The following is a 55994-nucleotide window of genomic DNA, read 5'->3' on the forward strand; positions in this document are numbered from 1 at the left end:
CGCACGAGGTCGACATCATGAAGATCGTCACTCCGACGATCATCCGGCCCTGGCGGGAGCGGATGGACGCGGCGGCGACACCCGCCGAGGCACGCGCAGCCCTCGACGACCTTTGCCAGTTCAGGGTCCTCGACCCGGCCTGCGGCTGCGGGAACTTCCTCTACGTCGCCTACCGGGAGCTCCGAGCATTGGAGTCCGAATTCAAGCAGCGGATCCGGCACCTCGCCGCCGAGACCGGCCTCCCCGTGCCCGATGGTCCCGAGCCCTACTTCCCACTGCGCAACATGCAAGGCATCGACATCGAGAGTCGCGCTGTCATGATCGCTCGGGTCACGCTTTGGATGGGCCACCGCCAGATGATTGACCTCTACGGCGCCGCTGAGCCGGCGCTGCCGCTCCAGGATCTCTCCACCATCCGGCAGGCGGACGCGCTCCGCGTGCCTTGGCCGGACACGGATTGCATCATCGGCAACCCACCGTTCCTTGGGGCGAGCCACGTCCGCGGTGGCCTTGGGGACGCGTACGTAGAGTGGCTCAAGCGCGAGTTCGGCGTCGGGGTGAAGGACCTCTGTACATACTGGTTCCGCCGGACTGCTGACCATCTGAAGCCGGGGCAACGCGCCGGTCTCGTCGGCACGAACTCAATCTCCCAGAACCTTGGCCGGTCGGTGTCGCTCGACTATGTCGAAGCGACGGGCGGCGTGATTACCGACGCAATCTCCACCCAAAAGTGGCCTGGCGAGGCGAAGGTTCACGTCAGCATCGTCAACTGGGTCGACGAGCCAGAGGAAGGGAGTCCGGGGACGTTCACCCTTGACGGTGTTCCGGCCGAGGCCATCTCGACGAGCCTGCGAGACGAGCGGCGCGACTGGATCCCAGTAGCCCTGCCTCCAAATGCGAACCGCTGTTTCGAGGGGCCGAGCCCGAAGGCCAAGGGCTTGATCATCTCGGCGGAGGAAGCGATTGCTCTGCGGTCGGACCCAACGGTCGACTATGTGCCCGTCGTCCGCCCGTATCTGACGGCGAGCGACCTGACTGATGATCCAGGGCAGGCAGCGAGCCGGTGGGTGATCGACTTCGGCCTCCGGCCCCTTGAGCAGGCGATGGCCTTTCCCCGAGCGTTGCAGATCGTCCGTGAGCGAGTTCGACCGGAGAGGGAGCGGAATCGGCGGAAGAGCTACCGCGAGAAGTGGTGGCTCTTCGCTGAGCCGAGGACGGCAATGCGCCGTGCCCTAGACGGCCTGGATCGCTTCGCGGCGCTTCCCGGACACGCGAAGCGGATTTCGTTGGGCTGGGTCTCCGCCGAGGTTCTTGCCAGCAATGCGACCGATGTGGTCGCGATTGACGATGATTACTCGATGGGGATTCTACTGTCCCGGACGCATGGAGCGTGGGCGTGGGCACAGTCGTCGACGCTCAAGGGCGATCTTCGCTACACACCGTCATCCGTCTTTATGACATTCGCGTGGCCTGATTCTGTGACCGACGTGCAGCGCGAGCGCGTTGCCGATCTGTGCCGGCGGCTGTTGGCGCGGCGCTCCGAAATCTGCCTCGCCGAGCACATCGGCCTGACCCGGCTGTACAACGCGGTGGACGATGGCGCCTGGACCGATCTCAAAGATCTTCATTGCGAGCTCGACGTCGCGGTGGCGGCCTGCTACGGCTGGCCGGCTTCGATGGCCCAGGACGACCGCGACATTGTGCGCAGGCTCACAGACCTGAACCGCGACATCGTTGAAGGGCGGAGGGAGTACAGCCCCTTCGCGTGATCCGATTGACTGCCTTGTCCTTCCGCTGCGACATGGCACGAGGATGGGCGTCGGGTACCCCGTGCCACGCGCAGTTCGTCGTCGATTGCACCTCCTGGCGCCTGCCACAGCCTGTACCCGTCAGCTCGGCGTCCCGCCACGCGGTTAGCGTCCCTCGATGACACACGGTGATGGACTCTGACGAGTCCCCAATCCAGGTCCCCCTAGGCCGTTCGAAAGGTTCAAAACCGAGCGGCACGCATGCTACGAAGGTCCGTAGATCGGTCCGCCCCTCGGGGCGGGCCGAGCGTCATTTCAAGGCTAGGTGACGAGTATTGACGGGGCGGTGACGAGGGCGATGCACGGTGGAGTGAAGTTCTACCGCGGCTCTGCGTCCGCCGCGCGCTCCAACGTGGAGGCGGACCGCTCACGAGTGGACGACTACTACCTGGCCGAGGGCACCGGGGTTGCCGAGCGCTACGTCGCCACGACTCCGCTGGGGGAGGGGGGACGCGGTGTTTCCGCAGTTCAGGACGGGGGGACGCTTGACGGTGACGCCTACGAGCGATGGGTTGCCGGCTACGACGTGCTGACCGGCGCAGCCAAGGGCCGGCTACGTGACGACACACACGCGTTGCGGTTCGTCGAGGTCGTCGTCAACGGGCCGAAGTCCTGGTCGCTGGCCGCGGCACTGCACCCCGACATCGCGACGGCCTACGACGCGGCGATGGACCGGGCCGCAGGCGAGGTGATCGGGTGGGTGGCCGACCACGCCACCACCCGCGTCGGACCACGCGGCCGCCAAGTGCAGGTCCCGGTGGAGAAGGTCGAGGCCGCTGTCGTTCGTCACTACACCTCGCGCGCCGGCGACCCGCACCGCCACCTCCACGTGCAGATCAACGCCCGCGTCTTCGCGCGTGGCGCGTGGCGCGGACTGCACTCGGTCGGCGTCGTGGACAGCATCGAGGCGCTGAACGGCATCGGTCACGCCGCCGTGATGTGCGACCCCGAGTTCCGGACCGTCCTTGCTGCGCGTGGCTACACGCTCGACGACGACGGTGAGATCCAGCAGCTCGCGCCGTACACCGGCGGTTTCAGTCAGCGCGCGGCACAGATCAACCGCAACGTCGACCGCTACGAGGCCACCTGGCGGGTCCTGCACCCCGACCAGGAGCCCGGGCCGCGGCTGCGCCGTACCTGGGACCGCCGCGCCTGGGTGGACGCCCGACCCGACAAGGTCGTACCGCACAGCGGCGCCGACCTCGTCGCCGCGTGGAACAGTGAACTCCACGACCTCGGCTTCACCCCACCGACCAGCCCCGCGACAGAGCCCGGCCTGCAGATCGGCCGGATCAACCGCAACGTCGCCGCCGACCTCGTGCTCACCCGACTCGGCGCCAAACGGTCGGCCTGGAACGCCGCAGACATCCGCGGCGAGACCGAACGGCTCATCGCCTCCATCGGCGTGGTCGCCGATCGACCCGTCCGGCACGAGCTGGTTGAAGACATCGCCCAGCGCGCCCGGGCACGATGCGTGCCCCTGCTGAAACGGGACGACGTCCCGGAGCACGTCCGCAGTTTGACCTCCGAGCGCGTCCTCGATGTCGAGGCAGAGCTGGTCGACAGCATCGCGTCACGCTCCGCCCGGCCCATCAGTAACGCGGCCCGGCTCAGCGGCCTCGCGCACCTCGACCCCACGCAACGGCGCGTCGTCGCGGCCCTCGCCGGCGACGCCGGTCTGATCGTGATCGAAGGCGCAGCCGGCACCGGCAAGACCGCCACCCTGGCCGCCACACGCGATGCACTCGACGACGGCAATCGCCGACTCGTGGTCGTTGCGCCAACGCTCAAGGCAGCCCAAGCGGCGCAGCAGCAGGTCGGCTCAGACGCCTTCTCCGTGGCCTGGCTCGTCCACCAGCACGGCTACCGGTGGGATGAGGACGGCCATTGGTCGCGGACCGACGCCACACCCGAGGCCCGCGCACGTCTGCTCCCCGGCGACGTCCTCCTCATCGACGAAGCCGGCATGCTCAACCAAGACACCGCCCGCGCCCTGTTCGCCATCGCCGACCGAGCACACGCCACCATCGCGCTCGTCGGCGACCGCCACCAGCTCCCCGCTGTCGGCCGCGGAGGCGTCCTCGACCTCGCCGCACGCTGGGCCCGACCCGAGGCGCACCACGAGCTCGAGTCGGTGCACCGGTTCAGCGATCCCGCATACGCCGACCTCAGCCTGCTCATGCGGAGCGGCGAACGTGCCGGTGAGGTCTTCGACGCGCTACTCGAACGCGGCGAGGTCATCCTCCATGCCAGCGAGGTCGAACGCACGGCGGCCCTGGCCGCGATCGGCGCCGCCCATGCCGACAAGGGTGACCAGCTCATCATCGCCGACACCCGCGATCAGGTCGGTGCGCTCAACGCAGCAATCCGCGACCGTCGCCACGCCACCGACGAGGGATCTGGGGGGCGCCATGGTGAGCGAGCTGGTGAGTCGATCACCCGCCGCGGTGAGCGGATCGCTCTCAACGACCGGGTCGCGACCAGACGCAATCACCGCGACCTCGGAGTGGCCAACCGTGACACCTGGACCGTGGCCGGAGTCGGCGATGACGGCAGTCTGCTCGTCACCGGCCGCGCCGGCCAACGCACTCTGCCCGCCACGTACGTCCACGAGCACGTCGAACTCGCCTTCACCACCACCGCTTACGGCGCCCAGGGCGAGACCGTCGACGCCGCCCACCTCGCGCTCGGGGAAGCGACCGGGGCCGCCTCTGCCTACGTGGGCATGACCCGCGGCCGCCACCGCAACACCGCGCACCTCGTGGCCGCGTCCGTCGATGAGGCGCGCAGCCAATGGACAGAGGTCTTCAGCCGTGACCGCGCCGACCTCGGCCCCAGGCGCGCCGCCGAGAGGGCCGCGCAGGACATCGACCGGTATGGACCGAACGCGCAGCCTCCCGACGCTGCGCTGCAGGCCACGGTGCTGCGAGACGGTCCTCGAAGTCCACCCCACCCAATCCCCGCTCCGCAACCGCCCTCCCACGGGATCGGCCGCTGACCACCTCCACGCCACGTGATCGCCCGGACCAGCCCGGACGACATAGGAGACCAGGAGAGCCCCGGGTCTCGACAGCAGCGGTCACAGTCGACCGATCCGCCGAGCGACGTGTTGCTTCTCCAGCTATGAGTCGCCGAACCAGTCGGCGGCCACGGAGAGAGGTGAAGTGATGGCGACACCCATCGGCATCCCGGACGACTGGGACGACAACAACCTGATCTTGTTCGAGGAGTTCTGCGAGCTCATCCGCACGCCGCAGCGCACCGTCCGCGACTGGCGCCGACGCGGCGTCGGCCCACGGTGGACCCGCTTCCAAGGCGTCGGCCGGCTCTACATAACCGTCGCCGAGGCCCGACGATTCCTCGCCTCGGCCACGGTCTCGCGAGCCGAGGTGCGTTCCGATGGCTGAGCGTCGCGCGGTCCCCGTCTACCTCAGCCTTGAGGAGGCAGCCGAGGCCATGTCGGTCTCGGTCAAGACCATCCGGCGCTGGATCGCAGCCGGCACCCTGCCGGCGTACCGCTGCGGCAAACGCGCCATCCGGATCAAACTCGAAGACCTCGAGGCCGCGCCTAGGCAGATTCCCACCACGCGAGGATGACAGCAAGGCTCTAGAACTGACGACTGCGGATGCGCGAGACGTTCCACGGCCACATCAGTCGGTGCGCTACGCTCGCGACGTGGCGACTTCCCGAAGGGGCGAAGGCTTTGGCTGACCCCCGGTTCAGCAGCCCGCCTGTCAGGGGCGTGGACCTGACGGTCTACTTCGAACCTGTCCAAGGTCTACAGGTAAGCCACTTCTCCGCCCTTCGAGAGGCTTGGCGAGCCGAGTACTCAGAGACAGCAGAGCTCCCTCCTTTGCGCCCGCAAAATCGAGGCGGCGACGAGACGTCCGTGCTTCGCGTCGACCAAGCGTGGCCGTTTCCGTACCTAATGTTCGGGAGTTCCGACAACTCAGGGACCGTCGCGTTCCAAAACGATCGCCTGGTCCGATCGTGGCGGTTCACTGAAGGCAACCAGTATCCGGGGTTCGAGCAGCTGTCTAGCGACCTCTCCTCCAGGCTGGACCAGTTCGCAGGCGTGGTGAAACAAGAGACGGAACAGCAGTTAAGCGTTGTTGGTGCTGAGTGCCACTATCAGAACCGCCTTGATGATTCGCTGGGTGCAAGTTCGCTCTTGGGCTTCCTGACGGGCTGGCGTCCAGGCTTGCCTGAGGTTGCGCTTAAGACTCGGTACTCTGGCTTGCGATTGCACATGTGCGATGACGACGAGCTCAACGGTTGCGGGCTTTGGGTAAGTGTTGACGTAGACGAAGACGGCGTGAACTTGATGATGAACACCGAAACGGATGGTCCCGCTGAGGGAATGCGGTTGGGTGGGCTCGACAAAGCGCATGATCTACTCATCAAGAAGTTCGTCGAGATCACTAGCGAAGAGATGCAACAGCAATGGGGGAGGCAAGGATGAGCATGCACTCGGAGCGTCACCAGCAGATGTGGCAACCGCGCCATCAGGTCAAGCCCCAGACGTGGGTTCATCTGTCTCCCTCAGTTGCTAGCAAGCGCCAGACGTGGAACTCCCCCGCCTACGCGCACGCCATCCAGGAATTGCAGCAACTTGCGGCTGATCTGCTTGCCGTTTCGGAGCCGCAGCCTTCACCGGCGGCGCGGTTCTGCATGCTGGACGTACTTCGTGATGTCCTCGCTACAGACTCTGTCTACCCAGCGCTTTCAGGCGATGGCGAGGGTGGACTGATAGCCGAATGGCGAGCGGACAACAAGATCATCGAAATCCATACAGCGGACAACGGTGAGACCGATTTCCGCGTGCGTCTTCGTCGCGGCGCGACGCTGTACGAGGGCACGTCCACAGTTCAGCTGCGCCGCCACCTGCGAGACATGACAGCCCTTGTGAACTCGGTCAATCCGGGCTGGCGGTTGCTGTTCAGCCAAGGGGCCGCGCCCCGTTCCGCGTGAATGCCGAGTGGCACTGGGACGATCGTGAGGCTGTCCCAGACGAGGACCTGCTGTTGAGAAGGGTTCGACGAGTCCCGGACTGCGTGGTGCGGAACCTCACCACGAAGACCGCCGAACTAAAGTCGGGCGCTCTCATCTTCGATGACGGCGATGGTATGTCCGTCCATCGCGACTCGGTTCGGAGCGAACTACAGGTTCCTAGGGTCGACGTGTGCGACTGGGATCGGTACCACGCTGTTGAGTTTGAGACAGCGGTCGTCCGCAGCGCCCGAAAGTCTGAAGGCGCGGAGACGTTTCAAGTCGGAGGAGTCGTCCATCACGATGACGACGACGATGAGTTGATGGGTAAGGCGCATGCGTTGGTGCGGACTCGCTCGGCCGCGCAGCCCAAAGCTGAGAAACGGGCGATCAGGGACCGCATCATCGACTCATATCGGTGGGTGCCGGAAGACCCCAACTGCCCCGAGGGGTAGGCAATGAAGAGCGCGACGGAGTCATGACTTAGTTCAGCGACTTCCCCGGAGCGCTTCGCGATTGCTACACCGACCCGAGGTGAGCAACAAGGGGTTCGATTTGGAGCGAATTCGAGGCAGACGTCATCGCCGCGACTCCGTCAAATCGACGACAATTCGCTCCAGACTACGATCGACTCTTGCGCCAAGCCTCGTACGTCGCACCGATCTTCTCGGCAAGCGACCTGTCGCGGTCGAGGGTGGCGTGCTGGTAGATCGCCATCGCGGTTTGGGAGGCGTGGCCGGCTCGGGCCTGCAGTTCGGCGGCTGTCGCCCCGTGCTGGCCAGCGAGGGTCAGTGCGGTGTGCCGGAGATGGTGGATAGTCAGGTCCGGGCGGCCGGCAGACTCTCGAGCAGGGCGGTAGCGATCCATCAGGTACCGGACACTCATGTGGTCTGTGCGGTCACCAGGAAAGAGCAGACCGGAGGCTCCCGCAGCACAATGCTCGAGCAGGTGCTTCTGCAGCATGGGCAGGAACGGCGGCGGCACATGCACGACGCGCACACCGCTGGCCGTCTTCGGCGTGCTGATGACCCTGCCGCACTCGCGGCAGGCGCCGCTGGCCCCGGGTATGACGTCCTTGTCGACCTTTCGGGTGACGCTGATGCGGTCGCTGACTCCGTCGACGTCGGAGCGTCGCAGCTCCAGCAGCTCGCCCTGACGGAGGCCGACGAAGCCGGCAAGGACGATGAGCAGCCGTAGCCGCTCGGGCATGTCATCCACGATTGTGGCGAGCTCGTCGAGTGTGGCGGGGACGGCGACTCTCTTCACTCGAGCTGAGCCGGCGCCGCGGATCTTGGGGGGCGCGCGGAAGATCAGCTCTTCCTCCTCGGCGGACTGGAGGATCGCTCGGAGGAGCCGGTACGCGGCGGCGTTGCTGGACTCGGTGACGGGATCGAGCGAGGCGCGCCATTGCTTGATCTCTGAGAGCGTGACCTCGGTCAGCGGCATCACACCGAAGTACGGAAGAATCCGAGACTTCAGCAGCAGCCGATAGTTTCGCTGAGTCGTCGGCCGCAGCCCCCGCTCGTTCAAGAAGCGCTCGGCGAACGAGCCGACCGTGTTGCTGGTCGCGGCAGCCTGCCGCTTCGACTCGGCCGCCTGGCGCGCCGCCGGCGGAGTCCACTGCTCCCGGTCGATGAGGAGCCGCTCGGCGACCAGCCACGCCTCGGCGTCCATTTTGGTCGTCAGGGTCCGTGAGTGGCGGATGCCGTCGGGCATCGCGTAGCGCGCCCGGTGCGTGACCTTCCCGGCCGCGCTCACCCGCCGCTCGACCTCGCCGAAACCGCGTCGCCTGGTCATGCTGGAACCCTTCTCCGGACCCGATTCCTAACCCCCTGCTGGGTTATCAACGGGAGTCCCTGTGGGGGACTGGTGGGGGAAAGAATGGCCCCTGTGGGGGAATTCTGTCCACTCTCGTCCCGCATTTCCGCAGGTCAGAGCCATAGTGCGCCTGCTCAGAGTCGATTTGCAAGCAGGGGGTTAGGGGTTCGAGTCCCCTAGGCTCCACTGAAAGGCCTGGGGGCTCCACCCCGGGCCTTTCTTCATTTTCGGGGCCTTTCGGGGTCCAACCCCCCTGCTCACTCTGGTCGGGCCGTGGGGGGAGGGGGAAGCGCCGTGCGTTTCTGGGCCCGACGGCCTCTCAGCCCTCGGCCGGGCTGCCGGCCCCGCGTGCCTCGGCCGGGCCGCCGACCAGAGCGTCCTCCTCGCGGGACTCCCCGGCAGCCCGAGCGATCCGCTCCCGGCCCCACGCCTTCCACGCCACGACGCTGGTCACCACGACGGTGAGGAGGATGAGGACGATGTCGACGGCCAGCGGCAGGCCGCCCATGCTGGAGATGATGGTGATCCCGTTGGTCAGGATGACCAGGCCGCCGACCAGCGTGCCCATCGGGGCGTGCGGGAGCTTGCCGGCGAGCCGGGCCGCGATGGGCGCCATCGCCACACCGCCCAGGCACAGGCCCAGCACGTAGAGCCACGGGATGTCCTGGTGGGCGATGCCGACCAGGAAGCCGGCGGAGACCGAGATGGCGACCATGAACTCCGCCAGGCTGACCGTGCCGACGACCTTGCGCGGCTCGTGGGAGGTCACTGTGAGCAGGCTCGGGGTGACCACGGGGCCCCAGCCACCGCCGCCGGTGGCGTCGACGAAGCCGCCGAGCAGGCCGATCGGGGAGAGCCAGCGGGCGGTGCTCCCGTTCTTCGGGGTGCGGATGACGCTGCGGTCGAAGCCGAACTTCAGGAAGATCAGGACACCGAAGAAGATCAGCAGCCCCGCCATCCAGGTCTTGGCCGAGGCGAGGCTGATGTTGGTCAGCACCACCGCCCCCAGGAAGCCGCCGACCATGCCGGGCAGGGCGATGCGGACCAGGACGCCCTTGTCGACGTTGCCGACCTGCCAGTGGGAGAGCCCGCTGACCAGGGTGGTGGGCAGCTTGGCGGCGTGCGTCGCCGCGCTCGCGGTGGCCGGCGCGACGCCGAGGAAGAGCAGGACCGTGGCGGAGGTGACCCCGAACCCCATCCCCAGGGTGCCGTCGACCAGCTGGGCGAGGGCACCTGCGACGGCGAAGGCGGCGATGAGGAGCATGAAGGGATGCCTTTCAAGCAAAGTCCATTAACTCACTAGAGTGTGCCTGATTGGTGGTCGCACGTCCACTCCCCGCGGCCCGGCGAGGCGTGGCCTCGGTCTCAGCCCGCGGGGCCCCTTCGAGCCCGGCGAAAGCCCCGCTTCGGCCCGCCGCCTACGCTCGTGACGTGCTCTCCCACCCGCTGTTGCGCCCCGTCGCGTGGGGCGCTCACCTGCTCGCCGTCGTCCTGGTCGCCACCGCGGTCTGGCTCGGTCTCTGGCAGATGGGGTCCTGGCAGGAGCAGCGCAGCGACGCCGCCGTGGGGCGCTCCGAGCTGGCGCCCGTGCCGCTGGCCGACGCCCTGGGACCCGACCAGCCCTTCCCCAAGTCCGAGGTCGGGCGGCCGGTGAAGGTCGAGGGGACCTGGGTCCCCGAGGGCACGGTCGTGGTCTCCGGCCGGCGCCAGGACGGGGAGGACGGCTTCTGGGCGGTCACCCCGCTCGCGGTCGAGGATGCCGACCACCCCGCGGCGCTCCTGGTGGTGCGCGGGTGGTTCGCCGACCTCGACCGGCTCCCCGACCCTCCCCGGGGTCGCGCGGAGCTCACTGGCTGGCTCCAGCCGCCCGAGGGCAGCACCGGCGTCACGGACGAGGACCGCACCGACGACGTCCTGCCCCAGCTGCGGATCGCCGACGCCATCCAGCACGTCGACCAGGACCTCTACGGCGCCTTCCTGGTCCTGGACCACTCCGGCGAGGTGCCGAGCGACGCGGTGCAGGGCCTGGTCCCGGCCGACCTCGCCCAGCTCCCCGAGACCGCCCGGACGACGGGCCTGCGCAACCTGCTCTACGGCATCGAGTGGTGGGTCTTCGCGGCCTTCGCCGCCTTCATCTGGTGGCGCTGGTGCGCCGACGAGGTGGCCCGGGCGCGCGCCGCCGAGACCGACCCCGAGACCGACCCCGAGACCGGCCCCGAGACCGGCCCCGAGCCTGACTCCGAGACCGTTCCCGAGTCCGGGGACACCGGCGGCGAGCCGGGCGTGGGACCCGTCGGCGGACCCGGCGAAGAGGCCTCCGGCACCCTTGCCGGCGGCCGGTAATCTCGGGACCGTGAAAGCAGCACTCACGCGTTACCGGGTCATGGCCTGGGTCGTCGGCGTCCTCCTGATCGTCCTGTGCCTGGTGGGTGTCCCGCTGTCCAACTTCGACGGGACCTCGATGTGGGGGTTCGTCCCCACCACGCCCAACTGGTTCGACGAGGGCAGCCGGGCCGACGAGCTCGGCGAGTTCATCACCGGCTGGCTGGGCACCCTGCACGGCTGGCTCTACATGATCTTCCTGATCTTCGCCTTCTCGCTGGCGCGCAAGGCCAACTGGAGCCTCGGCTTCATGGTCGTGACGCTCCTGATGGGCACCGTCCCGGTGCTCTCCTTCTGGTCCGAGCGCCGGGCGACGGCCAAGGTCCGGGCCGAGTTCGCCGACGAGCTCGCCGCACCGCCGGCGCCCCGCGAGCGGGTCGGTTAGCCGGCGGTGACCACGGCGTTCGTGCTCGGGGGCGGAGGGGTGCTGGGCGCCGTGGAGGTGGGGATGCTCCGCGCCCTGCTCGAGCGCGGGATCGTCCCCGACCTGGTGGTCGGCACCAGCATCGGCGCCCTCAACGGCGCGCTGGTCGCGCAGGATCCGACGCCGCCGGTCGTGGAGCGGCTCACCCGCCTGTGGGTGGCCGCCGCGCGCAACCGCGAGGTCTACGGCGACCGGCCGCTGCGCACCGTCCGGCGTGCCCTCGTCACCCGCACCCACGTCTACTCCTCCCGGCCGCTGGCCCGGTTGCTGCGCGAGGAGCTCGGGGACGTCACCTTCGAGGAGCTCCCCGTCAGGTTCCAGGTGTGCGCCTCCCACATCGAGAGCGCGGCCGAGCACTGGTTCGACTCCGGCCCGGTGGTCGACGCGGTGGTCGCCAGCGCCGCGGTGCCGGGGCTGCTGCCCCCGGCCAGGATCGGCGAGGAGCACTACCTCGACGGCGGCCTGGTCAACTCCGTCCCGGTCGGCCGGGCCGTCGAGCTGGGGGCGACCCGCGTCTTCGTGCTCCAGGTCGGTCGCTTCGACCGGCCGCTCACCGCGCCCTCCACCGCCCTCGAGGTGGCCCGGGTCTCCTTCGAGATCGCCCGGCGGCACCGCTTCGTGCGCGAGATGGCCGCCCTGCCGGACGGGGTGGAGGCCCACGTGCTGCCCGCGGCCGGGACGTCGCCGCGCGACGACTCGCTGCTGGCCCACCGTGACTTCGCGAGCGTCGAGGCGCGGATCGCCGCGACCTACGAGTCGGCGCGCGACTACCTCGCCCAGAAGCTCGCGTGAGGACGCGCCGGTGAGCCCCCGTCGGGCCTGGGTGCTGCAGCGGTTCCTGGTCGCCCCCGTCGTGGTGGGCGCCGCCGTGCTGGCCTGGATCTCGCTGCCGTTGTGGCTGATCGCCGCCGCGATGCTCTCACCGCTGCTCCCGGGCCGGTGGCGGCTGCTGCGGATCGCCTGGCTCGCCCTGCTCTACCTCAGCGCCGAGGCGCTGCTGCTGGTGGTGCTGCTGGCCTTCTGGCTGGCCAGCGGCCTGGGTCGCACCATCCGTTCGCCCTACTGGGCGGGCATCCACTACGAGCTCGTCGAGGGGCTCCTGGTCGTCCTCTTCCGGGAGGCGCGGCGGGTGCTGGCCCTGCGCATCCGCACCGACGGCCCCGACCCCTCCCGGTCGCCCGACGCCCCGGTGCTGGTCTGTTGCCGGCACGCCGGACCCGGCGACTCCTTCACCCTGATGTACGCCCTGATGCACTGGTACGCCCGCGAGCCCCGGGTGGTGCTCAAGGACACCCTGGCCTGGGACCCAGCGATCTCGGTGCTGCTGCACCGGCTGCCCGCGCGCTTCATCTCCACCGGGGGCGGTGCCGAGTCCGAGGCGCAGGTCGCCGCGCTGGCCCGCGACCTGGACGTCGACGACGCGTTCGTCATCTTCCCCGAGGGCGGCAACTTCACCCCCGCGCGCCGGGAGAAGGCCATCGCCCGGCTCCAGGGGCTGGGGCTCCACCGGATGGCCGCTCGCGCGGAGGCGATGATCCACGTGCTGGCCCCGCGCCCCGGCGGCTTCCTGGCCGCCCTGGACGCCGCCCCCGAGGCCGACGTCCTGATGGTCGCCCACACCGGGCTCGACCACCTGCTGACCGTCGGCGACGTGTGGCGCGAGCTGCCGATGGACAAGGAGATCGTGATGCGCTGGTGGCAGGTGTCGCGCGAGGAGATCCCCACCGAGCACGAGGCGCGGATCGAGTGGCTCTTCGCCTGGTGGGAGCGGATCGACGAGTGGGTCGAGGAGAACCGCCCCGGGGACCGGACGCCGACGCCCCGCTGAGCCGGGCTCAGCGGGGCGTTGCGGAAGTCGGGACGGCCGCCTCGACGAGCCGGAGCCCGCCTGCGACCTGCGTCCCGGAGACGTCAGGGACGGGGGGCGTCGCCGGGGACGTCGCTGAGGTCGACCACGTCGGCGGGGGCGTCCGGGGTGGTCGCGGCGTGCGGCTCGGCCGAGGCGTCGGCCAGGGCCTCGCCCGGCTCGGAGCCGACCACGTCCTCACCCTCGCCGGCGGCGTGCGCGCCGCCGACCGCACCCACGCCGGCCGCACCGGACGCGCCGGCCGGGGACGGCGGCGGGGTCGGCACGTAGGAGCTCTGCCACTTCTCCTCCTTGCCCCCGCGCAGCTTGCTGAAGAGGGCGCCGCCGGCCGCCAGGACCAGCGAGACCAGCAGCAGCTTCTTGAGCTTGCCGCCCTTCTTGGGCTGCTCGCCCCGCAGCGCGGCGGACTTCTCACCGGCCACCTGCTTGACGGACTCCGCCTTTTCGGCGGCCAACGCGGCCGCCCGGGCGGCGGCGGCGCCGGCGGCGACCGAGGCCTTGCCGGCCGCGACCTGGGCCTTCTCCGCAGCGACGACCGCCTTGTCGGCCGCGACGATCTTGCCCTGGGTGACGTAGGGCGCAGCCTGGGTCCGCGCGTCCTGGGCCGTGGTGCGGGCGGTCACCAGAGCCGCCTCGACCTGGGGCCGGACCTGCTCGGCGACGTCCTGGGCCTTGATCTGGGCCTTCTCCAGCAGTGTCTTCTGCCTGCGGATGTGCATGTGATCAACCTTTCTGAGGTGTTTTCCCATCTCACCATGCCCGCCGTGGACGGGGCCAGGGCTCTGGTCGCGCCTCGGACCCTTTGGGGGGCGTGGGAAGATCGGGCAGCAACTCCATGTGTACCCACTTGAGCGAGAGGCAGTCATGGCTGACCTGAAGGCCACCCTGAAGACGAACAAGGGTGACATCGTCATCAACCTGTTCCCGAACCACGCCCCGGAGACCGTCGAGAACTTCGTCGGGCTCGCGGAGGGGACCAAGGAGTACCGGGACGACGCCGGCCGCTCCGGCGAGCGTTTCTACGACGGCCTGACCTTCCACCGGGTCATCGACGGCTTCATGATCCAGGGCGGCTGTCCGCTGGGCCGCGGCACGGGTGGTCCGGGCTACACCTTCAAGGATGAGGTGCACCCCGAGCTCGTCTTCGACAAGCCCTACCTGCTGGCGATGGCCAACGCCGGGCCGGGCACCAACGGGTCGCAGTTCTTCATCACCGTGACCCCCACGCCGCACCTCAACATGAAGCACACCATCTTCGGCGAGGTCGCCGACCAGGCCTCGCGCGACGTGGTCGACGCGATCGCCAAGGCTCCCACGGGGGCCATGGACCGCCCCAAGGAGCCGATCGTCATCGAGTCGGTCGAGATCTCGCGCTGACGACTCCGGCCACCTCCCCCCTGTGAGCGAGCCGTCCGTCCCCGCGACCGGGGTGCCCGTCTGCTACCGGCACCCCGGTCGCGAGACCTACGTCCGGTGCCAGCGGTGCGATCGCCCGATCTGCCCGGACTGCATGCGGGACGCGGCCGTGGGCTTCCAGTGCCCCGAGTGCGTCGCCGAGGGCGCGAAGTCGACCCGCAGCGGCCGGGCCGCCTACGGCGGGAGCCGCTCCGCGAACCCGGCCCAGACCTCCCTGGTGCTGATCGGCATCAACCTCGCGGTCTGGGTCAGCGTGCTGGTCACCGGCGGGCGGGACTCGTGGCTGGCCTCCCGGCTGATGCTGCTGCCCCAGGGGCGCTGCGCGCTCGAGGGGTCGCCCACCAGCTACTTCCGCGGCGTCGGGGAGGACGCGTGCGCGTCGGTGCCCGACACCTTCTGGGCCACCGGACTCGCCGACGGGGCGTGGTGGATGGCGGTGACCCACGGCTTCGTCCACATCGACATCTGGCACGTGGCGCTCAACTGCCTCGGGCTGTGGGTCCTCGGGCCGGCGGTCGAGGCGGCCCTGGGCCGGGTCCGCTTCCTGGCGGTCTACCTGCTCTCCACGCTGACCGGGGGCGCCACCGTCTTCTGGCTGGCCGACCCCGGCGGCAGCACCCTGGGTGCCTCCGGCGGCGTCTTCGGCCTGATCGGCGCGCTCGCCGTGCTCTCCTTCAAGGTGGGCGGTGACCTGCGCGGCGTCCTCACCCTGCTGGCGCTCAACCTCGTCTTCACCTTCACCTTCCCCGGGATCTCCTGGGAGGGCCACCTCGGCGGGCTCGCCGGCGGCGCGCTGGCGACCGCCGTCTTCATCTGGGCCCCCCGAGGCCCGCGCCGCGCCGCGTGGCAGTGGGCGGGCGTCGGGCTGATCCTGGTGGCTCTGGCGGTCGCCTTCGCGACCCGCGCGGCCGTGCTCGGCTGAGGTCCCGCTCTCTCCACAGGTGGGGAGAACCTGTGCATAACTACACGCGTGTAACTCTCCACAGGTCTCTCCCCAGATGTGGAAACACCCGGGACCCCCACGGGGTCCCGGGTGCTGCGCTCATGCCGCGGGTGCGGCCTCGGCCAGGAGGCCGGTCACTCCCACTTGGTGGCGTAGGTGAAGCCCACCGCCATGAAGGCGATGCCGACCATCAGGTTGTAGTTGCCCAGGTCGTTGAGCACCCACAGGTCGGAGAGCTTGTCGCCGCTGAAGATGTAGAAGACGCAGATCCAGACCAGGCCGAGCAGGAAGCAGGTCAGCATCCCGACCACCACGCCGTTGCCGCGGCCCAGGGGGGAGGAGGGGGACGACGCCAGCGCGAGACCCAGCATCAGGGCGCCGAAGCCGATCGCGTAGTTCCACTTGCCCAGGTCGGCGAGGAAGGCCGGGCCGCCGGGCTCGGCGGGGGGAACGGCAGTCGGGTCGACCCGCACCACCACGTAGTAGTAGGCGATCCAGGCGATGCCGCCGGCCACCAGCAGGATCGCGAGCATGAAGGCCCAGGGGACGGATCGGCCCTTCCGCTCGTCGGTCGACTGCCGGTTGGCGTTGGTCTTGGACACCGTGGGTGCTCCTCGTGGATTGTTGGTGGGCGAGGCTAGCGTAGTCGCCATGGAGCCCAGGACCGACGAGTCCCCCGAGCGGCGGGGATGGCGGGTCGGCACACCCCTGGTCATCCTGCTCAGCGGCGTGCTCTTCGCGGTCAGCGCGGGCAACAGCGAGGGTGCCGACCTGCGTCCCTCCCGCTACACCGACCTCGCCTCCTTCGTCGAGGCGGAGTCCGACGAGGCCAACGCGCTCACCGCCCGCTTCGCCGAGCTCACCGCCGAGAACGAGGCGCTCACCCAGAGCCTCGGCGACCGGACGGTCAACCGCTACAACGCCGAGATCGACCTCCTCGAGGACCCGGCCGGCCTGACGCCCCGCTCCGGGCCCGCGGTGACCGTCGTCCTCGACGACGCGCCACCCGAGCTGCTGGAGCAGGCCACCACCGAGACGGTCGACGAGCTGGTGGTGCACCAGCAGGACCTCCAGGCGGTGGTCAACGCGATGTGGAAGGGCGGTGCCACCGCGGTCACCCTCCAGGGTCAGCGGATCATCTCCACCACCGGCATCAAGTGCAGCGGCAACACCGTCCAGCTCCAGGGCGTGCCCTACTCCCCGCCCTACGTGATCACCGCGATCGGCGACCAGCTCGACATCCTGCGGGCCCTGGAGGGCGACGCCTACCTCCAGGCCTACCGCTCCGCCGCCCAGGACCCGTCGGTCCTGGTCGGCTGGGACGTCAAGGTCGAGGACTTCAAGACCGCCCCCGCCTACGAGGGTCTCCTCGACCTCAACTACGCCAAGCCGATCGTCGACTGACCCGGAACCGGCGTGGCCGAGGTCGACGTAGGGCTCGGACTCGTTGGCTAGCCGGTCGGACCTTCGGGCGGCGGCGGAAGCGTCGGCGTCGGGACCTCGGTGGGCGGCAACGGCGTCGGGACCTCGGTCGGGATCTCGGTCGGCGGCAGCGGGGTGGGGGTGGGCTCCTCGACCGGCTCCTCGTAGACCGAGACGTAGATGACGACCGTGCTGCCCTCGGGCGCCTCGCGACCCGCCTCGGGGGTCTGGCGCACCACGGTGCCCCGGGGCTCGGTGGTCTCGGTGGTCTCCACGACCTCCGGCACGAACCCGGTGTCGATGACCACCTTCTCGGCCGCGCGGCGGCGCATCCCGACCAGCTGGGGGATCTGCTCGGGCCCGTCGGAGAAGAAGAGGGTGACCACGGTCCCCTCGGGGACCTGCTCACCGGCGGCCGGGCTGATCTCGACCACCTGGCCGGCCGGCTCGTCGGACTCCCGCTCCTCGAACTTGACCTTGAGCTTGCGGTTGCGCAGCACGTCGCGGGCCTCCCGCCGGTCCTGGCCCACCAGGAAGGGGACCTCCACCATCGGGGCACCGGTGGAGACCACGAAGCTGATCGTGGACCCCTCCTCGACGTAGACGTCGTTGGGCTCCTGCCGGATCACCTCGTCGGCCGCGGCGTCGGTGGACGGCTCGTGGTCGACCCTGCCGACCACCAGGCCGGCGTCGCGGATCTCCGCGCGGGCCTCGGACTCGCTGAGGCCGATCAGGTCGGGGACGCGCACCTCCTCGGTCTCGTCGGCGAACAGCCTCGGGATCACGTAGGCGGCCAGCGCGATCACCAGCAGGGCGACCAGCGCGATCACCACCAGGGGCCCCTTGCGGGTGCGGGAGGCCTGGGGCGGGAGGCCGGGCGGGGCCGGGGCCACCGCGGTCGGGGCGGTCGTCGCGGGCACCGGGGCGGTGGGCGGTGCCGGGACCGGGGCCGCCTGCACCGCCTGCCCGGCGAGGTAGCGCTCGATGTCGGTCCGCATCGCCGCCGCGCTCTGGTAGCGGTCCTCGACCCGCTTGGCCAGCGCCTTGAGCACGATCGCGTCGATCTCGGGCGTCAGGTCGGGGTCGTGGACCGACGGGGGCTGGGCCGGCTCGCGGACGTGCTGGTAGGCGACGGCGACCGGGCTCTCGCCGACGAACGGCGGCCGGCCGGTGAGGAGCTCGTAGAGGAGGCAGCCGGTGGAGTAGACGTCGGACCGGGAGTCGACCGTCTCGCCGCGGGCCTGCTCGGGGGAGAGGTACTGCGCGGTGCCGACCACCGCCGCCGTCTGGGTCATCGTGTTCGCAGCGTCCGAGACGGCCCGGGCGATGCCGAAGTCCATCACCTTCACGTCGCCGCTGGGGGTGAGCATGACGTTGCCCGGCTTGATGTCGCGGTGGATGATGCCAGCCCGGTGGCTGTAGTCCAGGGCACCCAGCACGTCGCTGGTGATCTCCAGCGCACGCTCGGGCAGGATCTTGCGGCCCTCGCGCAGGATGTCGCGCAGGGTGCGCCCAGCGACGTACTCCATCACGATGTAGGGCTGGGAGACCCTGCCCTCGGGCGAGCCGTCCTCGGTCCACTCCTCGCCGGTGTCGTAGACGCTGACGATGGAGGGATGGTTGAGCGAGGCCGACGACTGCGCCTCCCGGCGGAACCTGGCCTGGAACGTGGCGTCGCTGGCCAGGTCGGTGCGCAGCCTCTTGACCGCGACGGTGCGGCCGAGCCTGGTGTCGGTGCCCTTGCGGACCTCGGCCATGCCGCCGCGGCCGAGCAGCTCGCCCAGCTCGTAGCGGCCGCCGACGACGGTCGGCCCTGCCTTGCTCATCAATCGCCTCTCGGGGTGGGGTCGAACGCGTCGTCCGGCGACGCGGGGGTCTCTTCAGCGGTGGGGGCCGTGGGCTCCGGCGTCGGGGTCGGCGTCGGGGTCGGCTCGGGCGTGGGGGTCGGGGTCGGCTCGGGCGTGGGTGTCGGGGTGGGGGTGGGCGTCGGGTCCTGGGTCGGGGTGGGCTCCTGGGTGGGAGTCGGCTCCTGCGTCGGCTCCGGCGCCGAGCCCCAGTAGGCCACCGTGACCCGGTCGCCGCGCGCCAGCGAGCCCGTGGGGTTCACCGAGATCACCTCGCCGGCGGTCTCCTCGCCGGGGTTGGTCCGTTCGTCGCGCACCACCTGCAGCCCGAGCCGGGAGAGCTCGCGGGCCACCTCGCGCACGTCGCGCCCGACGTAGTCGGAGGCCCGGACCACGACCGACTCGTCCTCGGTGGCCTCCTGGGTCGGCGAGGGGCTCTGCGACCGGGCGGGCCGGACCGGCTCCTCGGGCTCCTGGTCGTCCTGGGTGAGCCACCACCACGCGGCTCCCCCCAGCAGGGCCAGCAGCAGCACCCCGGCCACGGCGAGCGGCCACGAGGGGCGCCCCTGCTCCGGCTGGGCGGGCAGCTCCCCGGTCGCCGGCGGGCCCACGGTCGTCGCGGTGGTGGCGGGCAGCACCCCCGTCGGGGCGACGTCGCCCGGCGGGGGCAGCACGGTGGTCAGCGGCTCGTGGACGGGCACCGTGCCGGCGTAGGCCACCGGGTCGCGCAGCGCGGCGGCGAAGGCCGCCCCGTCGGCGAACCGGTCCTGGGGGTCCTTGGCCAGGGCGCGGCGCACCACCGCGGCCAACGGGCGCGGCACGTCCTCGGGCAGCTCGGGGACCGGCTGCCTGAGGTGGGCCAGCGCGGTGGCGACCGGGCTGTCGGCCTCGAACGGGCGGCGTCCGGCCAGGCACTCGAAGGCGACCACGCCGAGCGAGTAGACGTCGGAGGCGGGGGTGGCCCGGCCCCCCTCGGCCTGCTCGGGGGAGAGGTACTGCGGGGTGCCCATCACCTGGCCGGTCTGGGTCAGCGCCATCCCCTCGGCCGCCCGGGCGATGCCGAAGTCGGTGACCTTGACCCGGCGGTCGGGGGTGACCAGCAGGTTGGCGGGCTTCACGTCGCGGTGCACGATGCCGGCCCGGTGGGCGACGCCCAGGGCGTCGCCGACCTGGGCGAGCAGGTCGCGGGTGACGTCGGGATCCAGGGGGACCCCCGAGCGGAGCAGCGCCGAGAGCGGCTGGCCCTCGACCAGCTCCATCACCAGGAAGGGGCGGGCCGCGCCCGACCCGTCACGGGTGCCGGCCTCGCCGAAGTCGTAGACCGCCGCGATGCCCTGGTGGGCCAGGGACGCGGCGTGCCGGGCCTCGGTCTCGAACCGGGACCGGAACGTCGCGTCGTCGGCGTACTCGGCCTTCAGCAGCTTGACCGCCACCGGCCGCTCGAGCACCGTGTCGGTCGCCCGCCAGACCTCGCCCATGCCGCCGGTGGCGATCCGGGAGTCGAGGCGGTACCGGTGCGCGTCGTCGACCCAGCGCTCCGGGCCGGGGCCGCCCGGGCCCTCCATGCTCTGGGTGGGGGGCTCGTCGTGGTCGCTCACTGGGTGATCACCGCTTCCATCACTGCCTTCGCGATCGGCCCGCCGAGGCGGCCGCCTGCAATCTCGCCGCGCGGGATGTCGGCCTTCTGGATCATCACCGCGACCGCGACCTGGGGATCCACGGCCGGGGCGAAGGAGACGAACCACGCGTACGGCGGCACCTCGGGCTGGCCGCTCTGGGCCGTCCCCGTCTTGCCGGCCACCGAGACACCCGGGATCGCCGCCGGCGAGGCGGTGCCGCTGTCGACCGTGGCGACCAGGAGCTCGGTGAGGTCCCGCGCGGTCGAGGAGGAGACGGCCTTGTTCAGCTCCTTCGGCTCGGTCTGGTCGAGCACCTGCAGGCTGGGGGAGCTGACCTTGTCGACCAGGTAGGGGGTCATCACCGAGCCGCCGTTGCCGATCCCGGCGGCCACCATCGCCATCTGCAGCGGGGTGGCCGCGACCTCGAACTGGCCGATCCCGGTCTGGCCGAGCTGGGCCTCGTCGAGCTGGGTGGGGAAGACCGAGGTGGCCTGCGGCAGGTCCTCCAGGTACTTCTTGTTGAAGCCGAAGGCTTCGGCCTGCTCGATCATCCCCTCGGCGCCCACCTCGACGGCGAGCGCGGCGAAGGTGGTGTTGCAGGAGTTCTCCATGGCCTGGGTGAAGGGGATCGGGCCGGTGCCGCAGGAACGGCCCTCGTTGCCGATCAGCCCGGTCTCGTCGCTGGTCAGCGGCAGCTGGTAGGTCGCGCCGCCCGGGACCTTCGAGTCGGCGGTGTAGCCGGCGTGCTCCATCGCGGCCGCGGCGGTCACCAGCTTGAAGACCGAGCCGGGGGGCAGGCGGGTGCTGGTGGCCCGGTTGAGCAGCGGGTCGCCCGGGGCCTCCTGCAGCTCCTTCTGGGCCGCGGTCACCTCGCCGAGCCGGTGGCTGGCCAGCCGGTTGGGGTCGTAGGTGGGCAGCGAGACCATGGCCAGCACCTTGCCGGTCGACGGCTCCAGGGCGACCACGGCGCCCTCCACGTCGCCGGGCAGCGCGGAGAGGCCGTCGAAGGCGGCCTGCTGGGCGGCCGGGTTGATCGTCGTCTGGACGCTGCCACCCTGGGGCTCGGTGCTGCTCAGCATGTCGATCAGCCGGGTCACGAAGAGCCGGGAGTCCTCGCCGGAGAGCACGTCGTTCTCGCTGCGCTCCAGCCCGGTCTGGCTGAAGTAGGTGAAGGCGCCGGTGATCGGGGCGTACAGGAACGGCTTGGGGTAGACCCGCTGGAACTCGTACTTGTCGTCGGAGGGCACCGACTCCGCGATCGCCTGCCGGCCGACCAGGATCGCGCCGCGCTCGCGGGAGAAGGCGGCCTCGATGATGCGCCGGTTCTGGGGGTCCTCGGCCAGCTCGCCGGCGCGCCAGTACTGGAGGTAGCTGGCGTTGACCAGCAGTGCGAGGAAGAGGAGCAGGCAGAAGCCCGCGACGGTCCGGATGGGCTTGTTCATCGCAGTCTCACCACCTGGGTCGCGTCGTCGTCACCGGTTCCCGCGGCCTGCGGGGAGAGGTCCGGCGGAGGGCGCCGGGCCTGGTCGGAGATCCGGGCGATCAGGGCGATGATGACCCAGTTGGCCACCAGGGACGAACCGCCGTAGGAGAGGAACGGGGTGGTGAGGCCGGTGAGCGGGATCAGGCCGGTGACGCCGCCGACGACCACGAAGACCTGCAGCGCGAAGATCGAGGCCAGGCCGGTGGCGACCAGCTTGCCGAAACCGTCGCGACAGATCAGGGCGGTGCGCAGGGCGCGCTCGACGATCAGGCCGTAGAGCACCAGGACGGCCATCACGCCGGTCAGGCCGAGCTCCTCGCCGATCGCGGCGATGATGAAGTCCGACTCCGCCAGCGGGATGCGGTCGGGCCGGCCCTCGCCGAAGCCGCGGCCGATCAGGCCGCCCCAGCCCATCCCGAAGAGTCCTTCGACCAGCTGTCCGGAGCCGGGGGTCTTGTCGTAGTAGGCCATCGGGTCGAGCCAGATGTTGAAGCGGTTGCGGACGTGACCGAAGAGCTGGTAGCCGGCGAAGGCACCGACGGCGAACAGGCCGATGCCCACGATCGGCCACCCGGGCCGCTCGGTCGCGACGTAGAGCATCACCAGGAAGAGGCCGAAGAAGAGGAGGCTGGACCCCAGGTCGCGCTGGAAGACCAGGATCCCCAGGCTGACCAGCCACATCATCAGGATCGGCCCCAGGTCGCGGCCGCGGGGCAGGTCCAGGAAGAGCAGCCGGCGACCGGCCAGCGCGAGCGCGTCGCGGTGCAGCACCAGGTAGCCGGCGATCCCCACCACCAGCAGCACCTTGGCCACCTCGCCCGGCTGGAAGCTGAGCGGGCCGAGCCGGATCCAGATCCGGGCGCCGTAGATCTCCCGGCCGAGCCCCGGCACCATCGGCAGCAGCAGCAGGATCACCGCGACCAGCGAGCTGGTGTAGGTGAACCGCTGCAGCACCCGGTGGTCGCGGACCAGCACCAGGGTGGCGACGAAGAGGCCCACCCCCAGGGTCATCCAGATCAGCTGCTGCTGGGCGAAGTCGTGGGACCGGCCGGCCGCCTCCTTGGCCAGGTCGAGCCGGTAGATCACCGCGAGGCCGAGCCCGTTGAGGGCGGCCACCACCGGCAGCAGCACCGGGTCGGCGTACGGGGCGAAGAAGCGCAGGGTGAAGTGCGCGGCGAGGACCAGCACGGTCAGCCACCCGCCGTAGCCGACCAGGTTGACCGGGACCTCGCCGTCGACGCCGAGGCCGACAGCCGCGTAGGCGCCGATGCCCACCACGAGCGCGAGCACGAGCAGGAAGAGCTCCGCGCCCCGCCGGCGGCGGTGCACGAAGCCCATCAGGGCACCTGTCTGGCTCATCTCGGACGATCCGTCACGTCGTCAGCCCACCTGCTGGGCGGCGAGGTTGTCGACCGTCTGCTCGGCCTTGGCCAGGTCGTCGGTCTCGATGCCCTCGCGGACCAGCTTGGCGTCGTAGTCGGAGAGGTTCTCCATCTCGATGTCGGTGGTCTCGTAGGGGCTGGAGAGGTCGAGGCCGGGGATGTCGGCGTTGACGCCCCGGAAGATGGTGACCACGCCGTCGTGCTCGCTGACGTAGTACTGCTGCTGGCTCCAGTGCCAGGAGGCGGCCAGCATCATCCACGCGGCGCCGACGCCGACCATGGCGACCAGCAGGCGTCGCAGCCACACGAAGCGCAGCGGCGCCCGGGGGGCGTAGCGGACCGCCTCGACGTCGATCGGCTCGGCGGCCGCCCGCTCGATGGTCGCGGTGCCGGTCGCGGGCCCCCGCGGCGCGCCGCCGGGGTGGGCCTCGGCGCCCGGGGCTCCGGGGGCGGGGGCACCCGGGGTGTGGGGCACACCGCCGGAGCTGCGCCGCGGCAGCTCCGCGGCGGCGCCGACCAGCAGGGGGGTGAGCTCGTCGGGGGCGGGGTCGGTGCCGGCGACCACATCGGCGACCACACAGGTGACGTTGTCGGAGCTGCCCGCCTCGAGGCTGGCACGCACCAGCTCGACCGCGGCGTAGTCGGGGGTGCCGGAGCCGAGGATCTCGCCGAGCCGGTGGTCCTCGAGGACCCCGGAGGCGCCGTCGCTGCACAGCAGCACCCGGTCGCCCTCCTGGAGCTGGACGGTGAACAGGTCGGGCGCGGGGTCGTGGACGCCGTCGAGGGCCTTGAGGATCAGGTTGCGGTGGGGGTGGACCCGCGACTCGGCCTCGGTGATCCGGCCCTCGTCGATCAGCCCCTGGACGAAGGTGTGGTCGTGGGTGAGCTGGCTGATCTGGCCCTGGCGCCACAGGTAGGCCCGGCTGTCGCCGACGTGCCCGATGCCCAGCACCTGCCCGTCGAAGGCGGCCAGGGTGGCGGTGGTGCTGGTCCCGGAGATGGCCGGGTCCTCCTCCACCAGCTCGGCGATCCGGTCGTGGGCGCGGTGCAGCGCGCCGGCGACCCGGCTCAGCAGGGCCTCGCCGTCGGCGCCGGCGGGCGGCTCGTCGAGCCGGCGCAGCACCGAGACCGCGGTGCTCGAGGCGAGGTCGCCGCGGGCGGCGCCGCCGACCCCGTCGCAGACCGTGAGCAGCCAGGGCCCGGCGTAGCCGCTGTCCTGGTTGTCCTTGCGGACCCGGCCCACGTCGGAGAGCGCCGCGTAGTTGAGCCGCATCGCCGCCCGGCCGGCGGGACCGGCGCCGCGCTCGGCGGTGTCGCTCGGCTCGACGACGGGCGGCGTGCGGACCAGCGACGGGTCACGCGCGACGGTGTCGTTCTCGGGGTCGGTCACGAACGGGCCTACTTCCGGAGCTCGAGGATCGTCTTGCCGATCCGCACCTGCGTACCGAGGGAGATCGTGGTGGGCTGGGTGATCCTGGCAGCCCCGACGTAGGTGCCGTTGGTGGAGCCCAGGTCCTCGACGTACCACTGGTCGCCGGAGGCGGCGACCCGGGCGTGCCGGGTGGAGACGTAGTCGTCGTCGAGCCGGATCGCGGCGTCCGAGCCGCGACCGATCAGCAGCGGGGCGTTGGCCAGGTCGGCCCGCTCGCCGGCGTTGGCCCCCTCGACCACGGCGAGGTGGGTGGGCGCGCCGCGACGGCGCACGGGCTTGGCCTGCTTGGCCGCCTTCTTCTTGGACCCGCGGGTCTCGGGGACCCGGGCGCCGAACATGTCGGAGCGGATCACCGAGATCGCGGAGAGCACGAAGATCCACAGCACCGCCAGGTAGGCGAAGCGGATCAGGAACAGCGTCAGCTCCGACATCGACTCACCTCCCGTCCGTGTCGTCGCCCACGACCCTGACCGTGAGCTCGGTGTTGCCGATGCGGACGACGGTCCCGTCGCCCACCGGGGCGCGGTCGATCTTCCTGCCGTCGACCAGCATCCCGTTGGTCGAGCCCAGGTCGCGGACGGAGACGTCGGCCCACCCGTCCGGGCGGTCGGCCACCAGGAACTCGACGTGGCGGCGGCTGATGCCGGGGTCGCTGATCCGGATGTCGGCCTCGATGCCGCGGCCGACCACCACGCCGGGGGGCAGGAGGGGGTGGTGGGTGCCGTTGACGTCGAGCTGGACCTTGGGCGCGCGGTGGCGGGTGTGGTGGTCCTCGCCGGTGACGCTGGCCTGGGCGCGGCTGCGGATCCGGAAGCGCCCGGTGGTCAGGTCGTCGGCGGCCTCGAAGCCGATGTGCACCGGCCCGGGGAAGACGTAGCCCTGGGAGTCGGCGTGGTCCTGGAGCTGGTCGGCGAGGTCGCGCGCCATCGCGTTGTCGTAGGGGGAGAGCCGGTCGAGGTCGGTCTGGGCGAGCTCGACCTGGAAGTCGTTGGGCACCAGGCGCCGCTCGCGACTGAGGATTTGCGCGTTGTTGTCGACCTCTCGCTGCAGGGCGGCGGAGATCTCCACCGGCTGCACCGCACTGCGGAAGGCCCGCGCGAAGGCTCCGGAGATCAGCTGCTCGAGCCGCTGCTCGAAGCGCTGGAACCCGCTCACGCGTACTCCTCCTCATCGGGTCGGACGTCGCCGTGCCGCTGCTGCGACGTGGCCCGCCGGCGGCGGGTTCAGGTGATCGTATCGGGGAGGCAGGTCGGCGGCCGGGTGCCACGGCGCGCCGCCGGTCCGCGAGCGGGTGTCGGACCGCTCCCCGGGACGCCGCCGGGCCGGCCGGGGGACCCGGTGGCGGATCCCGTGCGGAACCCGAGGTGGGGCCCGATGTGGGACCCGATGTGGGACCCGGTGTCGGACCCGTTTGGTCCCGCGGGGTCGAATCCTCCCGGCGCGTTCGCAGGTCACGTCCCGACCCCCCCGGGACCGAGCCGGCCGAACGAGAGCCACAGCACCGGAGCCCCACGAACCAGAGGATCGCGAACCGTGACCGAGTCCGAGACCACCGAGCTCGTCCTGACCCTGTCCTGCGAGGACCGCCCCGGCGTCGTCCGGGCGGTGGCGGACTTCTTCTACCACCAGGGCTGCGACATCACCGAGAGCCAGCAGTACGGCGACCCCGTCTCCAGCCGCTTCTTCATGCGGGTGCAGATGCGCACCGCGCCGCAGACCCCCGGGCCGGCGGAGCTGCGCACCCGGTTCGCCGGTGTCGCCGACACCTTCGGGATGGACTGGGCGCTGCACGACCTCCAGGTCAAGCCGCGGGTGGCCATCCTCGTCTCGAAGTTCGACCACTGCCTCAACGACCTGCTCTACCGCTGGAAGGCCGGCAACCTCGACGTCGAGATCCCGGTGATCGTCTCCAACCACCCCGACCTGGCGCCGCTGGCGCAGTGGCACGGCATCGAGTTCCGCCACATCCCGGTCACCAAGGAGACCAAGCCGCAGGCCGAGCGCGAGCTGCTCGACCTGTGCGAGTCGATGGAGATCGACCTGGTGGTGCTCGCCCGCTACATGCAGATCCTCTCCGCGGACCTCTGCAAGGAGCTGGACGGGCGGGCGATCAACATCCACCACTCGTTCCTGCCGAGCTTCAAGGGCGCCAACCCCTACCGCCAGGCGCACGACCGGGGGGTCAAGCTGGTCGGGGCCACCGCCCACTACGTCACCTCCGACCTCGACGAGGGCCCGATCATCGAGCAGGACGTGGCCCGGGTCGACCACGCCGCGAGCGTGCCCGACCTGGTCGCGCTCGGGCGGGAGACCGAGTCCCGCGCGCTGGCCCGGGCGGTGCGCTGGCACTGCGAGCACCGGGTGCTCCTCAACGGCCACCGCACCGTCGTCTTCTCCTGACCCGGGCCCGGCGCGCCCCGGTTTGGGGCCCCGGCCCGGCGTGGGATAGCCTGAGCCCGCTTCTCGCGCGAGTGGCGGAATAGGCAGACGCGCACGGTTCAGGTCCGTGTGTCCGAAAGGACGTGGGGGTTCAACTCCCCCCTCGCGCACGTAGGTCGGTCGAGTCCGGCCGAGCGGTTTGAGCAAGAGGAAGGGCCCCCGGTCCGCGGAGACGCGGCCGGGGGCCCTTCTCGTCTCCGGGTGGCGCGGCCACGCGTCGAGCAGGCGCAGCACTAGGGTCAGGGTGACCAGGCCGGAGATGGTGGGCCGGCCCCCCGGCGGCCGAGGCCGCCACCGCCGGATCCACCCCGGCCGACGACGCCGCGCGCCGGCGAGACCAGGAGCCACCAGCCATGACCCCCGCCGACGAGCCGGAGGTCCTCACCCGCGTCGAGGGCAGGGTCGGCCGCATCCTGCTCGACCGGCCCCGCGCCCTCAACGCGCTCACCCTCGCCATGGTCCGCGCGATCGGGTCGGCGCTGGAGGAGTGGCGCGACGCCGGCCTGCGGGCCGTGCTCGTCGAGAGCACGTCGCCGAAGGCCTTCTGCGCCGGCGGCGACATCCGTGCGGTGCGCCAGCACGTGCTCGACCGGCACCCGGAGCGCGCCGACGAGTTCTTCGCCGCCGAGTACGCCGTCAACCTCGCGCTCGCCTCCTACCCGGTCCCGGTGATCGCGGTCGTCGACGGCATCTGCATGGGTGGGGGACTCGGGCTCTCCGTCCACGGCCCCTACCGGCTGGTGACCCCCCGGGCGTCGTTCGCGATGCCGGAGACCGGGATCGGCTTCTTCCCCGACGTGGGCGGCTCCCACTTCCTGCCCCGCCTGCCCGGCGCGGTCGGCCGCTACCTGGGCCTGACCGGCGTCCGCCTCCGGGCGGGGGACGCCCTGGCCTGCGGCCTGGCGACCCACCTGGCCCAGCCGGACCGGCTGCCCGGCCTGGCGGCCCTGCTCTCGGAGAGCGACGAGAGCGTCGAGACCGTCGTGCGCTCCCTCGACCCCGGGCCGACGGGACTGCTCGAAGGCTCGGAGCTGTGGGCCCGCCGGCCCCAGATCGACTGGGCCTTCGGGGCGCCCGGGCTCGACGACGTCGTGGCCCGGCTGCGCGGGCTGGCGGACGGGGCAGCGGCGGACGGGGCAGCGGCGGACGGGGCAGCGGCGGACGGTGCGACCGCGGACGGGGCGACGGCGTCGTGGGCCCGCCGCACGCTCGACCTGCTCGCCGCCGCCTCGCCGGCCAGCCTCGAGGTGACCGACCGGCTCCTGTCCTGGGGCCGCGAGCACGACCTGGCCGCCTGCCTGGCGGCGGAGCGGCAGGCCGCCCGCCGGGTCGTCGTCAGCCACGACTTCCTCGAGGGGGTCCGCGCCGTCCTCGTCGACAAGGACCAGGCGCCGCGGTGGGCTCCCGCGCAGACGGCCGGCGCCCCGTCGCCCTGGCGCTCCGGGGGCGCCTCCTCCTAGGTTGGGGTGGTGGATGCCGAGCAGCTCGAGCAGGTCTACGCCGCCGCCACCAGGAACCGGCTCCTGGCGGCGGAGATGTTCGCCGGGCTGGACGCCGAGCAGTGGCGCACCCCGAGCCTCTGCGCCGGCTGGACCGTCCGCGAGGTGGCCGCGCACCTGGTGCCCCCCGAGGGCGGGTTCACCGTGGGCTTCCTGCTCCGCTCGCTGTGGAAGTACCGCGGCGACCTCGACCGGATGGTCGACGACACGGCCAAGCAGGGCGCCGCGCGACCGACCGAGGAGATCGTGGCGCTGCTCCGCAGTCGCGCCGACCGTCGTCTCAAGCCGCCGGTCGTCGGCGCGCTGGGCCCCATGACCGACACCTGCGTCCACCTGCGCGACGCGGCCCGGCCCCTGGGGCTCGACGTCAGCCCCGACCTGGCCGCCTGGCGACTGGGCCTGGACTTCCTGGTCTCCAAGCCCGCCGCCCGTGGCCTCGTCCCCGCCGCGCGGGTCGCCGGCCTCCGGTTCGAGACGACCGACCAGGAGTGGGCCCACGGCGCCGGACTCCCGGTGCGAGGCAGCAGCGAGGCGGTGGCGCTTGCGATGGCCGGCCGCCCGGCAGCCTTGGCCGACCTGGAGGGCGACGGCCGGCAGGTGCTGGCCGAGCGGCTCGCCTGAGCCAGCTGGCACCGTACGCTTCGGGCCATGCCACGCACCGACACAGCCCAGGCCTTCCGCGCCGCCGTCGAGGCGCGCGACGCCGACGCGATGATCGCCCTGCTCGCCGACGACGTCGTCTTCCGGAGCCCGGTCGCCCACAAGCCCTACCCGGGCAAGGCGATCACCGCCTCGATCCTCACCGAGGTCATCGACGTCTTCTCCGACTTCGTCTACCGCACCGAGATCGGCGCCCCCGGGGCCAGCGACCACGCGCTGGTCTTCGAGGCCAAGGTGGGGGAGCGGCAGCTGACCGGGTGCGACTTCCTGCACCTCGACGACGACGGCCTGATCGACGAGTTCATGGTGATGGTGCGGCCGCTGTCGGGAGCCCAGGCGCTGGCCGACGAGATGGCCTCGCGGTTCGACCGGATCGCGGCGCGCGCCACCGGCGCGTGACGCGCGCCCGCTGACCACCGAGGCGGTTGAATCGGGGCGTGACCACGATCTTCGACTTCGGCGCCCCCACCATCGACGGCACCGAGCAGTCCCTGTCCACCTACCGGGGCCAGGTCCTGCTGGTGGTCAACACCGCCTCGCAGTGCGGCTTCACCCCGCAGTACGAAGGGCTCCAGCGGCTGGAGGAGCAGTACGCCGACTCCGGCTTCCACGTGCTCGGCTTCCCGTGCGACCAGTTCGCCGGGCAGGAGCCGGGCAGCGAGGAGGAGATCGCCGCCTTCTGCACCGGCCGCTTCGGGGTGACCTTCCCGATGTTCGCCAAGGTCGACGTCAACGGCCGGCAGGCGCACCCGGTCTTCGAGTGGCTGCGCACCCAGCGGTCCGGCGTGCTGGGCAACCGGATCAAGTGGAACTTCACCAAGTTCCTCGTCGGGCGCGACGGGCAGGTGCTCAAGCGCTACGCGCCCTCGACCAAGCCGGCGGAGATCGCCGCCGACATCGAGGCGGCGCTGGCCGCAGACGCCCCCGCCTGAGCTCGACCCGGTCGAAGACGGCCCGGTCCGGCTAGGCCAGGTTGAACTCTGCGCGGCGCTCGGAGGGCACCAGGTCGACGTACTCGGGGTTCTTCGCCAGGTACTTTGCGTAGAACTCGCAGTGGGGCAGCGCCTGGAGGTCGCGGCTGCGCACGTCCTCGAGGGAGTGGCGCGCCAGCTCCTGTGCCAGGCCGCGGCCGCCGAACTGCTCGAAGACCTCGGTGTGGGTGAAGTCGACGAGCCCGTCGGAGTGCTCGTACTCGGCGAAGCCGGCCAGCTCGCCCCCCACGTGCACCTCGTAGCGGTGCTCGGCGGCGTTGTCGGTGACGGTGGACTCAGGTGTCTGGTCGCTCATGGCCTCGACCGTAGCCAGCGGCTGGTGGTGCAGGCTCAGGTGCCGGCCGGCACGTCCTCGCGGCTCTCGGCCGGCGCTTCCTCGCGCACCTTGCGCGGCCACCAGAAGCGGTCGCCCAGGGTGAGCGCCAGCGCCGGCACCAGGACCGTGCGGACCACCAGGGTGTCGAGCAGGACGCCGACGCAGATGATCGCGCCGAGCTGCGCCAGCACCACCAGGGGCAGCACGCCGAGGACGGCGAAGACCGCCGCCAGCAGGATCCCGGCGCTGGTGATCACCCCACCGGTCGCCGCCAGGGCCCGGAGCATCCCCTGGCCCGTGCCGTGCTGGCGGGCCTCCTCCTTGGCGCGGGTGACGAGGAAGATGCTGTAGTCGACGCCGAGGGCCACCAGGAAGAGGAAGGCCAGCAAGGGCACCCCGACGTCGAGGGCCTCGAAGCCGAAGATCCCGGTGAAGATCCACCACGAGACGCCCATCGCCGCGCCGTAGGTGGCCACCACGGCCAGCACCAGCAGCAGCGGAGCGACCACGGAGCGCAGCAGCACCAGCAGCGCGCCGAAGACCAGCAGCAGGATCAGCGGCAGGATGATGAGCCGGTCGCGCACGGAGGCGTCGTTGTCGTCGAGGGCCTCGGCGTCGCCGCCACCGACGTAGGTCTGGTCGAGGTCGGCGACCGCGTCGCGCACGTCCTGCACCGTCCCGCGGGCCTCGTCGCTGCCCGGCGCGGCGTCCAGGACGGCGTCGACCTGGGCGATGCCGTCGGCCTGCGTGGCGACCCGGGCCGACGAGATCCCGTCGACCTCCTCGACCGCGGCGACCACGTCGTCGGGGTTCGCGCGGGTGAGGACCTGCACCGGGTCGGTGGTGCCGGCGGGGAAGGACTCGCCGAGCCGCTCGGCCGCGGTGATCGCCTCGGGGGTCTCCAGGAACTGGTCGGAGGGACGCAGCCCGGTGTTGATCTGGGTGATCCCGACCATCATCAGGGCCAGGCCGACCAGGGTGACGGCGACGAAGGTGCGGGGCCGCTTGGCCACCGTGTTGCCGACCGAGCGCCACACCGACTTGGAGTCCACCAGCGCCGTGTCGCCCACGTGGGGGGTCCGGGGCCAGAAGATCCACCGGCCGAAGAGGACCAGGGCCGCGGGCAGCACCACCATCACGAAGGTCGCGGCGATCAGGATGCCGATCGCGCAGGCCAGGCCCAGGCCGCGGGTGGGGGGGAAGACCGAGAGCAGCAGGGTCAGCAGGCCCACGAAGACCGTGGTCGAGCTGGCGAAGACCGGTTCGGCGGTGCGGGTGACCGCCATCGCCATCGCGTCGTGCCGCGACTCGTGACGCTTGAGCTCCTCGCGGTAGCGGGAGATCAGCAGCAGCGCGTAGTTGGTGCCGGCGCCGAAGACGAGCACGCTGAGGATGCCGATGGTCGACTCGTCCCAGGTGACGTAGTCGATGCGCGACATCACCTGGGTGGCGACGATCGCGGAGAGCCGGTCGGCGATGCCGACCACCGTCAGCGGGATGATCCACAGCACGGGGCTGCGGTAGGTGATGATCAGCAGCAGCGCCACCACCGAGGCGGTGGCGGCGAGCAGCCGGAAGTTGGCGCCGTCGAAGACCGCGGCGACGTCGGCCTGGATGCCGGCGGGGCCGGTCACCTGCACCTCGACCCCGTCGGGCACCTCCTCGGTCAGCATCTTGCGCAGGTCGCCCACGCTGTCGGCGTTCTCGGAGGAGGTGGTGGCCACCACCGGGACGACGGCGAGCGCCGCGCTGCCGTCGTCGGAGACCTGCACGGGGGACTCGCCTCCGCCACCGGGACCGCCGGCACCCGCCGGGGGGCCGTCCTGGTTCGCGCCGCCCTCGGTCTTGCCGCCGGCCATCTCCGCGATCAGCGGCCCGACCTGCTCACCGATCTGGTCGACCTGCTCCTCGCTGAGCTCGCCCTCCTCGGCGGTCCAGAGGACGATCGCGACCGAGGAGTCCTCCTCCGGGAGCTCGGCCTGGAGGGCCGCCGCGTCGGTGCTGTCGAAGCCCACCGGCATGCCGCTGGTGGGGCCTGTCTCCCGCTCGCCCTCCGAGACCAGCCCCAGGACGCCGAGCGCCAGGATCAGGGGCACGAGGGCCACCACCCAGGCGACGCCCTTGCGGGTGAGCAGCGTGGCCAGGTGGTAGGGAGCGCCGGCGGCGCGGGTGGGAGGCATGATGTTCTCCGGCTGAGAGGTAGGATAACTAGAAAGGTTGATTGCTAGGGAGATTAGCAATCGTGCCACGGACCAGCAAACCGGCCCCCACCACGTCGAGAAGGTGCAGATGTCCGAGGAAGCGATCCACGACCCGAGTCCCGTCGGTACGACGGCTCCCGGGCGGTCGCCTGCTCCCGCCGCGGGTACCCGCGACGCCGAGAGGGGAACCCCCCGGCCGTGGGACCAGACCGGCAGCCTGCTCGCGCTGCGCGCCGTCCTGGACCGGGCCCCGCACCTGAGCCGGGTGGTGGCCCGCCGCACCGGCCTCACCGACCGCGAGCTCGAGGCCATGGCCCACCTCGGCCGCGAGGCCCTCGGCCCGGCGGAGGTGGCCCGCCGCCTCGACGTCTCCACCGCCGCCTCGACCGGCATCGTCGACCGCCTGGTGGCCCGTGGCCATGCCGAGCGCCGCCCGCATCCCGAGGACCGACGGCGCACCGAGGTGCACGTGACCGACTCGGGGCGCAGCGAGGCCTCCGCCCACCTGCGGCCGATGTTCACCGCGCTGGACCGGCTCGACCGCAGCTTCACCCCCGAGGAGCGCGACGTCGTCGAGCGCTACCTGCGGGGGGTGCTGGCGGCCTTCGACGCGGTCATCGAGACCGAGACCAAGACCGAGACCGGGACCGGGACCGGCCGGGCTCCGGGTGCCGAGGGTCACTAGCTAGCGGTAGTACGTCGCGATCAGCTGGCCGTCGATCTCGTGGACCGCGACGGGCAGCCCGTAGATCTCCTCCAGCAGGTCGGGCCGCATGATCTCGGACGGCGGGCCGCAGGCCACCACCTTGCCGTCCCGCATCGCCACGATCGTGTCGGCGTAGCAGGAGGCCACGTTGAGGTCGTGGACCACGACCACGATCGTCCGCTCCAGCTCGCGGGCGGCGTCGCGGAGCCGGCCCATCATCGCCACGGCGTGCCGCAGGTCGAGGTTGTTGAGCGGCTCGTCGAGCAGCACCACGTCGGTGTCCTGGCACAGCACCATCGCCACGAACGCCCGCTGCCGCTGGCCGCCGGAGAGCTGGTCGAGGAAGCGGTCGGCGAGCTCGGTGAGGTCGAGGTAGTCCAGCGCCCTCTCGACGTGGCCCAGGTCGTCGGGGCCGGGGCGGCCCTTGGAGTGCGGGTAGCGGCCGAAGGTGACCAGGTCGCGCACGGTGAGGCGGATGTCGAGGTGGTTCTCCTGGCGCAGCACCGCCATCCGCCGGGCCAGCTCGTCGCCGGGCGCGGTGGCCACGTCGAGCCCGGTGACGGTGACCCGGCCGGCGTCCGCGCTCTGCAGCCGGCCCGCGATGGAGAGCAGCGTCGACTTCCCGGCGCCGTTGGGGCCGATCAGCGCCGTCACCCCGCCCAGCGGCAGGTCCAGCTCGACGTCGTCGACGACCACCGTGCGGCCGTATCGCTTGGTGACGCCCTCGGCCCGGATCCCGGGGCGGGGCAGGCCGGTGCAGGCGGTGCCGGTGGGGGTGGCCGGGTCCGTGGTGGTCATGCGAGGTTCCTCCGGGCGCGGTGGATCAGCAGGGCGATGAAGGTGAGGCCGCCGACGAGCTCGATGACGACCGAGAGGGTGGTGGTGACCTCGAGCAGCCGCTCCAGCACGAACTGGCCGCCGACCAGGCAGATGACCGCGGCGAGCCCGGCCAGCGGCAGCACCACGGCGTGCCGGTGGGTGCCGGCGAGCAGGTAGGCGAGGTGGGCGACCAGCAGCCCGAAGAAGGTGATCGGCCCGACCAGGGCGGTGGAGACCGAGACCAGGACGGCGACCAGGGCCAGCACCCGGGTGGTCTCGCGGCGGTGGTCGACGCCCAGGCTGGTGGCGGTCGGGGCGCCCAGGGCGAGCACGTCGTAGACCCGCAGCCGCCGGACGACGATCAGCGTCGCCACCGCGACCACCGCCGCGGTGACCCAGACCAGGTCCTCGTCGACGGTGGTGAAGGAGGCGAACATCAGGTTCTGCAGGACCTGGAACTCGCTGGGGTCGATCAGCCGCTGCAGGAAGCCCGCGATGCTGCGGAACAGGGTGGCGAAGACCATCCCGACCAGGATCAGCACGTGCAGCGGGTAGCGGCCCGAGGTGAAGAGCCAGCGGAAGAGGGTGAGCGCGAAGACGAGCATCAGCAGCGTCTCCAGCGCGAACTGGAGGCGGGGATCGGTGTCGCGGAAGAGCTGGGCGGAGAAGAAGAAGACCACCACGGTCTGCACCAGCACGTAGAGCGCGTCGAAACCCATCAGCGCCGGGGTGAGGATCCGGTTGCCGGTGACGGTCTGGAAGAGCACGGTGGACAGGGCGATCGCCCAGCCGACCAGGACCAGCGCGACCAGCCGCCGGATCCGCAGCGGCACCACCAGCTCGGCGTACCCGCCGGTGTCGGCGAGCAGGAAGCCGGCGACGACCGCGACCGCGACCACGGCCACCAGGCCGACCCGGGTCCAGGGGGAGAGTCCGCGCCGGCGGCGAGCGACCGGGAGGCCGGTCCGGGGCGGGGCGTCAGTCGACACGGGGAGCCTTCCGCAGCAGCAGGAACAGGAAGAACGCCGCGCCCAGCACGCCCATCACGGTCCCGACCGGGATCTCGTAGGGGTAGCGGATCAGCCGGCCCAGGATGTCGCAGGCGAGCACCAGCCCGGAGCCGAGGACGGCGACCCAGGGCAGCCCGCGGCGGGCGTTGTCGCCGACCATCGCACTGACCACGTTGGGCACCACCAGGCCGAGGAAGGGGATCACCCCGACGGTGACCACGACGACGGCGCTGACCAGGGAGACGATGCTCAGCCCGATCGCCAGGACCGCGCGGTGGTTGATCCCGGCGTTGGTGGAGAAGGTCTCGCCCATCCCGGCCACGGTGAACCGGTCGGCGGCCAGGAAGGCGACCACGACCAGCGCCGCGACCAGCCAGAGCAGCTCGTAGCGGCCACGGAGCACCCCGGAGAAGTCGCCGGTCATCCAGCTGTTGAGAGTCTGGAGCAGGTCGTGGTGGAAGGCCAGGAAGGTGGTGAACGCCCCGATCACGCCGCCGAGCATCAGCCCGATCAGCGGCACCAGGATCGTCTCGCGCACCGGCATCAGCCGGACCACCCGCAGGAAGAGCCAGGTGCCGACCAGCGCGAAGAGCGCGGCCGTGCCCATCTTGGCCATCAGCGGGGCGCCCGGCGCCAGCAGGGTGATCGCCACCAGCCCCAGGCCGGCGGCCTCGGTGGTGCCGACCGTGGAGGGCTCGACGAACCGGTTGCGCACCAGCAGCTGCATCAGCAGTCCGCAGACCGCGAGCGCGGCCCCGGCCAGCACCAGGGAGACGGTCCGCGGCAGCCGGGAGACCAGGACGACCTCCCAGGAGGCGTCGGCGACGCCCACCGACATGCTCACCGCGGCGAGCAGGAGGAGCACGACCACCCCGCCGGCCAGGGCGGCCGGCGGGGTGGTGCGACGCGTGCGCTCCGGGCGCGTCGCGGTAGCGGTCTCGCTCAGGAGAGGCCGGCCTCGACGTCGTCGATGAGGGTGCCCAGCGAGGTCAGGCCGCCGGTGACGATGTACCAGGCCTCGGCGTCGACGTAGGTGACCTTGTCGTTCTTCCATGCCGAGGTGGCGCGGACCAGCTGGTTGTCGAGGATCTCCTCGGCCGACTTGCCCTCCTCGCCGATCGCGGCGTCGCGGTCGACCACGTAGAGCAGGTCGGGGTCCGCCTCACGGATGAACTCGAAGGAGACCGCCTCGCCGTGGCGCGACTCCTCGTCGCCGAGCTCGCCGGTGGCGGCCTCGACGCCGAAGACGTCGTGCAGGAAGCCGAAGCGCGAGTTCACGCTGTAGGCGGTGACCTCGCCGCCGCTGGTCAGCAGGACCAGGGCCTTGCCGGCGCCGTCGGCCTGCTCGGCGACCGCGGCGATCCGCTCGTCGTAGCCGGCGAGGATGTCGGCGGCCTCGTCGGACTTCTCGAAGATGCTGGCCAGGGTCTCGACGTTCGCCCGGGTGCTCTCCAGGTAGTCGCCGGAGTCGACGGAGAGGTCGAGCACCGGGACGCCGTCGAAGGTGTCCTCGAGGGTGTCGTGCATCGCGGCCGAGCGCCCGCCGACGATGATCAGGTCGGGCTCGGTCTGCGGGATCGCCTCGAGGTCGGGCTCGAACAGGTCGCCCACCGTGACGTACTCGTCGCTGTCGTACTTCGTCAGGTACGACGGGACGGCGCCGCCCTTGGCCACGCCGGTGACGGCGTCGACGCCGAGGGTGTCGAGGGTGTCGAGGACGCCCATGTCGAAGACCACGACGCTCTCGGGGTTGAGCGGCACCTCCTCCTGGCCCAGGGCGTCGGTCACGGTGATGGTCTCGCCCGCGGCGGCGTCGTCCGCCTCCGCGTCGTCCCCGCAGGCGGTGAGGGCCAGGCCCAGCAGCGGGAGGGTGGCGAGGGTGGCGACGCGGCGGTGGTTCAGCAGCATGAGTGGTGGTTCCGTTCCGTTCCGAGAGATTGAGTTAGGTAAGGCAAGGCTAAGTTAATATTGGCCTGAGTCCCGGGTCATACCGGGGTCCCGTTCGCCCGCCGAAGGAGCACCGTGCCTGGACCCAGCCCTGCCGGCACCGACCGACCCGGCACCGACCGACCCGGCACCCAGCGACCGACCCGGCACCGGCCCGCCGCGACCCGGCTGGTGGTCACGGGCATCGAGGAGCTCACCCCGACCGTGCGCCGGGTCTGGTTCCGCAGCGACGACCTCTCCGCGTTCGCCGGCAGCGAGCACACCGACCGGTACGTCAAGCTCGTCCTGGGCGAGAGCGTGCGGACCTACACCGCGCTCTTCCCGGACGTCGCCCGCGGCACCCTGGCGATCGACTTCGTCCTGCACGGCGACCACGGCGTCGCCGGTCCGTGGGCCGCGGCCGCGCAGCCGGGCGACGAGCTGGAGGTGCGCGGGCCCGGCGGCGGCTACCGCCCCGAACCCACCGCGGACTGGCACCTGCTGGTCGGCGACGAGTCGGCGCTGCCGGCGATCACCGCCGCGCTGGCCGACCTGGCCGAGCGGGCACCCGACGCGGTCGTCCGGGTGGTGCTGGAGGTCGACTCGGCCGAGCACGAGCCGGCCCTGACAGGCCCGGCCGGGACCCGGGTGACCTTCGTCCACCGGAGCGCCGGCTCCCTGCTCGAGACGGCACGCCGGCTGGAGTGGCCGGCCGGGCGGGTACACGCCTTCGTGCACGGGGAGGCCGAGACGGTGATGCGCGGCCTGCGGCCCTGGCTGCTGGGCGAGCGCGGCCTGCCCCGCGACCAGGTGTCGATCTCCGGCTACTGGCGGCGCGGCGGCTCCGAGGAGGAGTTCCGGGCGTGGAAGCGCGAGCTCGGTGCGCAGGAGGGGAGCGCCGGCCCCGGCCCGCGGGCCCCGGCCGGTCGCGCGGCGGCCGGCTGAGTCAGCGCACGCCGGCCCGGCTGGCCACCAGCGCGGCCCCGATGATCCCCGCCTTGTTGCGCAGCGCCGCCGGCACGATCTCGGTGTCGATCTCGATCAGGTGCAGGAACCTGTCGGCGGACTTGCTGACCCCGCCGCCGACGACGATGAGCTCGGGGGTGAAGAGCCGCTCCAGGGTCCGGTAGTAGGTGGTCAGCCGGGCCGCCCACTCCTCCCAGGAGAGGCTGTCGCGCTCCCGCACGCTGTTGGCCGCGTGGCGCTCCGCGATCCGGCCCTCGATCTCCAGGTGGCCGAGCTCGGAGTTGGGCACCAGGACGCCGTCGTGGACCAGGGCGGAGCCGATCCCGGTGCCGAGGGTGGTGACGATGACCAGGCCGGAGCGGCCGCGCGCAGCGCCGTACTCCACCTCGGCGAGGCCGGCCGCGTCGGCGTCGTTGACCACGTGGACCTCGCGCTGGAGCGCCTCGGTGAAGATGGCGTCGGCGTCGGCGCCGACCCAGGAGGGGTCGATGTTGGCCGCCGACCGGACGACGCCGCCGACCATCACGCCGGGCACCGTCACCCCCACCGCGGCCGAGGAGACGGGGAACTCGGCGACCAGCCGGCGGAAGACGGCCGAGACCGCTGCCGGGGTGGCCGGCCGCGGGGTGTCGATCTTGGCCTTCTCGCCGGCGAGCTCGCCGACGGCGAGGTCCACGGGGGCGCCCTTGATCCCGGTGCCGCCGAAGTCGATGCCGAAGGGGTGCTCGATGCGGGTCTCCATGCCGCACATGAGACCACAGGTGCGCGTCGCCGCGGCGTGGTCGCCGGCCGACTTACGATGGCGCCATGGCCGGCCAGGAGACCCGCATGCTGCTGCTCGGCGCGGTGAGCCTCTTCGCGCCCGTCAACGGCTACCAGATCCGGCGCGAGCTGCTCTCCTGGCACGTCGACGAGTGGGCGCACGTCAACCCCGGCTCGATCTACCACGGCCTGGCCACGCTGACCCGGCAGGAGCTGCTGGTCCGCAACGACGTGCTCGACGGGGCCCGGGAGGTCGCGGTCTACGAGATCACCGAAGCCGGTCGCACCGAGCTGCAACGGCTCCAGGTCGAGGCGCTGGAGACGGTGGACCTGCACGACCGGGTCGCCTTCCAGGCGGCCTTCGGGATGCTCTCCAACCTGGGCACCGCCACGGCGGTCGGAGCCCTGCGCACCCGCGCCGCCGGGCTGGAGGGGCAGGTCGAGGCGCTCGCCGCCGACCAGCACTCGCCGTACGCCGGGCCGCCGCACGCCCGCCGCGGGCTGGTGCTGTGGCGCGAGCTGGCGATCGCCGAGCTGCTGTGGCTGCGCGGGGTGCTCGCCGACCTGGAGTCCGGCGCCCTGCGGATCGCGCCGGACCAGTGGGACTGGGCGCCGCCCGACGACGACGAGGGCTGGCAGATGCAGGTCGACCGGGAGAAGTATCGCGCGCTCCTGGGTCGCTGACCCGCGACCCTGGGTGGGGGCTCGAGGTCGCGACGGCGATGGCCGTCGTCAGCCGGGGCCAGGCACCGCCCCGGAAACCTGTTGACGAGCGGTCCCGGGAGGAGGAGCATTGATCCTCTGTTCAAGTTTGAACACAGGGACGAGGGAGAGCAGATGATCGAGGCACGGGGACTCGTGCAGACCTTCCACACAGGACAGGGGAAGAAGAAGACCGAGGTGCGCGCCGTCGACGGCGTCGACCTCGACATCGCCGAGGGCGAGGTGGTCGGGTTTCTCGGCCCCAACGGTGCGGGCAAGACCACCACGCTGCGGATGCTGACCACGCTCCTGCGCCCGACCGCGGGGACGGCGACGGTCGCCGGGTACGACGTGGTGACCCAGTCCGAGCAGGTGCGACGCAGCATCGGCTACGTCTCCCAGGTCGGCTCCACCTTCTCCGGCGCCCTCGCCGGCGACGAGGTGGTCGACCACGGGATGCTCTACGGGATGTCGCGACGCGACGCCACCGCCCGGGGCAAGGAGCTCTTCGAGCAGCTCGACCTGCCGGGCCTGTGGAAGCGGCGCCCGCGCAACATGTCGGGTGGGCAGAAGCGCCGGCTCGACATCGCCATGGGCCTGGTCCACGACCCGACCCTGGTCTTCCTGGACGAGCCGACCACCGGGCTCGACCCCCAGGCGCGGGCAAACCTGTGGGAGCACATCGCCGGCCTGCGCGAGCGGCGCGGGGCGACGGTCTTCCTCACCACCCACTACCTGGACGAGGCGGACGCGCTCTCGGACCGGATCGTGATCATCGACCAGGGCCGGATCGTGGCCAGCGACACCGCCGACAACCTCAAGGCGCAGGTCTCGGGCGACCTGGTCGACCTCGAGCTCGCCGACGACCTCCACCTGACCACCGCGCGGGAGAAGCTCGGCTCGGTGGCGGAGTCGGTGGAGGTCGAGGGCCGCCACGTCCGGGGGCGGGTCCGCCGCGCCGGCCGCGCCGTCCCGGGCCTGCTCCGCGACCTCGACGCCGCGGGGGTGACGCTGGACTCCATCGAGGTGCACCGGCCAACGCTCGACGACGTCTTCCTCACCCTCACCGGCCGGTCGCTCCGGGAGGCCGAGAGCGACGCCCAGACCGGTGACCAGACCGGTGAGCCCGACGGCACCCACGACCTCACCACCGGCGCGACCCAGGCCCCCGAGCCCGGCGGCCCGACCCAGAACCTGCAGGGAGCAGACCGATGACGCAGTTCTTCCGCGACTCCACCATCATCTTCCGCCGCCAGCTGCGGATGAACTTGCGCAACCCCGCGTGGGTGCTGATCGGCGTCATGCAGCCGGTGCTCTACCTCGTGCTCTTCGGCCCGCTCCTCAAGCCGATCGTCAGCGAGTTCCCCGGGGCGGCCGACAACGCCTACACCTTCCTGGTGCCCGGTCTGCTCGTCCAGCTGGGCATGTTCGGCGCCTTCTTCGCAGGGTTCGGCCTCATCGCTGAGTGGCGCGAGGGCGTGATCGAGGCTGAGCGGGTCACCCCCGCCAACCGCTCCGCCCTGCTCTTCGGACGGCTGATGCGCGACCTGCTCCAGCTGCTGGTGCAGGCGCTCATCCTGATCGGGCTCGGCTACGCCATGGGCATGCGCGCGCCGGTCGGCGGCATCGTGGTCGGCGTGCTGCTCACCTTGATGGTGGGCGGGGCGTGCGCGGCCGCCTCCAACGCGCTGGCGCTCGCCACCAAGAGCGAGGACGTGATGGCGCCGCTGATCAACATGGTGATGATGCCGGTGCTGCTGCTCAGCGGGATCCTGCTGCCGATGACGCTGGGCGCCTCCTGGCTGCAGCGGCTCAGCGACTTCATGCCCTTCAAGTGGATCGTCTCCGGGGTCCGCGACAGCTTCGCCGGCGACCTGGCCAGCAACGACCTGGCCTGGGGGGTCGGCTGGGCGGCGGTGCTCTGCGTGCTCGGCATGTGGTGGGGCACCTCGACGTTCCGGCGCGAGAACGCCTGACGGGCGGGTCCGCGCGGGCGCACGAGGCGCCTGCGCGGGCCTAGGCTCGGCTCATGGACGCCGAGGCGCAAGTGCGTTGGGGCACCTCCCGCGGCCGGGGCGTCCTTGCCGCCGCGGTGCTGGGCTCCGGGCTGACGCTGCTCGACGGCACGGTGGTCAACGTCGCGCTGCCGACCCTCGGGCGCGACCTGGACGCCAGCCTCTCCCAGCTGCAGTGGGTGACCAACGGCTACCTGCTCACCCTGGCCGGGCTGATCCTGCTGGGCGGCTCGCTGGGCGACCGCTTCGGCCGGCGCCGGGTTTTCGTGGTCGGCACCGTCTGGTTCACCGCCGCCTCGCTGCTCTGCGGCCTGGCCCCGAACGTCGAGGTGCTGATCGCGGCCCGACTGCTGCAGGGGGTCGGCGGCGCGCTGCTCACGCCCGGCAGCCTGGCGATGATCCAGGGCGCCTTCGTCCCCGACGACCGGGCCCGCGCCATCGGGGCGTGGTCCGGGCTGGGCGGGGTGGCCACCGCCGTCGGCCCGCTGGTGGGTGGGGTGCTGGTCGACCACGTCTCGTGGCGCTGGATCTTCCTGGTCAACCTGCCGCTCGGGGTGCTCACCGTGCTCGCCGCCCAACGTTGGGTGCCCGAGACCCGCGACACCCGGGCGAGTGGCCGCTTCGACGTCGTGGGCGCCGCGCTCGCCTCCGTGACGCTCGCCGGCACCACGTACGCGCTGATCGAGTGGCAGGGCCCGCTGGTCTGGCCGGCCGCGCTGCTCGGCGTCGCCGCCGGCGTCTGGTTCGTCGCCCACGAGCGGCGTGTGCCGGGTCCGATGGTCCCGCCGTCCCTCTTCACCTCGCGCACCTTCAGCGCCGCCAACGCGATGACGTTCCTCGTCTACGCCGCGCTCGGTGCGGTCCTCTTCTTCCTGGTCATCGAGCTGCAGACGGTCGCGGGCTACTCCGCGCTGGCCGCCGGGCTGGCGACCCTGCCGGTCACCGCCTGCATGCTGCTGCTGGCCGCGCGCGGGGGCGCGCTGGCCGTCCGGATAGGGCCGCGGATCCCGATGAGCGTGGGCCCGCTGGTGATGGCGGCCGGGACCCTGCTCCTGCTCCGCGTCGGGGAGGACGTCGTCTACTGGCGCGACGTGGCGCCCGGGCTCACCGTCTTCGGCCTCGGCCTGGCGCTCATGGTGGCGCCGCTGACAGCGACCGTGCTCGCCGCCGCCCCTGACGACAGCGCCGGCGTGGCCAGCGGGATCAACAACGCGGTCGCCCGGGCCGGCTCGCTGCTGGCGGTCGCGGCGCTGCCGCCGGCCGTCGGACTCAGCGGGGCCCAGTACGCCGACCCGGCCGCCTTCGACAGCGGCTACGGAGCGGCCCTGGTGATCTGCGCCGTGCTGCTGCTGGCCGGCGGGCTGGTCTCGTGGCTGGCGATCCCGCGGCGACTGCCCAACGGATGACCACCCACCGTCTGACCCTTGTCAGGCGTGGTTTACAAACCCTATCTTCATGTAAACCTCCGTCCGCGCCCACGAGGGAGCCGCCATGTCCTCGGACGAGACCCGCGCCAGCACCGTGCCTCCGGGATCGACAGTGGAGTGGAGGGACCGCAAGCGACGGCTGTGGCTGATCGGGCTCGTCGTGCCGTCCCTGGCCTTCGTCGGCTACGCGTGCCACGCGGCGACCGGCTGGGGCGTCTGGTTCTGGCTGGGGCCGCTGGTCATCCTGGTCGTCGTCCCGGCCATCGACCTGGTCGTCGGCCTCGACCGCGCCAACCCGCCGGACGAGCTGATCGAGGCGCTGGAGCGGGACCGCTACTACCGCTGGATCACCTACCTCTTCCTCCCCCTGCAGTACGCCGGCTTCATCGGTGCGATGTACCTGCTGATGCGCGGCGACCCCACCGGCTGGTCCTCCGACCTCGGGGCGGTGGACAAGATCGGGCTCGCGGTCTCGATCGGCTGCGTCGGCGGGATCGGCATCAACACCGCCCACGAGCTCGGCCACAAGAAGGAGTCGCACGAGCGGTGGCTCTCCAAGATCGCCCTCGCCCAGGTCGCCTACGGCCACTTCTACATCGAGCACAACCGGGGCCACCACGTGCGGGTGGCGACCCCGGAGGACCCGGCGTCGAGCCGGCTGGGGGAGAGCTTCTACGCGTTCTGGCCCCGCACCGTCGGGGGCAGCCTGCGCTCGGCGTGGCGGCTGGAGAAGCGGCGCTACGCCCGCCGTCGCCAGCACCCCTGGCGGATCGGCAACGACGTGCTCAATGCGTGGCTGATGACGCTGGTGCTCTGGACGGCGCTGGTCGCGTGGCTGGGGATCGGGCTGCTGCCCTACCTGGTGGTGCAGGCCGTGGTCGGCTTCACGCTGCTGGAGGTCGTCAACTACATGGAGCACTACGGGATGCTGCGGCGCAAGGTCGGGGTCGGGGAGCGCCGCCGCTACGAGCGGGTGGACCCCAGCCACAGCTGGAACTCCAACAACATCGCCACCAACGTGCTCCTCTACCACCTGCAGCGGCACAGCGACCACCACGCCAACCCGACCCGGCGCTACCAGGCGCTCCGCGACTACGAGGAGTCCCCGGTGCTGCCCACCGGCTACGCCGGGATGATCGTGCTGGCCCTGGTGCCGCCGCTGTGGCGCCGGGTGATGGACCCCCGGGTGGTGGCCCATTTCGGCGGGGACGTCACGCGGGCCAACCTCAGCCCCCGTCGCCGGGCGGCCTACCTGCGCAGGTACGGCGTGCCGGCCGGGTTGCGGGCGGCCGAGGCGACTCCGGCGACTGGGGCGACGGAGGCGACCCGCTCCCACCGTGCTCCGGAGCAGCCCGCGGTGGCGCGTGTCGCCGGGGAGGTCGCCGAGGAGGTGCTGGCGGCCCGCTGCCCGGGCTGCGGCTACGTCTACGACGTGGTCACCGGCGACGAGCACGAGGGCTTCGCCGCGGGGACGCCGTGGGCGGAGGTCCCGGCGACCTGGAGCTGCCCCGACTGCGGGGTGCGGGAGAAGGCGGACTTCGTGCCGGTCGCGCGGCAGGAGAGCGCGACCTGACGCGGGCGGTCCCGGGGGCGCCTTCCTAGACTCGCGTCATGGCCGCGCCGCTGAGGGACCGCATCGTCGCCGCCGCGGCGGGGATCACCACCGGCAGCGGCTGGGCGCACGTCACGATGGCGCGGCTGGCCGACGAGGTCGGGGTGAGCCGGCAGACCGTCTACAACGAGGTCGGCAGCAAGGGCGCGCTCGCCGAGGCGATGGTCCGCAGGGAGCTGGAGCGCTTCCTGAGCCGGGTGGACGACGCCTTCGACGAGCATCCGCACGACCTGGGGGCGGCCCTGACGGCGGCCGTCCGCGGGGTGCTCGAGCTCGCCGACGACAACGAGCTGCTCCGGGCGGTGGTCTCCGCCACCCACGGGGCCGACACCGAGCTGCTCCCGCTCCTGACGAGCCACTCCAGCGTGCTGCTCGACCCCGCCGTCGCGGTCGTCCGGGCGCGGGTGGCCGGCTACGAGGTGCCGCTCACCCCAGCCGAGCTCGACGTCTCGATCGACGTGATCGTCCGGGTGGTGCTCAGCCACGTGATGCAGCCCTCCGGCACGCCGGAGCGGACCGCCGCCGGCCTGGCCTGGCTCGCGGCGCGGGTGCTGCGCCCCGCACCGGAGGTGCCACCGCCCAGCGGGTGAGCCGGGCGTCGCCGGTCGGAGGTCGGGCGCTCAGAGGTCTCGCGGTGGGAAGCCCTCGGACGGCTCCTCCGGACTGCGTCGCAGGTTGAGGATCGCCACCGCCAGGCCCCCCCAGATGATCACCATCGCCACCACCATCATCACGATCGCCGAGGTGCTCATCGCAGCGCTCCCTTCTCGTCGGTCTGCTCATCCGCGGGAGCCGCTCCGCCCGGGGGCGTCGGCGCCGCCTCGGTCTCGCCCGGGTCCTCCAGGGAGACCCCGCCGCGCCACGGCACCGGCGCCAACACGTAGCCGAGCAGCATCACCAGAGCCGCCGAGCCCCACCCGAAGCAGGCGAGCATCCAGGTCGGGTAGTCGCCGTACGGGGTCTCGATGTCGGTCCAGAAGCCCTGGGCCAGGACGTAGATGAGGGCGGCCGGGGTGACCAGCCCGACCAGCAGCCGCCACCAGAGCCCGAGGGTGATCGCACTCCCCTCGGAGAGGTGTGTGGCGAGCCGCGGAAGCGCCCGCAGGCCCCAGGCCACGACCACCATCGAGACGACCGCGACCAGCAGGATGCCGAACTGGTTGATGAAGTGGTCGACGATGTCGAGGACGTGCAGCCCGCTGGTGCTGGAGAAGAGACCGACGCTGAGCAGGGCGGCCGGCACCGTGACCACGGCGGCGGCGGCGCGCCGGCCGAGGGCGAACTTGTCGCGGACCGAGGCGATCACCACCTCGATGATCGAGACCAGCGAGGTGATGCCGGCGATCACCAGGGAGGCGAAGAAGAGGACGCCGATGAAGGCGCCCCACGGCGCCTCGCTGATGATCGCCGGGAAGCCGATGAACGCCAGCCCGACCCCGCTCTGCGCGACGTCGCCGACCTCGGTGCCGCTGGCCTGGGCCATGAAGCCGAGCGCGGCGAAGACCCCGATGCCGGCCAGCAGCTCGAAGCCGGAGTTGGCGAAGCCGACCACCAGCCCCGAGGAGGGCATGTCGGTCGAGCGGTGCACGTAGGAGGAGTAGGTGATCATGATGCCGAAGCCGATGGAGAGCGAGAAGAAGATCTGTCCGAAGGCGGCTCCCCACACGGTCGCCTCGGTCAGCGCGTTCCAGTCGGGGGTGAAGAGGGCGTCGAGGCCCTCGGCGGCTCCCGGCAGGAAGAGCGAGCGGACCACCAGCGCGCCGAAGGTGAGCACCAGCAGGGGGATGAAGACGACCGAGACGAGCCCGATCCCCTTCTGCACCCCGGCGAGCATGACGGCGATGACCGCCACCCACACCACCAGCAGCGGGACCAGCACCCCGGGCACCAGCTCGGCCGTGACGCCCGGGTCGCTGAGCTGGAGGAAGTCGCCGGTGAAGAAGCCGCCCGGGTCGTCGCCCCACGCCTTGTCGATCGAGAAGAACGTGTAGCGCAGCGCCCACGCGACCACCGCGGCGTAGTAGACGGCGATGACGAAGCAGACCCCCACCTGCCACCAGCCGATCGACTCGGCGGGACGGCTCATCCGCGCGAAGGAGAGCGGCGGTGAGCCGCGGTGCCGGTGGCCGATGGCGTAGTCGAGGAAGAGGAAGGGGATTCCCGCGGTCAGCAGGGCCACCAGGTAGGGGATGACGAAGGCGCCGCCGCCGTTGTCGTAGGCGACGTAGGGGAACCGCCAGATGTTGCCCAGCCCGACCGCCGACCCGATGGCGGCCAGGATGAAGACCTTGCGGGAGGAGAACCCCCCGCGACTGGCCTCCCGTGCCTCTTCCGACCCGACCGGCGTGCTGGCCATCTGACCTCCCGAGGTGTGACGTCCGCTGCGGCCCGATGCTAGCGGCTGGCCCGCTCGGTAGCGTGGAGGTGTGGGGTCACCACGGAGCGGACGCGTGCGGGGGCCGGCGCTCGTCGGAGCGCTGATCGTCGGGGTGCTGGTCGCCGGGACGCTGGGCGGCTGCGCGGGCGCTGCCGAGCGTGCCGACCGCACGGCCCCGGAGGAGGCGCCGGCCCCGTCCGGGCCGGGCTCGCCGGCGATGGGACCGGCAGCACCCGGCGACGCGGGCAGCGCGCCCACGACGGCGCCGCCGGGCCCGCTGACCGCCCCCCTGCTCCCTGCCGACCTGCTGGTGCACACCCGGCGGACGCTCACCGACGAGGAGGTCGCCCGGGTCCGCGAGGTCCCCGGGGTCGACCACCTGCTCGCGCTCTCCCTCGGGCAGGTCGCGGTCCAGGACCGGGCCCTCTCGGTCGCCGCGGTCGACCCGGCGGAGTACCGGCGGTTCACCGAGCGCCGCACCGCCCAGCACCAGGCGGTCTGGGAACGGGTGGCCGCCGGCGACGCCGCGGTCGATCCCGGCGTCGTCCGCCGCCTCCGGCTGGGCGAGGAGCTGCGGCTCGGCCACGAGGAGGACGCCCCGGTCGCGCGGATCGGTGCGCACGCCGCCCAGGTGCCGCAGGTCGACGCGGTGCTCAACGCCGGGTGGGGGGAGCGCCTCGGCCTGCCGCCGGACAACGCCCTCCTGGTCTCCACGGCGGCGTCGGCCCCGCAGGTGGTCCGCCCCCGGCTCGAACGCCTCCTCGGCCGGCTGCTGGGGCAGGAGGTCTCGGTGCAGGTGCTCGGCCCCGACCTGGACGTCTCGGCCGTCCGGACGGCGTTCCTCACCGGCGGTTCGGTGGCGGCGGCGGTCGGCTCCTTCTCCTACCGGCTGCTCGGCGGGGGGCGTATCCGGCCCGACGAGGAGTGGGTCGCGGCCAACATCCGCACCGAGACGGTGCCGCTGCTGGGCTCGGTGACCTGCCACCGGGTGGTGCTGCCCCAGCTGCGGGCGGCGCTCACGGAGGTCGAGACCAGCGGCCTGGCCGGCGAGATCCACCCCGAGGAGTACGCCGGCTGCTACCACCCGCGACTGATCGCGGGCTCCAGCACGCTCTCGCTGCACTCCTTCGGGATCGCGCTCGACCTCAACGTGCCGGGCAACCAGCGCGGCACCCCGGGCGAGCTGGACCCGCGGGTGGTCGGCATCTTCGAGAAGTGGGGCTTCGCCTGGGGCGGCCGGTGGGCGTGGACCGACCCGATGCACTTCGAGATGGACCGCCTGGTCGAGCCCCGCTGAGGCCCGGCCTCAGGCACTAGGGTCGCGGTATGCCTGAAGCCCTGGCCCACGTGGGATGGAACTGGATCACGGTCGCCTTCGGCGTCTTCCTGATCCTGTTCCCGGTCTGGTACCTGCAGTTCGCCTGGCGGCGACGCCGGACCTGGACCCTCGCCGAGGCCACCGTCGGCAGCGTCCGGTTCAGGGACAACTCGGCCTCGGGCGGCAACAGCGGCACCGTCGTCAAGTACCGCTACACCGACGCCTCCGGGCAGGAGCGCGTCGGCCAGGACGAGCCGTGGTTCCGCAAGCCCAAGCGCAAGAGCAAGGTGTGGGTCCGCTACGACCCCGAGAACCCCGCGATGAGCGAGGTCGCGACGCCGCTGTGGGGGGAGCTGACCATCGCGGCGTCCTTCCTCCTCGCGGGCGGGGTCCTGGTGGTGATCGGCCTGACCTACAAGGGCTGACTCCGGGCAGCGCGCCCAGGAGTGCTGGGCTCGATGCCCATCCGCTCGTCGCGCGCTTCCGCCTAGGCTGACCGCCATGCGCGCACTCCAGGTCGTCACCCCCACCGGTCCCGCCGACGTCGAGGTCCGCGAGGTGCCCGATCCCACCGCCGGGCCCGGCCAGGTGCTGGTCGAGGTGCACAGCGTCGGCGTCGCCTTCCCCGACCTGCTGCTCTCCAAGGGCGAGTACCAGCTCAAGCCCGAGCCCCCGTTCACCCTGGGGGTCGACCTGGCCGGGACGGTCGCGGCGCTCGGCGAGGGCGTCGAGGGGTTCGCGGTGGGTCAACGGGTCGCCGGGGTGCTGCCGCACGGCGGCGCCGCCGACCTGGTCGCGGTGCCGGCCGACTTCGTCTTCGCGCTGCCCGACCACACGACGTACGACGAGGGCGCGGCGCTGCCGATGAACTACCTCACCGCGCAGTTCGCCCTCGCCGAGCGGGCCGGGCTCGAGGCGGGCGAGACCGTGCTGGTGCACGGCGCCGCGGGCGGCGTCGGCACCGCGACCGTCCAGGTGGCCAAGGGCATGGGCGCCCGGGTGATCGCGGTGGTCTCCACCGACGAGAAGGCCAAGGTGGCGCTGGCCGCCGGCGCGGACGAAGCGGTGCTGCTCGACGGGTTCCGGGCCGCGGTCAGTGAGCTGACCGGAGGCCGCGGGGTCGACGTGGTGCTCGACGTGGTGGGCGGCGACGCCTTCACCGACTCGCTGCGGGTGCTGGCGCCCCAGGGGCGGCTGCTGGTCGTCGGCTTCGCCGCGGGCCAGGGCATCCCGGAGGTCAAGGTCAACCGGCTGCTGCTCAACAACGTCGACGTGCGGGGCGTGGGCTGGGGCGCCTACGCGATGACCCGCCCCGGCTTCATGCAGCAGCAGTGGCGCGCGCTCGAGCCGATGCTGGCCAGCGGCGTGGTGAAGCCGCCGGTCGGCGCGACCTACGAGCTCGAGGAGTTCGGCCGGGCGCTCGCCGACCTCGAGGGCCGCAAGGCGCTGGGCAAGCTGGTGGTGCACCTGCGTCCCTGAGACGCGGGACGTCCCGGGCCCCTCCGCGCGGAGGGACCCGGGACGTCGTACGTCGGCTCAGGCGCGGCCCAGGTCGTCCTGGTCGTGCCGGTCGTCGTGCCGGTCGTCGTGCCGGTCGTGCCGGTCGTCGTGCCGGTCGTCGTGCCGGTCGTGCCGGTCGTCCTGACCGGTGTCGCTCCGGTCGTCGTGCCGGTCGTGCCGGTCGTCCCGACCGGTGTCGCTCCGGTCCCGACCCTGGTCGTGCCGGTCGTCTGAGTCGAACCGGTCGTCCGAGTCGAACCGGTCCTCCCGGCCGGGCTGGTCGGGCCTCATCTCGGACCCGGTGTCGGGCCTCGCGTCAGGCCCGGCCTCGGGCTCCGTGCCGGGCCTCGCGTCAGGCCCGGCCCCGGGCTCGGTGGCGCGGTCCGGGTCGGCGCTCTCCTGCGCTCCTTCGATCATGTCCCGGATGGCGTCCGCCTCCTGCTCCACGGTGTCGGGGTCGACCAGGTCGTCGGCCTGCTCGGTGAGCACCGCGACCCACCGGTCCAGCACCTCGGTGGCCTGACCGCTGTCGTAGAGCTCGGCCTGCAGGCGCTCCCGCGCCTCGTCGTAGAGCTCGGCGAACTCCTCGACCTCCAGGAACCGCTCCACCAGCGGGTTGTCGCGGCCGCCGGGGCCGCGCCGGCCGTCCTGGCCGGGTCCGCCGAGCCCGTCCTGTCCGTCCGGGGTGAAGCCCTCCGGCAGCTCGGGCATCCCCTCCGGGGCCTCGGGCGTCCCCTCGGGCGTCCCCTCGGCCATCTCCGGCGCGCCCTCCGGCCGCTCGGGCGGCTGGGGCATGCCCTCCTCGGGCCGCTCCGGCATCCCCTCGGGGGTCTCGGGCATCCCCTCGGGCGTCCCCTCGGGCGTCCCCTCGGGCGTCCCCGGCGCGCCCTCCGGCCGCTCGGGCGGCTGGGGCATCCCCTCCTCCGGCTGCTGCGGCATCCCCTCGGGGGTCTCGGGCATCCCCTCGGGCGCGGAGCCGGCGCGGTCGTCGTCCGCGCCGCGAGCGACCGGGCCGTCCGGGGTCAGGCCGAAGGCCAGGTTGTGGTCCCAGGCGACGACGGTGAAGCGCTCGGCGTCGGCGTCCCACCACAGGTAGGCGTTGTTGCCGGGCCCGTCGATGTCGTCGACGTTGCCGATCAGGTCCTCGAAGGCCAGGTAGGTCGCGAAGGACTCGACGTCGAGCCGCTCCGGCAGCTCCTCGGCGAACTCCTCGTCGGAGGAGTTGTTGACGAAGTCGAGCAGCTCGATCAGCGGGGTCAGGTCGTCCTCGTCCCCGGTCTCCTGGTCGAAGACGTCCTCGTAGGCCTGTGGGTCGTCGCCCCGGTAGGACCAGTCGCCCTCGGACTCGGCCTTGTAGAGGATCCCGTCGCCGTCGAAGTTCTCCTCGGCCCACGTCTCGTCCAGGTCCTGCACGACGAGCCGGAGCTCCTCGTCGGCGTCGTTGACGGAGAAGGAGGTGGCCATCGCGTGCTCGCTGGCCAGGCCGCTCTCCTCGAGGAGGTCGAGGGCGACCGCCTCGTTGAGGGAGGTCTCGGTCTCGTTGCCGCGGACGACGAACTCGGTGAAGCCGTCGAGGGACTGCCCGTCGACGAACTCGTCGAGCCGGATCAGCCAGGGCAGCTCGGTGGGCTCGGAGTCGGCGTCGATGCCGCGCAACGAGGAGTTGCCCTTGAGCCGGAGGCCCGCGTCGGTGAACTTCTCGCCGTCGATGGTGACGTCGGCCTTGAGCCACTCCTTCTCGCCGTCGCGCAGGTAGGTGTCGATCATCGCCGTGACCTCGTCGGGGTCGACCTGGACGTCGATGTCGTGCAGCGTGGACTGGTCGAAGACGTCCGCGTCGTCCGCGGAGCCGGAGCCGGAGCCGGCGGCGTTGCCGGCCTGGCAGCCGCTCATCAGCAGGGCGAGCCCGACGGTGGACGCGAGCGTCGTCCTCTTCAGTGATCGGGTGGACATGTCCCTCCTCGGTGGGTGTGGTCCTCGGATGTCCACCACGATGCGTCGCCCGGCTGTCCGGCTCCTGGGTCGTGGCTGTGGATCCGCTGTGAGCCCACATCGCCTGAGCGCACAGGAAATGCACAGCCCTCTGACAGGTGCAGCAGGACGGATCGGGTGCACCCTGGAGGGGTGACCGACAGCGCGCCTCCGCTCACCCGCGCCGACGGCAGCCCCCTGCGGGTCCTGGTCGTCGACGACGAGGCCAACCTGACCGAGCTGCTCGCGATGGCGATGCGCTACGAGGGGTGGCAGGTCGGCGTCGCGCACACGGGGCGGACGGCGGTGGAGCGGGCCGACGAGCTCCAGCCCGACGCGGTCGTCCTCGACATCATGCTGCCCGACTTCGACGGCCTGGAGGTGATGCGCCGGATCAGGCGGCGCCACCCCGAGGTGCCGGTGCTCTTCCTGACCGCCCGGGACGCCGTCGAGGACCGGGTCTCCGGTCTCACCGCGGGCGGCGACGACTACGTGACCAAGCCCTTCAGCCTCGAGGAGGTGGTGGCCCGGGTCCGCGCCCAGCTGCGTCGCTCCGGGGCCCTGGCCCGCACCAGCACCTCCACCTTGGTGGTCGGCGACCTCGAGCTCGACGAGGACAGCCACGAGGTGCGGCGCGGGGGTGAGGAGATCAGCCTGACCGCGACCGAGTTCGAGCTGCTCCGCTACCTGATGCGCAACCCTCGGCGGGTCCTCTCCAAGGCCCAGATCCTGGACCGGGTCTGGAACTACGACTTCGGCGGTCAGTCCAACGTGGTGGAGCTCTACATCTCCTACCTGCGCAAGAAGATCGACGCCGGGCGGAAGCCGATGATCCACACCATGCGCGGGGCCGGCTACGTGCTGAAGCCGGCGGAGTAGCGCCGTGAGCCGCCCCTCCCGCGCCGGTGTCGGCCCGTCGTCGCTGACCGCACGGCTGACCGCCACGGTGGTGGTGCTCGTCGCGCTGGTCAGCGTGGTCATCTCCGCGCTGACCACCGCGGCGATCTACGACCGGCTCACCGACGAGCTCGACCAGAAGGTGGCGCAGTCCCACGAGCGCGCGGTGGGCGCCCTGGCCGCCGGCGCCCCGGGCGAGCCGCCCCGGGACCGGCGACCCGGCGGGGGGCCGGAGGTGCGCGGCCAGGACGCGGGCACGCTCAGCGCGGCGAGGTCGGGGGACGAGAGCTCCGGCTGGGTGATCGAGGAGAGCGGGGCGCTGCGCATGCTGGGCGAGGAGGACCTGGCGGTGCTCGCCGGGCTGGAGCCGGGCGAGCAGGTGGCGACGGTCGAGCTGCCGGAGTCCGGGGACTACCGGGTGCGGGTCAGCGAGGTGGGCGGCGTCGTGGTGACCACCGGGCTGCCCACCAGCGGCGTCAGCGAGACGGTCCGCACCCTGGTCGGCTGGGAGGCGCTGTTCACCCTGGTGGTGGTGGCGGTGGCCGGCGGCGTCGCGGTCGCCGTCGTCCGTCGTCAGCTGCGGCCCCTGAGCCAGGTCGCCGCCACGGCACGCCGGGTCGCGGCCACCGACCTGACCAGCGGGGAGATCGGGGTGACCGCCCGGGTCCCGGACCGGCTCGTCGACTCCGGCACCGAGGTCGGCGAGGTGGCCGCCGCCCTCAACACCATGCTCGGCCACGTCGAGTCGGCGCTGGCCCAGCGGGAGCGCAGCGAGCAGCAGGTGCGGCAGTTCGTGGCCGACGCCTCGCACGAGCTGCGCACCCCGCTGGCCACCATCACCGGCTATGCCGAGCTGAGCCTGCGCGACCCGGAGCCCGAGACCCTCACGCACGCGATGCGCAAGGTGCGGGGCGAGGCCGCGCGGATGACCTCGCTGGTCGAGGACCTGCTGCTGCTGGCCCGGCTCGACGCCGGGCGGCCGCTGGCCCGCGACGAGGTCGACCTCACCCGCCTGGTGATGGAGTGCGTCGAGGACGCCCGGGTCACCGGCGCCGACCACCGGTGGCTGCTGGAGCTGCCGGCCCGGGCGGTCACCGTGGTGGGCGACGAGGAGCGGCTGCACCAGGTGCTGGTCAACCTGCTCAGCAACGCCCGGCGGCACACTCCGCCGGGCACCACCGTGGTCTCCTCGGTCGAGCGGGCCGACGGGGCGGTCACGGTGGCGGTGACCGACGACGGCCCCGGGATCGACCCGGCGCTGCTGCCCGACGTCTTCACCCGCTTCACCCGCGGCGACGCGGCCCGGTCACGCGACGACAGCGGCGTGGGCCTCGGCCTCGCGCTGGCGCGGGCGATCGCGCGCGGCCACGGCGGGGAGCTGGTGGTCACCTCCGAGCCGGGGCGGACCAGGTTCGTCCTCACCCTGCCGGCTCCGCGGTGACCCGGGCGACGCCGCGACCTCACCCCCCAGCGAGCGCCTTACTCGGCGAGCGGGTCGCCGGTCGGCTGGGCCGGCGGGTAGGCGGCGTCGTGGCAGAGCCAGGGGATCCACTCGCCCTCCTCGTTGCCGGCCCGGACGCAGTAGCTGTAGACGGGCACGCCGTCCTCCCCGGTGTCCGTATCGGTGGTCACCTCGACCGTGACCCCCTCGCGCGGCGAGAAGGTGGCGGCGCCGATCTCGGCCTCCGCGCCCTCGAGCACGAGGGCCACCGGCTCGACCTGGTTGAGGACGAGCTGGTACTGGAGCCAGGCCATGTCCTGGCGGTCCAGGTACATCTTCCGGTCCTCGTCGAGCCCGCGGTCCAGCCACATGGCCGCCGGGAGCAGTGCCGCCAGCAGCAGCAGCGCCCCGACCAGCAGCAGGAGGGGGACCCTGCTCCGCGTCGTCGTCGGGGGCGAGTAGGCGCGACTGGTCATGGGCACATGGTGCCGCACGCGCGGTAGCCAGGTCTCGTCGGACCCGGCCGTTATGGTGGCGGCGTGAGCATCCTCGACGACGCCCGTGACGGCATGGACCGCGACACCCGCCCCCAGGACGACCTCTTCGGTCACGTCAACGGGGCCTGGCTGGAGTCCGTGGAGATTCCCAGCGACCGCAGCAGCTGGGGTCCGTTCGTGATGCTCGCCGACGCCGCGGAGGCCCAGGTCCGGGCCATCATCGAGGAGCTGACCGCCGACCCGTCGCGCGGCGCGGAGCCGGAGGACGCCCGCAAGATCGCCGCCCTCTACGCCTCCTTCATGGACACCGGGACGATCGCCGCCCGGGGGGCAGCCCCGGTGCAGCCGCTGCTCGCGGCGGTCGACGCCCTCCAGGAGGGGGAGCTGGCCGGGTTCCTCGGCGGGTTCGAGCGCCTGGGCGGCGGCGGTCTCTTCGGTTCCTACGTCGACACCGACGCCAGGCAGTCCGACCGCTACCTGCTCAACCTGACCCAGGGCGGTCTCGGCCTGCCCGACGAGAGCTACTACCGCGAGGAGAAGTTCGCCGAGATCCGCGACAAGTACCTCGCCTACCTCACCCGCCTCTTCGAGCTCGCCGGGCGACCGGAGCCGGAGGCCTCGGCGAAGGCCGTGCTCGAGCTCGAGACCCGGCTGGCCGAGGGCCACTGGGAGCGGGCCGAGACCCGCGACGTGCAGAAGACCTACAACCTCACCACCCGCGAGGAGCTCGACCGGCTGGCGCCCACCTTCGACTGGGGGCAGTGGATCAGCGCCCTGGCCGGCGGCCGCGAGGGCAGCGACGGGCTGATCGCCGAGACCTGCGTGCGGCAGCCCTCCTACCTCGAGCACCTGGCCAAGGTGATCGTCGAGGTCCCGCTCGACCGGTGGCGCCCGTGGCTGGCCGCCAAGGTGCTCCGCTCCCGCGCCGCCTACCTGACCGACGACTTCGTCGAGACCAACTTCGACTTCTACGGCCGCACCCTGAACGGCACCCCCGAGCTGCGCGAGCGGTGGAAGCGCGGGGTCGGGTTCGTGGAGGGCGCGATCGGCGAGGCGGTGGGCCGCGAGTACGTCGCCCGCCACTTCCCGCCGCGCTCCAAGGAGCTGATGG

Annotated in this window: 54 protein-coding genes and 1 tRNA gene (2 of these 55 cut by a window edge); 33 read left to right on the plus strand and 22 right to left on the minus strand. The window is 72.0% G+C overall.

The annotated features are described in order from the left end of the window. From AC4BG9_RS15455 to AC4BG9_RS15480, 6 genes are all read left to right on the plus strand, one after another. On the plus strand, positions 1-1769 hold the 3' portion of the coding sequence (locus AC4BG9_RS15455) for a DNA methyltransferase (RefSeq protein WP_490572003.1). It extends 940 nt beyond the left edge of the window; the window shows 1769 of its 2709 coding nt (coding positions 941-2709); its start codon lies beyond the left edge, outside the window; its stop codon occupies positions 1767-1769. Positions 1770-2106: 337 nt separating this feature from the next. After that, entirely contained in the window at positions 2107-4806 is a 2700-nt protein-coding gene (gene mobF / locus AC4BG9_RS15460) for a MobF family relaxase (protein ID WP_490572108.1), read from the plus strand. Positions 4807-4975: 169 nt separating this feature from the next. After that, the gene (locus tag AC4BG9_RS15465) at positions 4976-5215 is read left to right on the plus strand and encodes a PLC family EF-hand domain-containing protein (RefSeq protein WP_490572004.1); all 240 of its coding nucleotides are present in this window, start codon (positions 4976-4978) and stop codon (positions 5213-5215) included. Continuing rightward, on the plus strand, positions 5208-5405 hold the full coding sequence (locus AC4BG9_RS15470) for a helix-turn-helix domain-containing protein (RefSeq protein WP_490572005.1): 198 nt from the start codon (positions 5208-5210) through the stop codon (positions 5403-5405). Before AC4BG9_RS15465 ends, AC4BG9_RS15470 begins: the two co-directional genes overlap by 8 nt. Before the next feature lie 29 nt (positions 5406-5434). Beyond that, positions 5435-6271 (plus strand): TIGR04255 family protein, encoded by an 837-nt coding sequence (locus AC4BG9_RS15475; RefSeq protein WP_490572006.1) that lies wholly within the window; start codon positions 5435-5437, stop codon positions 6269-6271. Further along, a complete protein-coding gene (locus tag AC4BG9_RS15480) occupies positions 6268-6780 on the plus strand; it encodes a hypothetical protein (protein WP_490572007.1) in 513 nt (170 codons plus the stop codon). The genes AC4BG9_RS15475 and AC4BG9_RS15480 overlap by 4 nt, the downstream gene beginning before the upstream one ends. Before the next feature lie 639 nt (positions 6781-7419). On the opposite strand, the gene AC4BG9_RS15485 is transcribed toward AC4BG9_RS15480, so the two are convergent. Both AC4BG9_RS15485 and AC4BG9_RS15490 read right to left on the minus strand, forming a co-directional pair. Next, positions 7420-8595, minus strand: a complete 1176-nt coding sequence (locus AC4BG9_RS15485; protein ID WP_490572008.1) for a tyrosine-type recombinase/integrase — start codon at positions 8593-8595, stop codon at positions 7420-7422. Between the two features lie 340 nt (positions 8596-8935). Then, the gene (locus tag AC4BG9_RS15490) at positions 8936-9880 is read right to left on the minus strand and encodes a sulfite exporter TauE/SafE family protein (protein ID WP_490572009.1); all 945 of its coding nucleotides are present in this window, start codon (positions 9878-9880) and stop codon (positions 8936-8938) included. A gap of 167 nt (positions 9881-10047) precedes the next feature. Between AC4BG9_RS15490 and AC4BG9_RS15495 the strand changes: the two genes are divergently transcribed. Genes AC4BG9_RS15495 through AC4BG9_RS15510 form a run of 4 tightly spaced genes read left to right on the plus strand, consistent with a single transcriptional unit; the run spans position 10048 to position 13250 of the window. Beyond that, positions 10048-10959 (plus strand): SURF1 family protein, encoded by a 912-nt coding sequence (locus AC4BG9_RS15495; RefSeq protein ID WP_490572010.1) that lies wholly within the window; start codon positions 10048-10050, stop codon positions 10957-10959. 10 nt (positions 10960-10969) lie between these two features. Further along, a complete protein-coding gene (locus AC4BG9_RS15500; protein WP_490572011.1) occupies positions 10970-11383 on the plus strand; it encodes a DUF3817 domain-containing protein in 414 nt (137 codons plus the stop codon). 6 nt (positions 11384-11389) lie between these two features. Beyond that, positions 11390-12214, plus strand: a complete 825-nt coding sequence (locus tag AC4BG9_RS15505) for a patatin-like phospholipase family protein (protein ID WP_490572012.1) — start codon at positions 11390-11392, stop codon at positions 12212-12214. Between the two features lie 10 nt (positions 12215-12224). Further along, complete coding sequence (locus tag AC4BG9_RS15510; RefSeq protein WP_490572013.1) at positions 12225-13250, plus strand: 1-acyl-sn-glycerol-3-phosphate acyltransferase; 1026 nt, start codon at positions 12225-12227, stop codon at positions 13248-13250. Between the two features lie 83 nt (positions 13251-13333). Here the strand turns inward: AC4BG9_RS15510 and AC4BG9_RS15515 are convergent, their stop codons facing one another. Further along, positions 13334-14008, minus strand: a complete 675-nt coding sequence (locus AC4BG9_RS15515) for a hypothetical protein (protein ID WP_490572014.1) — start codon at positions 14006-14008, stop codon at positions 13334-13336. A gap of 145 nt (positions 14009-14153) precedes the next feature. Between AC4BG9_RS15515 and AC4BG9_RS15520 the strand changes: the two genes are divergently transcribed. Together AC4BG9_RS15520 and AC4BG9_RS15525 are read left to right on the plus strand one after the other, a co-directional pair. Beyond that, positions 14154-14666 (plus strand): peptidylprolyl isomerase, encoded by a 513-nt coding sequence (locus AC4BG9_RS15520; protein ID WP_490572015.1) that lies wholly within the window; start codon positions 14154-14156, stop codon positions 14664-14666. Between the two features lie 22 nt (positions 14667-14688). Further along, positions 14689-15627 (plus strand): rhomboid family intramembrane serine protease, encoded by a 939-nt coding sequence (locus AC4BG9_RS15525; protein ID WP_490572016.1) that lies wholly within the window; start codon positions 14689-14691, stop codon positions 15625-15627. Positions 15628-15782: 155 nt separating this feature from the next. Here the strand turns inward: AC4BG9_RS15525 and AC4BG9_RS15530 are convergent, their stop codons facing one another. Beyond that, positions 15783-16250: a cell division protein CrgA gene (locus tag AC4BG9_RS15530; protein ID WP_490572017.1), complete on the minus strand. Its 468-nt coding sequence runs from the start codon at positions 16248-16250 to the stop codon at positions 15783-15785. Between the two features lie 49 nt (positions 16251-16299). On the opposite strand from AC4BG9_RS15530, the gene AC4BG9_RS15535 reads away from it, so the two are divergent. After that, a complete protein-coding gene (locus tag AC4BG9_RS15535; protein WP_490572018.1) occupies positions 16300-17052 on the plus strand; it encodes a DUF881 domain-containing protein in 753 nt (250 codons plus the stop codon). Between the two features lie 47 nt (positions 17053-17099). On the opposite strand, the gene pknB is transcribed toward AC4BG9_RS15535, so the two are convergent. From pknB to AC4BG9_RS15570, 7 genes are read right to left on the minus strand one after another with little or no spacing between them, the layout of a single operon-like run. After that, positions 17100-18896: a Stk1 family PASTA domain-containing Ser/Thr kinase gene (gene pknB / locus AC4BG9_RS15540; RefSeq protein WP_490572019.1), complete on the minus strand. Its 1797-nt coding sequence runs from the start codon at positions 18894-18896 to the stop codon at positions 17100-17102. After that, positions 18896-20512: a serine/threonine-protein kinase gene (locus AC4BG9_RS15545; protein ID WP_490572020.1), complete on the minus strand. Its 1617-nt coding sequence runs from the start codon at positions 20510-20512 to the stop codon at positions 18896-18898. Before AC4BG9_RS15545 ends, pknB begins: the two co-directional genes overlap by 1 nt. Continuing rightward, positions 20509-21975, minus strand: a complete 1467-nt coding sequence (locus tag AC4BG9_RS15550; protein ID WP_490572021.1) for a peptidoglycan D,D-transpeptidase FtsI family protein — start codon at positions 21973-21975, stop codon at positions 20509-20511. Before AC4BG9_RS15550 ends, AC4BG9_RS15545 begins: the two co-directional genes overlap by 4 nt. Then, a complete protein-coding gene (locus AC4BG9_RS15555; protein WP_490572022.1) occupies positions 21972-23375 on the minus strand; it encodes an FtsW/RodA/SpoVE family cell cycle protein in 1404 nt (467 codons plus the stop codon). The genes AC4BG9_RS15550 and AC4BG9_RS15555 overlap by 4 nt, the downstream gene beginning before the upstream one ends. A gap of 21 nt (positions 23376-23396) precedes the next feature. After that, entirely contained in the window at positions 23397-24788 is a 1392-nt protein-coding gene (locus AC4BG9_RS15560) for a PP2C family protein-serine/threonine phosphatase (RefSeq protein WP_490572023.1), read from the minus strand. Between the two features lie 8 nt (positions 24789-24796). After that, positions 24797-25261, minus strand: coding sequence for an FHA domain-containing protein FhaB/FipA (locus tag AC4BG9_RS15565; RefSeq protein WP_490572024.1), 465 nt, complete (start codon positions 25259-25261; stop codon positions 24797-24799). A gap of 4 nt (positions 25262-25265) precedes the next feature. Further along, on the minus strand, positions 25266-25985 hold the full coding sequence (locus tag AC4BG9_RS15570; protein WP_490572025.1) for an FHA domain-containing protein: 720 nt from the start codon (positions 25983-25985) through the stop codon (positions 25266-25268). Positions 25986-26363: 378 nt separating this feature from the next. Between AC4BG9_RS15570 and purU the strand changes: the two genes are divergently transcribed. The 6 genes from purU to AC4BG9_RS15600 all read left to right on the plus strand — a co-directional run bounded on the left by purU (position 26364) and on the right by AC4BG9_RS15600 (position 30360). Beyond that, the gene (purU, locus tag AC4BG9_RS15575) at positions 26364-27230 is read left to right on the plus strand and encodes a formyltetrahydrofolate deformylase (RefSeq protein ID WP_490572026.1); all 867 of its coding nucleotides are present in this window, start codon (positions 26364-26366) and stop codon (positions 27228-27230) included. 65 nt (positions 27231-27295) lie between these two features. Then, positions 27296-27379: transfer RNA gene (locus AC4BG9_RS15580), tRNA-Leu, on the plus strand. A 243-nt stretch (positions 27380-27622) separates the two neighbouring features. After that, positions 27623-28729: an enoyl-CoA hydratase/isomerase family protein gene (locus AC4BG9_RS15585; protein ID WP_490572027.1), complete on the plus strand. Its 1107-nt coding sequence runs from the start codon at positions 27623-27625 to the stop codon at positions 28727-28729. Between the two features lie 9 nt (positions 28730-28738). Further along, complete coding sequence (locus AC4BG9_RS15590) at positions 28739-29389, plus strand: maleylpyruvate isomerase family mycothiol-dependent enzyme (RefSeq protein WP_490572028.1); 651 nt, start codon at positions 28739-28741, stop codon at positions 29387-29389. Between the two features lie 27 nt (positions 29390-29416). Continuing rightward, positions 29417-29827, plus strand: coding sequence for a nuclear transport factor 2 family protein (locus AC4BG9_RS15595; RefSeq protein ID WP_490572029.1), 411 nt, complete (start codon positions 29417-29419; stop codon positions 29825-29827). A gap of 38 nt (positions 29828-29865) precedes the next feature. Further along, positions 29866-30360 carry a glutathione peroxidase gene (locus AC4BG9_RS15600; protein ID WP_490572030.1) on the plus strand — a complete coding sequence of 165 codons (495 nt, stop codon included), beginning with the start codon at positions 29866-29868 and terminating at the stop codon, positions 30358-30360. A 31-nt stretch (positions 30361-30391) separates the two neighbouring features. On the opposite strand, the gene AC4BG9_RS15605 is transcribed toward AC4BG9_RS15600, so the two are convergent. After that, complete coding sequence (locus AC4BG9_RS15605; protein ID WP_490572031.1) at positions 30392-30715, minus strand: GNAT family N-acetyltransferase; 324 nt, start codon at positions 30713-30715, stop codon at positions 30392-30394. A gap of 35 nt (positions 30716-30750) precedes the next feature. After that, positions 30751-32916 (minus strand): MMPL family transporter, encoded by a 2166-nt coding sequence (locus AC4BG9_RS15610; RefSeq protein WP_490572032.1) that lies wholly within the window; start codon positions 32914-32916, stop codon positions 30751-30753. Positions 32917-33025: 109 nt separating this feature from the next. On the opposite strand from AC4BG9_RS15610, the gene AC4BG9_RS15615 reads away from it, so the two are divergent. After that, positions 33026-33622, plus strand: a complete 597-nt coding sequence (locus AC4BG9_RS15615; RefSeq protein WP_490572033.1) for a MarR family winged helix-turn-helix transcriptional regulator — start codon at positions 33026-33028, stop codon at positions 33620-33622. Here AC4BG9_RS15615 and AC4BG9_RS15620 read toward each other — a convergent pair whose 3' ends face one another. The 4 genes from AC4BG9_RS15620 to AC4BG9_RS15635 all read right to left on the minus strand — a co-directional run bounded on the left by AC4BG9_RS15620 (position 33623) and on the right by AC4BG9_RS15635 (position 37380). Next, positions 33623-34441 carry an iron ABC transporter ATP-binding protein gene (locus AC4BG9_RS15620; protein WP_490572034.1) on the minus strand — a complete coding sequence of 273 codons (819 nt, stop codon included), beginning with the start codon at positions 34439-34441 and terminating at the stop codon, positions 33623-33625. Further along, positions 34438-35451 (minus strand): iron chelate uptake ABC transporter family permease subunit, encoded by a 1014-nt coding sequence (locus tag AC4BG9_RS15625; protein WP_490572035.1) that lies wholly within the window; start codon positions 35449-35451, stop codon positions 34438-34440. Before AC4BG9_RS15625 ends, AC4BG9_RS15620 begins: the two co-directional genes overlap by 4 nt. Beyond that, a complete protein-coding gene (locus AC4BG9_RS15630; RefSeq protein WP_490572036.1) occupies positions 35441-36337 on the minus strand; it encodes an ABC transporter permease in 897 nt (298 codons plus the stop codon). Before AC4BG9_RS15630 ends, AC4BG9_RS15625 begins: the two co-directional genes overlap by 11 nt. Positions 36338-36414: 77 nt before the next feature. Further along, a complete protein-coding gene (locus AC4BG9_RS15635; protein WP_490572037.1) occupies positions 36415-37380 on the minus strand; it encodes a siderophore ABC transporter substrate-binding protein in 966 nt (321 codons plus the stop codon). Positions 37381-37494: 114 nt separating this feature from the next. Between AC4BG9_RS15635 and AC4BG9_RS15640 the strand changes: the two genes are divergently transcribed. Next, positions 37495-38343, plus strand: coding sequence for a siderophore-interacting protein (locus tag AC4BG9_RS15640; protein ID WP_490572038.1), 849 nt, complete (start codon positions 37495-37497; stop codon positions 38341-38343). A gap of 1 nt (position 38344) precedes the next feature. On the opposite strand, the gene ppgK is transcribed toward AC4BG9_RS15640, so the two are convergent. Next, positions 38345-39106, minus strand: a complete 762-nt coding sequence (gene ppgK / locus AC4BG9_RS15645) for a polyphosphate--glucose phosphotransferase (RefSeq protein WP_490572039.1) — start codon at positions 39104-39106, stop codon at positions 38345-38347. 65 nt (positions 39107-39171) lie between these two features. On the opposite strand from ppgK, the gene AC4BG9_RS15650 reads away from it, so the two are divergent. From AC4BG9_RS15650 to AC4BG9_RS15675, 6 genes are all read left to right on the plus strand, one after another. Then, positions 39172-39810, plus strand: coding sequence for a PadR family transcriptional regulator (locus tag AC4BG9_RS15650; RefSeq protein ID WP_490572040.1), 639 nt, complete (start codon positions 39172-39174; stop codon positions 39808-39810). A gap of 153 nt (positions 39811-39963) precedes the next feature. Then, positions 39964-41043, plus strand: a complete 1080-nt coding sequence (locus AC4BG9_RS15655) for an ATP-binding cassette domain-containing protein (RefSeq protein WP_490572041.1) — start codon at positions 39964-39966, stop codon at positions 41041-41043. After that, positions 41040-41804: an ABC transporter permease gene (locus tag AC4BG9_RS15660; RefSeq protein WP_490572042.1), complete on the plus strand. Its 765-nt coding sequence runs from the start codon at positions 41040-41042 to the stop codon at positions 41802-41804. The genes AC4BG9_RS15655 and AC4BG9_RS15660 overlap by 4 nt, the downstream gene beginning before the upstream one ends. 53 nt (positions 41805-41857) lie before the next feature. Beyond that, the gene (locus AC4BG9_RS15665; protein ID WP_490572043.1) at positions 41858-43249 is read left to right on the plus strand and encodes an MFS transporter; all 1392 of its coding nucleotides are present in this window, start codon (positions 41858-41860) and stop codon (positions 43247-43249) included. Between the two features lie 85 nt (positions 43250-43334). Continuing rightward, positions 43335-44843, plus strand: coding sequence for a fatty acid desaturase (locus tag AC4BG9_RS15670; protein ID WP_490572044.1), 1509 nt, complete (start codon positions 43335-43337; stop codon positions 44841-44843). Between the two features lie 38 nt (positions 44844-44881). Next, complete coding sequence (locus AC4BG9_RS15675) at positions 44882-45472, plus strand: TetR/AcrR family transcriptional regulator (protein WP_490572045.1); 591 nt, start codon at positions 44882-44884, stop codon at positions 45470-45472. Positions 45473-45502: 30 nt separating this feature from the next. Here the strand turns inward: AC4BG9_RS15675 and AC4BG9_RS15680 are convergent, their stop codons facing one another. After that, entirely contained in the window at positions 45503-45634 is a 132-nt protein-coding gene (locus AC4BG9_RS15680) for a methionine/alanine import family NSS transporter small subunit (protein ID WP_490572046.1), read from the minus strand. Then, positions 45631-47238 carry a sodium-dependent transporter gene (locus tag AC4BG9_RS15685; RefSeq protein ID WP_490572047.1) on the minus strand — a complete coding sequence of 536 codons (1608 nt, stop codon included), beginning with the start codon at positions 47236-47238 and terminating at the stop codon, positions 45631-45633. The genes AC4BG9_RS15680 and AC4BG9_RS15685 overlap by 4 nt, the downstream gene beginning before the upstream one ends. A 70-nt stretch (positions 47239-47308) precedes the next feature. Between AC4BG9_RS15685 and AC4BG9_RS15690 the strand changes: the two genes are divergently transcribed. From AC4BG9_RS15690 to AC4BG9_RS15700, 3 genes are all read left to right on the plus strand, one after another. Next, a complete protein-coding gene (locus AC4BG9_RS15690) occupies positions 47309-48556 on the plus strand; it encodes a M15 family metallopeptidase (RefSeq protein WP_490572048.1) in 1248 nt (415 codons plus the stop codon). Between the two features lie 29 nt (positions 48557-48585). Further along, complete coding sequence (locus AC4BG9_RS15695) at positions 48586-49002, plus strand: DUF3592 domain-containing protein (protein WP_490572049.1); 417 nt, start codon at positions 48586-48588, stop codon at positions 49000-49002. Positions 49003-49078: 76 nt separating this feature from the next. Next, entirely contained in the window at positions 49079-50056 is a 978-nt protein-coding gene (locus tag AC4BG9_RS15700; protein ID WP_490572050.1) for an NADPH:quinone oxidoreductase family protein, read from the plus strand. A gap of 57 nt (positions 50057-50113) precedes the next feature. On the opposite strand, the gene AC4BG9_RS15705 is transcribed toward AC4BG9_RS15700, so the two are convergent. Beyond that, entirely contained in the window at positions 50114-52030 is a 1917-nt protein-coding gene (locus tag AC4BG9_RS15705) for a CotH kinase family protein (RefSeq protein WP_490572051.1), read from the minus strand. Between the two features lie 171 nt (positions 52031-52201). Here AC4BG9_RS15705 and AC4BG9_RS15710 point away from each other — a divergent pair, with 171 nt between their 5' ends. After that, complete coding sequence (locus AC4BG9_RS15710; RefSeq protein ID WP_490572052.1) at positions 52202-52927, plus strand: response regulator transcription factor; 726 nt, start codon at positions 52202-52204, stop codon at positions 52925-52927. A 4-nt stretch (positions 52928-52931) separates the two neighbouring features. Then, positions 52932-54386, plus strand: a complete 1455-nt coding sequence (locus tag AC4BG9_RS15715) for a sensor histidine kinase (RefSeq protein WP_490572053.1) — start codon at positions 52932-52934, stop codon at positions 54384-54386. A gap of 38 nt (positions 54387-54424) precedes the next feature. On the opposite strand, the gene AC4BG9_RS15720 is transcribed toward AC4BG9_RS15715, so the two are convergent. Then, a complete protein-coding gene (locus tag AC4BG9_RS15720) occupies positions 54425-54862 on the minus strand; it encodes a hypothetical protein (RefSeq protein ID WP_490572054.1) in 438 nt (145 codons plus the stop codon). A 63-nt stretch (positions 54863-54925) separates the two neighbouring features. Between AC4BG9_RS15720 and AC4BG9_RS15725 the strand changes: the two genes are divergently transcribed. Next, positions 54926-55994, plus strand: the 5' portion of a protein-coding gene (locus tag AC4BG9_RS15725; RefSeq protein WP_490572055.1) for a M13 family metallopeptidase. Its footprint extends 887 nt past the window's final position; 1069 of the gene's 1956 nt are visible here — the first part of the coding sequence; the start codon lies at positions 54926-54928; the stop codon falls past the right edge of the window.

This window comes from Nocardioides sp. Z40_12 (assembly GCF_058215795.1).

Bases quoted from the DNA above. Each gene is read 5' to 3' on its own strand.
- mobF (WP_490572108.1), top strand. From the start codon at position 2,107: ATGCACGGTGGAGTGAAGTTCTACCGCGGCTCTGCGTCCGCCGCGCGC.
- AC4BG9_RS15465 (WP_490572004.1), top strand. From the start codon at position 4,976: ATGGCGACACCCATCGGCATCCCGGACGACTGGGACGACAACAACCTG.
- AC4BG9_RS15470 (WP_490572005.1), top strand. From the start codon at position 5,208: ATGGCTGAGCGTCGCGCGGTCCCCGTCTACCTCAGCCTTGAGGAGGCA.
- AC4BG9_RS15475 (WP_490572006.1), top strand. From the start codon at position 5,435: ATGCGCGAGACGTTCCACGGCCACATCAGTCGGTGCGCTACGCTCGCG.
- AC4BG9_RS15480 (WP_490572007.1), top strand. From the start codon at position 6,268: ATGAGCATGCACTCGGAGCGTCACCAGCAGATGTGGCAACCGCGCCAT.
- AC4BG9_RS15485 (WP_490572008.1), bottom strand. From the start codon at position 8,595: ATGACCAGGCGACGCGGTTTCGGCGAGGTCGAGCGGCGGGTGAGCGCG.
- AC4BG9_RS15490 (WP_490572009.1), bottom strand. From the start codon at position 9,880: ATGCTCCTCATCGCCGCCTTCGCCGTCGCAGGTGCCCTCGCCCAGCTG.
- AC4BG9_RS15515 (WP_490572014.1), bottom strand. From the start codon at position 14,008: ATGCACATCCGCAGGCAGAAGACACTGCTGGAGAAGGCCCAGATCAAG.
- AC4BG9_RS15520 (WP_490572015.1), top strand. From the start codon at position 14,154: ATGGCTGACCTGAAGGCCACCCTGAAGACGAACAAGGGTGACATCGTC.
- AC4BG9_RS15535 (WP_490572018.1), top strand. From the start codon at position 16,300: ATGGAGCCCAGGACCGACGAGTCCCCCGAGCGGCGGGGATGGCGGGTC.
- pknB (WP_490572019.1), bottom strand. From the start codon at position 18,896: ATGAGCAAGGCAGGGCCGACCGTCGTCGGCGGCCGCTACGAGCTGGGC.
- AC4BG9_RS15550 (WP_490572021.1), bottom strand. From the start codon at position 21,975: ATGAACAAGCCCATCCGGACCGTCGCGGGCTTCTGCCTGCTCCTCTTC.
- AC4BG9_RS15555 (WP_490572022.1), bottom strand. From the start codon at position 23,375: ATGAGCCAGACAGGTGCCCTGATGGGCTTCGTGCACCGCCGCCGGCGG.
- AC4BG9_RS15565 (WP_490572024.1), bottom strand. From the start codon at position 25,261: ATGTCGGAGCTGACGCTGTTCCTGATCCGCTTCGCCTACCTGGCGGTG.
- AC4BG9_RS15585 (WP_490572027.1), top strand. From the start codon at position 27,623: ATGACCCCCGCCGACGAGCCGGAGGTCCTCACCCGCGTCGAGGGCAGG.
- AC4BG9_RS15595 (WP_490572029.1), top strand. From the start codon at position 29,417: ATGCCACGCACCGACACAGCCCAGGCCTTCCGCGCCGCCGTCGAGGCG.
- AC4BG9_RS15605 (WP_490572031.1), bottom strand. From the start codon at position 30,715: ATGAGCGACCAGACACCTGAGTCCACCGTCACCGACAACGCCGCCGAG.
- AC4BG9_RS15610 (WP_490572032.1), bottom strand. From the start codon at position 32,916: ATGCCTCCCACCCGCGCCGCCGGCGCTCCCTACCACCTGGCCACGCTG.
- AC4BG9_RS15615 (WP_490572033.1), top strand. From the start codon at position 33,026: ATGTCCGAGGAAGCGATCCACGACCCGAGTCCCGTCGGTACGACGGCT.
- AC4BG9_RS15620 (WP_490572034.1), bottom strand. From the start codon at position 34,441: ATGACCACCACGGACCCGGCCACCCCCACCGGCACCGCCTGCACCGGC.
- AC4BG9_RS15635 (WP_490572037.1), bottom strand. From the start codon at position 37,380: ATGCTGCTGAACCACCGCCGCGTCGCCACCCTCGCCACCCTCCCGCTG.
- ppgK (WP_490572039.1), bottom strand. From the start codon at position 39,106: ATGGAGACCCGCATCGAGCACCCCTTCGGCATCGACTTCGGCGGCACC.
- AC4BG9_RS15650 (WP_490572040.1), top strand. From the start codon at position 39,172: ATGGCCGGCCAGGAGACCCGCATGCTGCTGCTCGGCGCGGTGAGCCTC.
- AC4BG9_RS15655 (WP_490572041.1), top strand. From the start codon at position 39,964: ATGATCGAGGCACGGGGACTCGTGCAGACCTTCCACACAGGACAGGGG.
- AC4BG9_RS15660 (WP_490572042.1), top strand. From the start codon at position 41,040: ATGACGCAGTTCTTCCGCGACTCCACCATCATCTTCCGCCGCCAGCTG.
- AC4BG9_RS15665 (WP_490572043.1), top strand. From the start codon at position 41,858: ATGGACGCCGAGGCGCAAGTGCGTTGGGGCACCTCCCGCGGCCGGGGC.
- AC4BG9_RS15670 (WP_490572044.1), top strand. From the start codon at position 43,335: ATGTCCTCGGACGAGACCCGCGCCAGCACCGTGCCTCCGGGATCGACA.
- AC4BG9_RS15675 (WP_490572045.1), top strand. From the start codon at position 44,882: ATGGCCGCGCCGCTGAGGGACCGCATCGTCGCCGCCGCGGCGGGGATC.
- AC4BG9_RS15680 (WP_490572046.1), bottom strand. From the start codon at position 45,634: ATGAGCACCTCGGCGATCGTGATGATGGTGGTGGCGATGGTGATCATC.
- AC4BG9_RS15685 (WP_490572047.1), bottom strand. From the start codon at position 47,238: ATGGCCAGCACGCCGGTCGGGTCGGAAGAGGCACGGGAGGCCAGTCGC.
- AC4BG9_RS15695 (WP_490572049.1), top strand. From the start codon at position 48,586: ATGCCTGAAGCCCTGGCCCACGTGGGATGGAACTGGATCACGGTCGCC.
- AC4BG9_RS15700 (WP_490572050.1), top strand. From the start codon at position 49,079: ATGCGCGCACTCCAGGTCGTCACCCCCACCGGTCCCGCCGACGTCGAG.
- AC4BG9_RS15705 (WP_490572051.1), bottom strand. From the start codon at position 52,030: ATGTCCACCCGATCACTGAAGAGGACGACGCTCGCGTCCACCGTCGGG.
- AC4BG9_RS15720 (WP_490572054.1), bottom strand. From the start codon at position 54,862: ATGACCAGTCGCGCCTACTCGCCCCCGACGACGACGCGGAGCAGGGTC.